The sequence below is a fragment of the Marinobacter sp. genome (assembly GCF_014859525.1).
Taxonomy (GTDB): Bacteria; Pseudomonadota; Gammaproteobacteria; order Pseudomonadales; family Oleiphilaceae; genus Marinobacter.
Genome location: NZ_JACUUB010000003.1, coordinates 1 through 57,671 on the forward strand (window position 1 = coordinate 1; position 57,671 = coordinate 57,671).

Below are 57,671 nucleotides of genomic sequence, written 5' to 3' on the forward strand. Positions count from 1 at the left end.
GCCGTTTCGACGGATCATCGAATACTGATTGAGCCATGTCGGCGCATAAAAAAAGCCAGCTCGAACGGGGTGGCTCTTATTAAAGAGGCTCTTCATGGTTCAATAATAGGCGCAAAAGGGGCGTAAACGGATCATCCAAATTTCGCCAGAGCTTTTGTCCGGCGACTTACCCTGGTCAGGCTCTAACAAGTCGTCGAGGCGATGCCTGCGCACCGATCGCGGATCGGGTGTTGGCCTGAGAAATTTGGTGGTAAGCAGCATGGCTTCCTGAGTTTAGGGTGTGGTTGATACGGGATTGTGTGCTTTGCCACACACAAGCAAGAGCTGCGATGACGCAAGGCGTTGGCAGGGCAGCGAAACCCGGGATTTGGTCTACACTGAATACAGATAGCGCTGTATACCTAAAAAGAATGAAAATAACGTTTCTTATGCGTAGTATCTGGGAAAAGACTCATCCGGGGAGCGACAGTCTCAATGAAATTACAACAGCTGCGTTATATCTGGGAAGTGGCGCACCATGATCTGAATGTATCCGCCACAGCCCAGAGCCTTTTCACATCTCAGCCGGGGATCTCCAAGCAGATTCGCTTGCTGGAGGATGAATTGGGTCTGGAGGTTTTTGCCAGAAGCGGCAAGCATCTGACGCGCATCACGCCGGGCGGCGAAATCATTGTCCGCGAAGCCGGCGAGATTTTGCGCCGGGTAGAAGGCATTAAAAAAATTGCCCAGGAGTTCAGCAATCAGCGTAAGGGTGATCTCAGCATTGCCACCACCCACACCCAGGCTCGTTACGCTTTGCCACCGGTCATCAGCGGCTTTATTGAGGCGTATCCCGACGTATCACTGCATATGCATCAGGGCACGCCCATGCAGATTTCCGAAATGGCGGCCAACGGCGCAGTGGACTTTGCCATCGCCACCGAGGGCATGGACCTGTTTAACGATTTGATTATGATGCCTTGCTACAAGTGGAATAGGTGCGTGATCGTCCCCAAGGATCATCCCCTTGCGAAGGGCCAGGAACTGACACTGGAAGAGCTGGCTGAGTATTCGCTGGTAACTTACGTGTTCGGTTTTACCGGGCGTTCAAAATTGGATGAAGCATTTCAGACGCGGGGATTGACGCCAAAGGTGGTGTTCACCGCTGCCGATGCGGATGTCATTAAAACCTACGTGCGGTTGGGCCTGGGTGTCGGCATTATTGCGAGTATGGCGTTTGACCCACAAGTGGATACCGACCTGGTGGCGCTGGACGCCAGCAAACTGTTCGGGGCTTCTGTTACGCGTATTGGCTTTCGCAAAGGTACCTTCCTGCGAGGTTACATGTACGACTTCATGCGTCGTTTTGCACCGCACCTGACCAAAGAAATGGTGGATCGGGTGGTTGCGCATCAGGGCAGTCGCAGCGAAATTCTGGAGTTGTTCAAGGATATCGAACTGCCTACGTATTGAGTGAGCCCGAACAAAAAAGGCCCGCCGTCAGTGCTGACGCGCGGGCCTTTTTGTTGATTTTTGCAGGTGGCCTGGGTTGGTTCAGCCAGATTTGCCAATCAGGTTGCCGGCATGCAGACCACATTCCTTATGGGTGGCTTCTTCCCACCACCAGCGGCCTTCGCGTTCGTGCTGCCCCGGCAGGACAGGACGCGTGCAGGGTTGGCATCCTATACTGATAAATCCTTGCTCATGCAGCGTATTGTAAGGCGCCTCCGACATTCGGATGTAGTCCCACACTTCTTTGGAGCTCCAGTTCGCCAGCGGGTTGAACTTCACCAGCGTTTTATCCTGGCTCGAAAATGCGCCGTCTACCTGAACAACCGGCACGTCGTTGCGGGTGCCGGGGCTCTGGTCCCGTCGTTGGCCGGTGATCCAGGCGTCGACCGTTGCCAGTTTGCGCCTCAGGGGTTGTACCTTTCGGATGCCGCAACACTCCGAGTGACCGTCTTCGAAGAAGCTGAACAAACCTTTTTTGTTGACGAGTTCCTGTACCTCAGACGCATCAGGAAACAGGACCTCGATATCAATACCGTAATGCTTACGAACCCGTTCAATGAATTCGTAGGTCTGTGGGTGCAGTCGCCCGGTATCCAGAGTGAAGACTTTGAGGTTATCGGTCAGCTTGTGGGCCATTTCAATCAACACCACGTCTTCGGCGCCGCTGAAGGAAATAGCGATGTGATCGTAGCGAGCCAGTGCGGCTTTCAGAATGGCCCGGGGGCTTTGGCCGTCAAGTTCAGTACGTAGGGATTCGATATCAGTCATGTTGCTCCGGCGTTTTTGTCCACTGTGCAATCAAAAGGCGTTCTTAATGTCGGCAAGGCTACCACCAAAACCCACATAGCCTGAAGGAATGACCATCTATATGTTTATACCCTGGGAAATCACGATGCATTCCGCCCGACTTTTTCATATCATAGCTCCAGACAATTCGGGTGGTGACGCCGCCCAGCCAATTCTTATTTGTTCAGGAGACCGTTGTGGAACTCGCATGTCTTGACCTCGAGGGCGTATTGATCCCGGAAATCTGGATCGCATTTGCAGAAAAAACCGGTATTGACGAACTCAAGGCAACCACCCGGGATATTCCTGACTACGACGTGCTGATGAAGCAGCGTTTGCGAATTCTGGACGAGCACGGTTACGGCCTGCCTGAGATTCAGGAAGTGATCAGCACCCTGGACCCACTGCCAGGCGCCGCTGAGTTTCTGGACTGGCTACGTGAGCGCTTTCAGGTTGTGATCCTGTCGGACACCTTCTATGAATTCGCCATGCCGTTGATGAAGAAGCTCGGGTATCCAGCGTTGCTGTGTCACAAGCTGGAGGTGGCGGACAGCGGCCAAATCACTAACTACTTGCTGCGTCAGCGGGACCCTAAGCGCCAGTCGGTGCGGGCTTTCCAGTTGCTGAACTATCGCGTGATTGCCGCTGGCGACTCCTACAACGACACCACCATGCTGGGCCAGGCCGAGGCGGGCATTCTGTTCCACGCGCCTCAAAACGTGATTGATGAGTTCCCACAGTTCCCGGCAGTACACACCTTTGATGATTTGAAGCAGCAATTTCTGAAGGCCAGCGTCGTTCACTCTGCCTGATCACCCGTAATAGGAACCCTGCGCTGCCGACAGTCCGGTAGCGCAGTGCTTCAAAGCTTCAGCTCTTCCAGAAACCGCATCAGCGGTTGCACTTTGGCGAGCGTTTCCTGGTACTCGGCTTCTGGTTCGGAATCGGCGACGATGCCACCGCCGCCCCAGCATGTTATGAGCCCGTCTGCATCGCACCGTAGAGTACGAATGGCAATGCTGCTGTCCAGCCGTCCATCCAGCCCGTAATAGAAGATCGACCCGCAATAGGGGCCGCGTTGATGCGGTTCAAGCTCGCGAATGATTTCCATGGCCCGGATTTTTGGGGCGCCGGTGATGGAGCCGCCGGGAAAAGCATCGAACAACGCCTGTACAGGGCTGACGCCGGGTTTCAGGCTGGCGCGTATGTGGCTCACCAAGTGATGTACATTGCGGTATGATTCGAGTGCGAACAGCTTGTCGACCTGGACCGACCCTGGCGTGGCGTTGATGCTGAGATCGTTGCGCAGCAGATCGACAATCATCAGGTTTTCCGCTCGATCCTTCTCAGACACGAGTAGCTCTCTAGCCAGCGCCTCATCCTGTTGCGGGGTTCTGCCTCTGGCGCGGGTTCCTTTGATCGGGCTGGTTTCGATCACATTCTTCTGAATCGCCAGAAAGCGCTCCGGCGATACCGACACCAGCGCTGTACCCCGATGTTTGATGAACGCGGCATAGGGTGTGGGATTGGCCTGACTGAGGGCGATAAATGCAGCCCAGGGGTTGCCCTGATACCGCCCTTCAAAAGACTGTGACAGGTTGGCCTGATAACAGTCCCCGGCCTGGATGTACTGGCGAACACGATCAACCCGGGTTCGGAAAGCATCTGCGGTTTGAGTCGGCTTGAACGGTTGTGTCATTGACCAGTGGATGGATGATTCTGTGCCCGCTTTCGGGGCCTGCATCCAGGTTGTCAGCAGGTCTTGTTGTTGCAGGGGGAGCTGCGGGTGGGTCCAAAGATAGTGTTGCCCGCTTTCCAGATCTTCGCTGGCGAGCCACAGGTAAAGTCCGGCAATGAACAAGGGTAAACGCTGCTCGGGCATCAGTGATCGGAGGCGTGGCTCCCGGGCGTATCCAAACTCATAGGAGATACTGCCCATCCAGCCGCCGATCAAAGGGCAGGGCACCGGCTCGCCAGCAACCGGTGGAAGTGGGTAGTTTGCGGCGAGGGATTCCATTTTTTTGGCCAGTGCGGCGGTATCGACGCTGATGCCGGGGTTGCCGTCTACAACAATCTGTTCAACCGCATTGCAGCTGAAGCCCCGGGCAGCTCCGCGACCACCCGATGATGCCTGACTACCCAAAAACACAAAATCCGATTGCCTGGAGGCGTGCCCGCACAGCTGGTCATATTGGCGTCGGGAAATGGGCTGGCAAAGAGGAAGAGCCAAGATACCTCCATTGAAAATTGGAAGAATGATACACGTTGCACAAAACGGCCGTTGTCTGATCTAGAACGGCGCTGATCTAATGAATATACGGAGCAGATCAGCCCGGAGAGTATTTTACCGGGTTTTGTGGTCTATGAGCTGAAAATCCCTAAAACAAGAACGGACGTTGTCTTATGCATCGCTTCAGAAAATACGCACTCGCTCGCTCATTACCGGTTCGCCGGGCGAGATTGTGAGTGTTCTTAAGATGCGCTGGCGGTCGGCTTCAGACTTCTGCTGAGCTCTCGGAACAACGATGATTGCTGAATGGAAAGTGCCCGGTCTGTGATCAGAATCTGCAGTTTGGCAGTAAAGCTTTATGAGCGGATGGCGAGTGTGGTTTGATGCATTCTGGTAACCGATGAACTTCTCAGAGAAAAAACGGCCTGATGGGCATGATCAAGAAACTGGTTAAACGTCGCTGGCAACGCTGGATTGGCCGTCGAATTCCAAGAGCGGACGTTCAGGTGTTCAGTCAGAAAAATATTTTCATTTTGCCAACCGGAGCAGGCGTGGTTTATGGCGTGCTTTTGTTGATCATGCTGATCACCGGTATTAACTATCAGAACAGTCTGATCTATTTGCTGACCTTTGTGCTCGGCGCGCTATTCGTTGGTGCCATGCATCAAACGCACCGCAACCTGTCGGGTCTTACTCTTTCGATGGTGCGCGCTGGTGAGGGTGTGGCCGGAGATGACGTGCCGTTCAGTTTGCGGCTCAGTGCCGGTAAAGATGCCGGGCTGGCAATGAGACTGTCTGTTGAGGACTCAGAGCTTGACAGTGTGCATGTGTCATCGGGGCAATCCCGGGATGTGGTATTGCCCATTCCCTCCGCTCATCGGGGCTATCTTCGCCCTGACAGGATTCGTATTGAAACTCGCTTCCCCTTTGGTTTGCTTAAAGCCTGGTCCTGGTTGCGTCCGGCTTCCGCGGGGATTGCCTATCCCAGACCCTTGGCAGCTCCGGAGGTGCTGAGCCAGGTCGATGACGGCAGTGAGGCAAAATCGGAGGCTAAGGTTGCCGGCCAGGATAATGCAGACCTGCGGCCCTGGCGCGAGGGTGACATGAGCCAGCGAGTGATGTGGAAGCGGTTTGCCCGGTCTGGGCAGATGGTGGTTGCTGATTGGGAGGGGGAGCAGGGCAGTCCCCATTGGCTGGATTTCAATTCGTTCCCGGGAACGGATACAGAGTTAAGACTCAGCTATTTGGCATGGCTGGTATCAGACCGGGTGCAAAAAGGTGCTCGTTTTGGGCTTAACTTGCCCGGCGATGTGATAGACCCGGATACCGGCCCCGTTCATGGAAAGCGTTGCCTCCGGGCTTTGGCCGTGTGGGGCGAGAAGCCTCCCCGAGAACAGGATACTTTGGCGTTTGGAACTCGAAAGGCGGTTGACGACATCGAACAGGAGGCTGCTGTATGAGTGGTATGGCCAGCTTTTTGAAGGCGAGAAACGCTGCAGATAGTCCTCCAGTAGATTCGATTCCGGGTGCTGCCTTACTCTGGTTGATCGGCAGTTTTGCCTTGCTATTGCTGCCGCAATGGAACCGGCTACCCTGGTGGCTGATTGCCGCGTGTGTCGTGTTGGCTGGCTGGCGCTGGCTGGCCCAGACCGGGCGGGTACGCTTACCCGGGCGCTGGCTGCGAACCGGGATTATGCTGGTGTTGACTGGTGTCTATGTGGGGACGGTTCAGGGACGGTTTACCGTTGACACTGCGGCCTCGTTTTTTGTCCTCGCGGTTGGGCTTAAATGGCTGGAAACCCGTTCTGCCCGGGACTTCTATGTACTGTTTTTTATTCTGGTGTACCTGTCTGCCGTTAATTTTCTGTTCCAGCAGGATATTTTTTGGGCCTTGCTGGCGTTCGGAGCCATCGGCTGCCTGCTGATTGGTTTGCAGATTTTGAATGCCCCAGACCTTCCGGATTCCATGAAGTCTGGCTGGAAGAGGCTTGGGCTATTGCTGGTGAAGACGCTCCCCGTGGTGGTCCTGCTATTTTTGTTCTTCCCCCGTATGGCGCCCTTGTGGAGTGTGCCGTTGGTGTCGGGCGAGGCGCGCAGTGGTATTTCAGACAGCATGCGCCCGGGCGACATCTCGAACCTCGCTCAAAGCAGTGCGCGGGCTTTTCGCGCGACGTTTGGCGGCCCTGCACCGGCGTATCGCGATCGCTATTGGCGCGGCCTGATTCTGGATCATCTGGATGGAGAAACCTGGCGGCAGCGAGACGCAGAGCCCTTCCAAAGGCCCGGGCGGGTGGCAGTAGACGGCGGTATTGGGCCCTTGGCGAGCAACCAATACGATGTGCTTATGGAGCCTACGGATCAACGCTGGGCGTTTTCTCTGGAACATTCGATCGCCGTTTCAGACAATGTATTTGATGCGGGAGAAGATCTGTTCCGTTTTCGGCGGCCGGCAGACAGTGCCGTTCGCTATCGCTTGGCGGCAGAGCCGGGCCGGGTTCAGGCGAGTCAGGAGCTGTCGCCTGCGATGCGTCAGCGTAACCTCCAGCTGCCCGAAGGTTCGAATCCCAGAGCGCGGGCACTAGCCAGCGAGCTGGCAGACGCTTACTCCCCGATCGGCGTAGTTAATGAGTTGATGACCCGTTTCCGGGAGCAGGAGTACTTCTATACCCTTCGGCCCCCGGCGATGCCCAGGGACGGAATCGACGCTCTATTGTTTGATGAAAAACGCGGTTTTTGTGCGCATTACGCAGGCGCAGCTACCTTTGTGTTCCGCGCGGCCGGTATTCCAGCCCGAGTGGTCATCGGTTATCAGGGTGGTGATGCGGGCGCTGGCGATGAATACCTGATCGTACGGCAATACGACGCCCATGCGTGGGTGGAAGTGTGGCTCGACGATCGGGGCTGGCTGCGAGTAGATCCTACCGCTGCCATTGCGCCTAGCCGAATTGAGTTTGGCCTGCGGGAGGCGATGGCTGAGGAGGGATCGTTTCTTGAGAACAATCTGACCTCTCCGCAGCGGTATGCCGATTTTGCAATGTTGCAATGGGCGTCTTTGCAGCTTGACCGGATCAACTACCATTGGCAGCGCTGGGTTGTGGGCTATCAGGGGCAGAGCCAGATGGATTTGATGTCTCGGCTGCCCGGCGGCATCGGTCTGCGGGAACTTGGCTATATCACCGCGGGGCTGGTTGGTTTTGCCTTGCTCGTGGCGGGGTTGGTGTCTGCCTTTGCCATGCGCCGGGGCACGCGCCAGGATGGTTTTCGGCGAGTGGTGAGCTCCTGGTATCGTTTGTGTGAGCAGGTGGGTGTGCCTGTGCGCAGCGGCGAAACCCCGGGGGTGCTGGCAGATCGGATGGCGCAGGCACGGCCAGCCATCGCGGATACGGTTCGTATTTTTGCCCGCACGGTGAACAGTCATTACTATGGCTCTCCACCGGCAAAGCAAGCAGACCAGGACGCTCAGCGGCTTAAAAGGTTACTGAAAACCATGAAACGCCAGTTAAGGCGTGATCAACAACCCGTTTCACGGACATCGCAACATGACTGACATCGCACAGGAAATGCCTTGGCTGGGCGGCGCCTGGTCTGCCGTTCAGCAACGGCTTGCACAGGATCGCTTGCCCCATGCGTTATTAATTGTGGGTGAACGTGGTGTCGGCAAGCGTGAATGGGCGCAGGCCGTGGGCGGGCTCTTGCTCTGTTCATCGCCGGCAAAGCTCGGCGCCGGAACTGTGGTTGCTTGTGGTCACTGCAAGCAGTGCGAATTGATGGCCGCGGGCAGCCATCCGGATCTGCGGGTGTATGCGCCTGAAAAGTCCCGGATGGTTAAGGTAGACCAGATTCGTGCCTTGTCGTCTTTCGCCGTTGCTTCGCCCCAGGTGGCTCACCATAAAGTGGTCATTGTTGATCGGGCGGACCAGCTGAACATCAATGCTGCTAACGCGCTCTTAAAAACCCTCGAAGAACCTTTGCCAGACGTGACATTGCTGCTGTTGCAGGAGAGTGGTCGACCGGTGTTGCCGACCATTCGGTCAAGATGTCAGGCACTGACGATACCTTTGCCATCGGCGGAGCAGGCCGGACGTTGGTTGGCCGATAAGGTATCGGAGCTTGAGGACGGCAGCCAGCCCGGCACCGATGTGCTGGCCAAAAGCCTGTTGCTGGCGGGAAACGCACCAAGACTGGCACTGGAGTACGTGATGGGAGATTTTCTCACATTGCGGGACAGTGCTTTTGATGCTTTTCGCAAGTTTATGAAAGGTCAGGTGCCGGTTGGTGAGGCCGCAAAAGCGTTTAAGGCGCTGGGGCTGGAAGACACGCTCTGGTTGTTTGAAGGTTGGGCGGTGGATCTTGCCAGGGCCGGTGTGGGTGGTGAAGTGACCGATCCGGATGCGGCAGACATGCTGGGTTATCTCGCTCAGACCAACCCTCCATGGCGAGCTCATGAGTTGCTGGAAAGGGTAAAAGAGAGTCGGAGCGCAGCAGTCTATAATGCCAGTCCGGAACTGGAGGCCAGTCAGCTTTTGATTGCCTGGCGCGACCTGATGCCCCGTAAGCGGCAAGCAAGCTGAGCTTTCTTTAAATTCAGCTGCTATGATTGTGAAATGTCAGCAAATTCCTGAAGTATTGCGGCAAGTTTAACGACACAAGAACTCATAGCGTAAAAGGTGTGTGATATGGGCCCCGGATTCGGCGCGCGCAGCGGCATTCTAACCCTGACCATCAAAGATAAAGCGGTGCTCTACGCCGCCTACATGCCCTACGTGCGGCAGGGTGGCATGTTTATTCCCACGCAAAAGCAGTACCAGCTGGGCGATGAGGTATTTCTGCTGCTCAATCTGATGGATGAGCCAGAAAAAATTCCGGTAGCCGGTAAGGTGGTCTGGATTACCCCCAAGGGTGCCCAAGGCAACAGAGCCGCGGGTATTGGCGTGCAGTTTAACGGTGATGATGAATCTGCACGCACCAAGATTGAATCGTACCTGGCCGGTTCGCTGAGTTCTGATCGCCCCACCCATACGATGTAGGATTTGTATTGCATGACTGACGCTGTGTTACCCGGTAGTGGGCACGACATTCCGGCCGGCTGCCGGGAGGCACATTGGCCGCTCGATAACATCACGCTGGCTGGCCTGAGCTGGCGCACCCCCGTCGAAAACGAAGTTCACCCACCGGTGCTGATGGTGCATGGCTGGCTTGATAACGCCATGACATTTACAAGACTGGCACCAGAGCTGGCCAAACAGGCCGCAGTGCACGCCATTGACATGGCGGGTCATGGTCATTCGGGTCATCGCGCTCCCGGTTGCGGCTATTGGTTGACGGACTATGTAGCGGACTTGAGCGAGCTGATCGATCACCACTTTCCCGAAAGCGAGCGTTACCCGTTAGACCTGGTGGGACATTCTCTCGGTGGTATCGTATGTGCCCTGTATGCGTCGGCGTTTCCTGAGCGCGTACGGCGTTTAGTGATGATCGACAGTCTGGGGGCGCTTAGCCGGCCGGCGAAAGAAACAGTGCCCCAGCTTCGCAGAGCGTTACAGAAAAAACGGAACGGATCGGCCCCGGCAACGGTCTATCCCGATGTTGAGACTGCTGTGAAGATTCGTGAAGGAGGGCTCAGCCCACTGAGTGCAGAGGCAGCCAGACTACTGGTGCCCCGAAACATGCGCAGCGTGGATGATGGATATGTCTGGCGGACAGACGCCCGCCTTCGGCACCCAACACCCTTAATGATGACGGAGGAGCAGGTGCAGGCGTCCCTTGCTGCCATTCAAATCCCGACTTTGTTTGTCAGGGCTGCTGAGGGTTTGCTCGCTAACCATAAGGGCCTGGATGCACGCGCCAGGCTGATCCCGAATCTCACTACAGTGGACGTTGCGGGCGGGCATCACTGCCATCTTGATGGCAACACGGCTCCTGTCGCTAATGCAATAGAAAGGTTTTTGTTGAATGACTAATCGAGTGTTTGTTAACAGTCTGACGTTTTTAACGGCGCTTATGCTTGCTGTGGTTGCGCCCGTGTCGATGGCGGCTGATCTGGGTGAGCCGATCAGAGCCTTCTCGCAGTCCAGTCTTCAGTCGACAGAGTCTATCCGGTCGTCCGGGCACCTTGTGCTGCTCAGCCCGGTACGGGAAATTCGGGGAGAAATCCGCTCGGAAGTCATGCCTCGTCTGCCCGTCTCAGGGCAAGGCCAGCTGTTTGAAATCAATCGCGAGTCCAGTCGTGACGCGGCCCGTGAACATTATCGCCGGGAACTGCAAGCGAGGGGTGGGCAGATTCTGTTTGAGTGTTCTGGCATGGCGTGTGGTCGCAGTAACGTCTGGGCCAACCAGATCTTCCAGCAGTCAGGTTTGCTGGGCCGGGACAACGCTCAAGATTACCTGGTAAGTGCTGTAGCAGATGCAGAGGGTCAGCGATGGTTGACGCTGGTCTATACCGTCACTCGTGGCAATCTGAGGGAGTACGTTTGGGTTGAGCATCTTCAGGTGGATGCGGGCGCAGACATTCCGGGGTTTCAGTCGGTCGCAGCCCGTATTCTGGGGCCGGTCGTGGTGCCTTGGCAAGGGGGTGTGACGGTCCGGTTTGATCTCGCTACGGCGGATCGCAGGCGGCTTGTGGAATGGGCATCTGAGGACGGGGCGGAAGTGGTGTTGGCAGCGTTCTCAACCCTCGAGTCGGGCGAAAGCCTGGATGAGGCGACGGATCGTGCAGTGTCAGCAGCGGATGCCCTGGCCGACGTTTTGGGTAAATCCGGAATTTCGCGTAGCCAGATCCGAACCCTTGCTATCGGGCCTGGCGTTCAAGTGGCTGATCCGAATCGTCAAGGCGACCGCATTGAAGTGCTGGTGATCAAGAGGTAAGGGGAATGACCGGGCAGGACAAGCCAGAACCTGGCAAAGACGTTGGCAAATCGGCAGTTTCGAGCGACAACGCCCGCGTTGTTGAAGAAAGTGCCGGGCGAAAGGCTGTCCAAACGGGCAAGGGTAAAACGGTCGCTTTGACTTTAGGCAGCGGTGGTGCCCGCGGCTATGCGCACATTGGTGCGATTGAGGTGTTGAGGGAGCGTGGTTACAACATTGTGGCTATTTCCGGGTGCTCCATGGGGGCACTGATCGGCGGTATGTTCGCCGCCGGCAAGATGCAGGAATACAAAGATTGGGTGACTGGCCTGGGTCAATTTGATGTGCTCAGGTTGCTGGATGTGACATTTACGTCCGTTGGCGCCATTCGTGGCGAAAAAGTATTTTCCATTGTCCGGGAAATTCTGGGTGATACCCGCATTGAAGATCTGCCCATTGCCTTCACCGCTGTCGCCACCGATTTATTGGCGCATAAAGAAGTCTGGTTTCAGGAAGGTCCCCTCGATCGGGCTATACGCGCGTCCATCGCCATTCCCAGTGTGGTCACGCCTCTTGTTCTGGATGGCCGGGTGTTGGTAGACGGTGCTTTGCTCAACCCGTTGCCCATTATTCCCACTATTTCTGCCCATGCGGACCTCGTGGTGGCGGTCAACCTGAGCGGTGAAGACGAGCAGCGGCGGCGGGTGCCGGATTCGGCGTTTACCACACAAGATGACGACACGGCCATGGATATGGACGAGTGGGTAGATGCCATTCGTGACAAAGCCTCGCGCTGGTTCGATTGGGATGCGTTGAAATCACTGACATCCCGTAAAATTGACAACGGTGAATCTGCGGAAGAGAAAATCAGCCGAGAGATGGCGAAGAAAGCGCAGGAAAGGGAAAAGAAGGTGAGGCGCGACGAAGCCGCCAGAGTCGAGCAGGAAAATCGTGCCAGCAAAAAAGACGATCATGAAACCATCGACTGGGACAAGCTGGGTATTGGCAAATTTGATGTGATGAACCTGACCATTGAGACCATGCAGAGCGCCCTGGTGCAATACAAAATTGCCGGCTATCCGCCCGATCTGTTGGTTAATATCCCCAAGAACGCCTCCCGAAGCTACGATTACCACAAGGCGCCGGAGCTGATTCAATTGGGGCGGCAGAGAATGGCTGCGGCTCTTGATCGTTATGAGGAGAGCCGAAGCAGCTCAGGACTGTTGTCCCTTTGAGGGGTGCACAGGCTGCAGGCGGTCACTTAATAGGCGTATAATGTCGCGCTAAATGATCCTGACCAGGAAGACGCTCCAGTGACCAGTCCAGTTGACGATTTGCACACCATTCGTGATTTTTTGAGGTATACCTCCTCCCGATTTGCAGCGTCGCATCTGTATTTTGGCCACGGTACGGACAATGTCTGGGACGAGGCCGTGCAATTGGTGCTGCGCAGCGTTCATCTGCCCTTAGAGAATAACAACGTGTTTCTGGACGCCCGCCTGGTGCGAGCAGAGCGCGAACTGATTGTTGAGCGTATCGAGCGTCGAATTAATGAGCGGGTGCCGATTGCCTATTTACTCGGTGAGGGGTGGTTTATGGGCATGCCGTTCAATATTGATGAGCGGGTTCTGGTACCCCGATCACCGATCGGCGAGTTGCTGGAGAATGGCCTCCAGCCTTGGTTGGGCACGCAACCAGTACAGAGAATACTCGACCTGTGCACCGGTAGTGGCTGTATTGGTATCGGTGCGGCGAGCGTATTTGACGAGGCAGAAGTTGACCTTTCCGATATCTCTGAAGACGCCCTGAAAGTGGCCGCATCCAATATTGAGCTACACGGTTTGGAAGGTCGGGTACGAGCCATACGGTCGGATGTTTTTGCCAATATTGAAGGTCAGTATGATGTCATTCTCAGCAACCCTCCGTATGTAGATGCTGAAGACATGGCAGACATGCCTGACGAGTTTCATCACGAGCCGGCACTCGGGCTTGCCGCGGGTGTTGACGGTCTCGATATTGCTCGCCGGATCATTACCGGTGCCGCCGAGCATCTGACCGACGACGGCTTGCTGATTGTCGAGGTCGGCAATTCCTGGGGCGCGCTGGACGACGCTTATCCGGATTTGCCGCTGACCTGGCTGGAATTCGACAATGGTGGTGATGGGGTGTTCCTGATCACGGCCCGCGATCTGCGTGAGTGGCAGGCCGCAAAGAGCTAATCCTGTTTATTATAAAACCTCAATAAAGTGCTGAAATATGTCCGGAAATACATTTGGTAAACTGTTCACGGTAACCTCGTTTGGTGAAAGCCACGGGGCCGCATTGGGGTGCATCATTGACGGCTGCCCTCCGGGTCTTGAGTTGTCCGAAGCAGACATGCAGAAGGATCTCGACCGGCGCAAACCCGGTACTTCCCGGCACACCACTCAGCGGCGCGAGGCCGATGAGGTTCGCATCCTGTCCGGGGTCTTCGAGGGTAAAACCACGGGTACGCCCATCGGTCTGATCATCGAGAACACCGACCAGCGCTCCAAGGACTATTCCAAAATCTCCGAGCAGTTCCGGCCAGCGCATGCTGATTACACCTACACCCACAAGTACGGGGTTCGGGATTATCGGGGCGGTGGTCGCTCTTCGGCCCGAGAAACCGCCATGCGGGTGGCGGCCGGTGCGGTCGCCCGCAAGTTTCTGGAGCAGCGCCTGGGCATCCGCATTCGCGGGTATCTGTCGCAACTTGGTCCGATCAAGGCCGAGAAGCTGGACTGGGATCAGGTACATCAGAATCCATTTTTCTGCCCGGATGCCGACAAGGTGCCAGAGATGGAAGCCTACATGGACGCCCTGCGCAAAGAAGGCGACTCCATCGGTGCCCGCATCAACGTGGTGGCGGAAGGCGTGCCGCCGGGGCTGGGTGAACCCATCTTTGATCGTCTGGACGCAGACCTGGCACATGCCTTGATGAGCATCAATGCGGTCAAGGGCGTGGAGATTGGTGCCGGTTTTGGCTGCATTGATCAAAAAGGCACGGGCCACCGGGACGAAATGACACCTGAAGGGTTCTTGTCCAATCATGCGGGTGGCGTGTTGGGTGGAATCTCTTCGGGTCAGCCGATCGTCGCCAGCATTGCGTTGAAGCCAACGTCTAGCCTGCGCCTGCCTGGCCGCAGTATTGATGTTAATGGTAATCCGGTTGAGGTCATTACTACCGGGCGCCACGACCCTTGTGTCGGCATCCGTGCAACACCGATTGCCGAGGCCATGATGGCCATTGTGCTAATGGATCATTATCTGCGCCACCGAGGTCAGAATGGCGACGTAGAGGTGTCAACCCCGATTATCGGCCAGCTTTGATCAGGGGGCGTCACCATCTACTGGCGGCTGTCTAACCTCTATTTCTGGTTCTTTGCTCTCCTCGGAGGGCTGTTGCCCTATTGGTCCCTCTATTTAGAGGGGCAGGGTTTTTCCTATCTGCAAATTGCCACCTTGATGGCAACCATCCAGCTCACCAAAATTGTTGCGCCCAGCGTCTGGGGTTGGCTCGGCGACCGATCGGGCCAACGGGTACGCCTGGTTCGGTTTGGCGCTATTACTGGCTCTTTGTTTTTCGCCGGCGTGTTTATGGAGCCGGGCTTCTACGGTTTGTTGGTGGTGATGCTGGCCTTCACCTTCTTCTGGAACGCCATCCTGCCGTTGTACGAAGTGATCACCCTGAGAGCACTGGGAACAAAGAAAGAAAAGTACGGCAAAGTGCGCCTGTGGGGCTCTGTCGGATTTATTGGCGCCGTTGCGGCGGTCGGTGGCGTCCTGGAGTGGGTGCCTGTTGACCGGTTGCCCTGGTTGTTGCTCCCGGTGTTTGTCGGCATTGCTGTGTCGGCCTTTTTAGTGCCGGCAGAGAAAGGAGAGCGCAAGCCGCCCGCACCCAAAGGCAGCCTGAAAGCGATCCTCAGACATCCGGCGGTGATCACGTTTTTCCTCATGAACTTTCTGTTACAAGTGTCTCATGGCGCCTATTACACGTTTTTCAGTATCCATCTGGACCAGCACGGTTACGGCAAACTGTCCATCGGCCTGTTGTGGTCGCTCGGGGTGCTTGCGGAGATTGGCTTGTTTCTGGTCATGCACCGTTTGTCACTCAGGTTCAGTGTGCGTCAAATTGTGATCGGAGCGCTGCTGCTGACCATGATCCGCTGGGTGCTGATTGCCGAGCTCACCAGTGTGGTGCCGGTACTGATCTTTGCCCAGCTATTGCATGCGGCGTCTTATGGCGCACTGCATGCTATTTCTGTGCAATACATTCAGGGCTTTTTCGGAAAACACCATCATGGCCAGGGGCAGGCGCTGTACAGCGGATTGACCTTTGGTGCTGGAGGCGCGCTGGGAGCCTGGATGTCGGGTTTCCTGGTGGAGGGGATTAGCACGTCTGCAGCGTTCTGGGGCGGCGCAATCGCAATGGCCGTGGCCATTGTGGTTACCTGGCGTGGCCTGCAACCTTTACCCGCTGCTGATCACTCCGAGGATCACTGATCAGGTTCCGGTTTCTTCGGCTTCAACAATTCTGAGTAACGCTCTGGCGCCGTTGCTGAGCTGTCGCCCCGACAGTGCAACGGCACCCAGTACCCGGGTGACCGGATGAGCAACCTCAAGCTCCCGCAGACTGCTGTCCAGCATGCTCACCGGCAGCACACTCCAGCCCAGGCCGACGCTGGTCATCATCTTGATGGTTTCGAGGTAGTTGGTTGGCATCAGGGGCTTCAGGGGCAGGTTGGCCTCGAGAAACAGCCGGCTGACCACACGGTAGGTGGCGGTGCTGGTATCCGGCAGCAGAGCGGGGTGCTGCGCCAGGTCATGCAGTGTGGGTTTCGCAAGGCTTGCCAAGGGGTGGTCCGTACCAATTACGAAGGCCATGGGATCTGGCCATTGCGTCAGTATCCGGAACTGCGGGTTCATGCTATCACTAAGGGTGACGAAGGCGAGTTCGGCGTTGCGTTTGTTCATCTGTTGGTAGGCGGCGTCGGATTCCATAAATTGCAGGTCGAGGGTGACCTGGGGGTATTCCCGGCGGAATCGTCTGAGCCAGTTAGGTAGATGGTGCAGGCCGATGTGGTGGCTGGCGATGAGCTGGAGTTCGCCTTCGATGGTGTCGGCGTTCGGTGACAGGGCAAGCTTCGCGTTATGAATCTCGTCGAGTATCTTGCGAGCGTGGGGCAACAGTCGGGCGCCGGCTTCGGTGACGCGGATGTCGCGGTTGCTGCGGTCGATCAGTCGGGTACCGAGCTGGGTTTCCAGGGCGGCCAGGCGTTTGCTGATCGCCGGCTGTGTTAAGTGCAGCGTTTCGGCGGCTTCGGAAAAGGAGCCTTGGTCGACGATGGTCAGGAAGGCTTTGAGTGCGTTTGAATCCATGAATTGTGCTCGCCGTCATTCGTGCTGCTGAGTTTGGTGGAAGGAGCCGCTTCACTGCCCCCCTCCCAAAAAACGCTACGAGCACATCCATGTGCGCTTCGCTCCGGCCATCCATGGCCTCCGAGATTTTTGGGAGGGGGGCAGTGAAGCAGCTCCGCTCACAATGGTGTGTGCGGTCTGGAAAAGCTTTGCGGAATCCTCGGCCAATGTTCGGGCGCGTCCGGATAGGGAGGAGCTTTTCAAAACCGTTGAGGGCCATGGACGGCCCGAAACGAGCCTACAGGGACGTACTTGTGGCGTGTTTTGAAAAGCTCCTCCCTATCTGGACGTGCTTGGTACCGATGATCAAGTCTGCTCCAACAACGACGATCTTAGTCAGATAACAGATGGGAATGCAACGAATGACAAACATGAATTGAGGTTATTCATGGCAGCGGAGTAAGATGGTACTTCAAAGAGCACACACAGAAACCCCCAGAGAGAGAGCAACCATGGTGGGCAAGACTTTATACGACAAATTGTGGGACGACCATCTGGTCAAACAGCGGGATGATGGTTCGGCATTGATCTACATTGATCGTCACTTGTTGCACGAAGTGACATCTCCCCAGGCTTTTGAAGGTCTGCGACTGGCCAACCGTAAGCCTTGGCGTATTGATGCCAACGTTGCCACGCCGGATCATAACGTGCCGACTACCGATCGTGACAAAGGCATAGACGGTATTGTTGACCCGGTATCGCGGACTCAGGTTGAGACTCTGGATAGTAACTGCGACGAGTTTGGCATTCTTGAGTTCAAGATCAAGGATCAGCGCCAGGGCATCGTGCACGTGATCGGGCCTGAGCAGGGCGTCACCTTGCCAGGGATGAGTGTTGTGTGCGGTGACTCCCACACCTCTACCCACGGCGCGTTTGGTTGCCTTGCACACGGCATTGGCACCTCAGAAGTCGAGCATGTACTGGCGACCCAGTGCCTGGTTCAGAAGAAGATGAAGAACATGCTGGTCAAGGTGAACGGCAATCTTGGTAAAGGTGTAACCGGCAAAGACGTGGTGCTGGCGATCATTGGCAAGATCGGGACCGCTGGCGGCACCGGATACGCCATCGAGTTCGGTGGCGATGCCATTCGCGGTCTGAGTATGGAAGGCCGGATGACCATCTGTAATATGGCCATCGAGGGCGGTGCCCGAATTGGTATGGTGGCTGTGGACGACACCACGATCGAATATGTCAAAGGTCGCCCGTTCTCACCCAAAGGCGAAACCTGGGATAAAGCCGTTGAATACTGGCGGACATTGCACAGTGACAGCAACGCGGTCTTTGACAAGGTCGTTGAGTTGGACGGCAGTGCGATTCAGCCGCAGGTCAGCTGGGGCACGTCGCCCGAGATGGTCACCGGCGTTGCGGGCAGTGTGCCAGATCCGGCCAAAGAAGCGGATCCCATCAAGCGCGAAGGCATCGAGCGGGCGCTGAAGTACATGGGGCTGGCTGCGAATCAGAAAATTACCGACATACAACTGGACCGGGTGTTTATCGGTTCCTGCACCAACAGCCGGATCGAAGATCTGCGTGAAGCCGCGGCTGTGGTGAAAGGCCGCAAGGTAGCTGCGAGTCTGAAGCAGGCGATGGTGGTGCCGGGCTCTGGCCTGGTGAAAGCGCAGGCCGAACAGGAGGGGCTCGACAAGATCTTCATCGAAGCCGGTCTGGAATGGCGTGATCCGGGTTGTTCCATGTGTCTGGCTATGAACGCCGACAAATTGGGGCAGGGCGAGCATTGCGCGTCTACTTCCAACCGCAACTTTGAGGGTCGTCAGGGCTTTGGTGGTCGTACTCACCTGGTGAGCCCGGCGATGGCTGCGGCGGCTGCAATCAAGGGACATTTTGTTGATGTCCGTGAGCTGATGAACTGATCCACAGGAGAGAGACCATGCGCGCATTTACGCAACACCAGGGCATTGTTGCCCCCATGGACCGATCCAATGTGGATACGGACATGATTATTCCCAAACAATTCTTGAAGTCCATCAAACGCACCGGCTTTGGTCCGAACTTGTTTGATGAGCTGCGTTATATGGATGAGGGGCAGCCCGATCAGGATTCGTCAAAGCGTCCATTGAATCCGGATTTCGTGCTGAATCAGGCGCGGTATAAAAACGCCAGTGTGCTGTTGGCCCGTCGCAACTTCGGTTGCGGCTCCAGTCGGGAACACGCGCCCTGGGCATTAGATGATTTCGGTTTTCGAGTTATTATTGCCCCCAGTTTTGCTGACATCTTCTATAATAATTGCTTTAAGAATGGCTTGTTACCCATTGTTCTTGATGAAGATGTTGTTGACAAGTTGTTCCAGGAGTCGGAAGCGAATGAAGGCTACCAACTGACTGTAGATTTGACGGCTCAGACGGTTATTACGCCGTCCGGTGAGTCGTTCAGCTTCGAGGTGGATGACTTCCGTCGTCATTGCCTGCTCAACGGCCTGGATGACATTGGCGTTACGCTGGAAAACGCGGAGGCGATCACGGCCTATGAAGACGCCCGTCGCAAGACTGCGCCCTGGCTGTTTAACGCTGGAAACTGATAAACAAGGAAATCGATATGTCCCGTAGTGTATTGCTGTTGCCGGGTGACGGCATTGGTCCTGAGATCGTGGCCGAGGCTGAGAAGATTCTGCACAAGGTTAATGACAAGTTCAGTCTGGGTCTGGTGTTTGACTCGGGCTTGATTGGCGGTGCCGCGATTGATGCAACCGAGGTGCCGTTGCCCGACGAAACCCTGGACAAGGCCCGCAAGGCAGACGCCATTTTACTTGGTGCTGTGGGCGGCCCCCAATGGGACAGCCTGCCGATGGCGGTGCGCCCGGAAAAGGGTCTGCTGGGCCTGCGCTCCAACCTGCAGCTGTTTGCCAACTTGCGGCCGGCGATTCTGTATCCGCAATTGGCGTCCGCATCTTCGCTCAAGCCAGAAGTGGTGTCCGGTCTGGATATCCTGATTGTGCGCGAGTTGACCGGCGGTATCTATTTTGGTCAGCCCCGTGGTGTGCGCCAGCTGGAAAGCGGCGAGCGCCAGGGTTATAACACCTATGCCTATACCGAATCCGAAATTCGCCGGATCGGCCGGGTCGCCTTTGAAGCCGCGCAGCAACGTGGCAAGAAGCTGTGCTCGGTCGACAAGGCCAACGTGCTGGAAGTGACCGTGCTCTGGCGCGAAGTGATGGAGGATCTGAAGCGCGAATATCCTGACGTTGAACTGTCCCACATGTACGTCGATAACGCCGCGATGCAGCTGGTGCGGGCGCCCAAGCAGTTTGACGTGATTGTGACTGGCAACATGTTTGGTGATATTCTTTCTGACGAAGCGGCCATGCTCACTGGTTCCATCGGCATGTTACCGTCGGCATCACTGAACTCCGAAAAGCAGGGTATGTACGAGCCTTGCCACGGCTCAGCGCCTGACATCGCCGGCCAGGGCATTGCCAATCCGCTGGCCACCATCCTCAGTGTCGCGATGATGCTGCGCTACAGTCTGAACGAGGATGCCGCTGCAGACGCCATTGAGGCGGCGGTCAGCAAAGTGCTGGATCAGGGCCTGCGCACAGGCGACATCATGTCTGAAGGCGCCCGGAAGGTGTCTACCCGCGAAATGGGTGAGGCGGTTCTGAACGCGCTGTAAGCGCTCTTTGATTCAGTCAACAACGACCCGACGGCAGCGCGACGCAGCTGCTGCGGGATCATCCATCCTGTCCCTGTCAGCGATAACGGCAGAGGGTGGGCATAAAACGAGGTTCAAAGGTCGCACATGAAGCGAGTTGGACTTATAGGTTGGCGTGGCATGGTGGGCTCTGTCCTCATGCAACGCATGCGCGAAGAAAACGATTTTGCCAACATCGAACCGGTGTTTTTCACCACGTCCCAGGCTGGGAAGCCGGCTCCGGATATTGGTAAAGAGGGCATCCCGCCACTGCAGGATGCGTTTGATATCGACATCCTGAAAACCCTGGATGTGGTCCTGACCTGTCAGGGCGGCGACTACACCTCCGAGGTTTACCAGAAGCTGCGGGATGCAGGCTGGCAGGGTTACTGGATTGATGCGGCATCGACGCTGCGGATGGTTGATCATTCCGTAATCGTGCTGGACCCGGTTAACCGCAACGTGATCGACGCGGCACTGGCCAACGGCGTCAAAGACTACGTTGGCGGCAATTGCACCGTCAGCCTGATGATGCTGGCCCTTGGTGGGCTGCTGGAGCAGGATTTGATCGAGTGGGTTTCGCCGATGACGTATCAGGCGGCGTCCGGTTCTGGTGCGCAGAATATGCGTGAACTGCTGAGCCAGATGGGTGCGCTGAACGACAGCGTGAAATCCGAGCTAGAGAATCCGTCCTCCGCGATTCTCGAAATCGACCGCAAGGTCACCGAAACCATGCGTTCCGGTGAGTTTCCCACCGAGCACTTCGGTGTGCCGCTGGCGGGTAGCCTGATTCCGTTTATCGACAAGCAACTCGATAACGGCATGAGCAAGGAAGAATGGAAAGCCGGTGTTGAGACCAACAAGATTCTGGGTCGCAGCGACAATCCGATTCCCATTGATGGCATCTGCGTGCGAATTGGTGCGATGCGCTCCCACAGCCAGGCGCTGACCATCAAGCTGAAGAAAGATCTGTCGGTTTCTGAGATCGAGAGCATTCTGGCCAAGGCCAATGACTGGGTCAAAGTAATCCCGAACGATCGCGAAGCGACCATGCAGGAGCTCACCCCGGCGAAGGTGACCGGTACCCTGAGCATTCCGATTGGCCGTATCCGCAAACTGGCCATGGGACCGGAGTACATTTCCGCGTTTACCGTGGGTGATCAGCTGCTCTGGGGCGCCGCTGAGCCGCTGCGCCGCATGTTGCGGATCCTGCAGGAACGTTAAAAAGTGTTACACAGGGGTAATTAATGCCAACTGTGTCCGGTTTTTGGTAAGCCGGTCAGGGGCGGAGGCTGATTTCAGCGTCCGCCCCTGTTATTTTCAAGGGCACTAAGGAGTTCCGCCTGATTGATCAAAAAACGGTGCAAGGATTGCAGCTGATTGATTGATAAAAGGGGTTTTATCAACAATACTTGCCATTCTGAACAGTATAATTGCGATATAACAACGAGAACTAAAAAGACGTAAGTCATCCAACCTCGTCCGATTCTGTTGAGATACAGCAGTAAAGAATAACGGAGACTGGAAAGGAAAAAGCATGAAGGTACGCAAGCTTGCGATTGCCATGGCGCTGGCAGGAGGGCTCGGTTCCGGTGTCGCTCAGGCCTTGGGTTTGGGCGAAATTGAACTTCAGTCCTGGCTGAATGAGCCTCTGGATGCGGAAATATTTCTCCGTGAAAGTCGTGGTGTGGATCCCGGTGACGTGTTTGTAAATGTCGCCCCGGAAGCTGCCTACGCAAGGATAGGAATTGATCGCCACCAGTTTCTCAGCAGACTGAGGTTCGAGGTTGTTACCGGTGCAGACGGTAACCTCGTTGTTAACGTGTCGTCCCGGGAGCCACTCCGGGAGCCTTACCTGAACTTCCTGTTGGAGCTGACCTGGCCAAACGGTCGCCTGATGCGGGAATACGCGGTACTTGTCGATCCTCCGGTTTACGCTGAGGATTCCGGCGTCCGGGAGCAGGTTAGTGCACCATCTACCGCGGCGCCGACAGCGACAAGGCAGCCGGCTACTCGCAGTCCTGAGTCTATTCGCCGTCAGGCGGAGATCGAAGGGACTTTGGCAAGAGGCACCCGGGTTGACAGCTTTGGCCCTACCGGACCATCCGATACACTTTGGACAATCGCTCAGCAAGTCCGTCCTGATAACTCGGTATCGACACAGCAGGTGATGCTTGCACTGCAGGATCAGAACCCGAATGCGTTCATTGCAGGCAACATCAACCGCTTGAAGCGGGGTGAAGTGCTTCGGGTTCCCACGATGGAGCAGATTCAAAGCCGAAGCAGAGCTGAAGCAAACACAGTGGTTGCTCAGCAGAATCAGGAGTTTCAGTCCCGCGCGGTAGACGCTACCCGCACTGCGGAAGCGGATACTGCTCCGGCAGCGCCTTCGGCAACGGCTAGTGGCGACGAACTGCGCCTTTTGGTCGCCGATGGTGACAGTCGGGATGCGGCGGACGGTGGCTCTGCCGGCGGCGATGGGGATCTTCCCGGCGGTGCCGACGCCGGCTCTGCCATTGCGATGGAAGAGCTTGAAGCAACGCGTAGAGAGAATGAAGAACTGAACAGCCGACTGGCTGACCTTCAGGATCAGGTGTCGACACTCCAGCGTCTGCTTGAGCTGAAGAATACCCAGCTTGCCGATATGCAGGGTATGACTGCTGAAGAGGCAGAAGCGGCTGGGCTCACGACAGATGAAGTTGGAGAGCCTGTACAACCAACGGCAGAGCACTCTGATGATGACGTTGCGGACGCTGATGAAGCTGGTTTGGCGCGAATAGATGATGCCCAGGCTGAAGGCCAGCCAGTGGATCAGTCAGCAGTTGAAGCTGCCGATCAAACCGGTGAAGCCGCGCAGGCCGAGCAAGAAGCAGAAGAGCCCGAAGTTGCTGCAGCACCGGCGCCCGAGCCCGCTGCACAGCCCCCCCGTCAGCCCGATCCTGTAGTGCCGCCTGCTGTTGATCGAGGCTTCCCGGGTAATATCATCCACGCGATCACCAACAATTCGCTGTACCAGGTTGCCTTGGGTGGTGGTCTGGTGCTGTTGCTCCTGTTACTGCTGTTCGTGGCGCGTCGTAATGCCAACCGCGAGAAAGCCTTCTATGATCAGCTGAACAGTGAGGAGGGTGGTGACAACGACTCCTTCGATCTGAACCTGGAGGATGAGTCCGCAGAGAATGAAGCGTCAGGCGACGCGCTTGCAGAGGCAGATACCTACATCGCTTATGGTCGTCACGATCAAGCAGCACAGGTTCTTGAAACGGCCATTTCGCGGGATCCGAGCAGAGCCGATCTTAGGCTGAAGCTTTTGGGCGTGTATGCCGACAACCAGGACCGCGAGTCGTTTGAGAAGCAGTTTGGTGAAGTTGAGGCATTGGATGATGAGGCTGCTACCGCTGAGGCTAATGCTCTTCGCGAGCGACTGGCTGAAGCAGAGTCCATGCCGAGTATCGACGATCTCGAGTCTCAACTGCGCTCCGATTCGTATAGCGGTGTTGAAACTTCAGAAGAGAGTTCGACTGACGAAGACTGGGATCTTTCGGATGACCTGAAGGCTGATGAGTTTGAAGCGAGGCCGGAGCCGGAAATCGAAAACAAATTTGGTGAGCTCGAGTCTGACGTTGCGGAAGAGACTGCATCCAGCGACGACTTGATCGAATTCGATCTCTCCGGGTTTGAGAAAGCTGACGAAGCTGAAACTGGCGAAGCAGAAGCCATTGAAGAATCCGACTTCTCATCGCTGGAGATAGATCTGGAAGACTCCGAACCGGCGGAGGCGGAAGAAGACGATCTGAGTTTCGATTTCGAGACCGCCCTTGAAGATGATCAGCCAGCGGAACCAGCAGAGCCGAAAGCTGAGGCAGAGGCTTTGTTCGATGCCGAAGTGCAAGATGAAACGGAGTCTGATGACGTCCTGGACGAGTCTTTCCTTGACGAGCTGGATGCCGAACTGGATAAAGTCGCTGGTGAGGCGGAAGAGCCCGAAGATCTGGATCTGGGTGAATCGACTCTGGATGATCTTGAGCTGGATGTTTCCGACGAAGACCTTGCCTTGATGGAAGAGTTTTCGGAATCCGAGCTGCCGGCCGGTCCTGACCAGGATGAAACTGCGCTGGATGAGGAGCTTGGGCTTGAAGACGCTCTGAATGAGCTTGGACAGGACGAGTCTGGCTCCTTGGATACACAAAATCCGGAGGAGCTGGTATCCGAAGCTGAAAATGAGCCCTCGGCGACACCCGAAGAGGATGATGAGCTTGTGCCTCTTGCCTCTGAAGCTCTTGACGCGAAGCCAGGCCAGGGTTCAGCGCTTGATCTTGACGAGAACGACCTGGGTGAGGAAGACGATTTTGACTTCCTCGCAGGAACCGACGAAGCGGCCACTAAACTCGACCTGGCGCGTGCCTACATCGAGATGGGTGACAGTGACGGTGCTCGGGATATTCTTGAAGAGGTTGCTCTTGAAGGGAACGACGAGCAAAAAACGGAAGCGCAGGAGCTCCTTAAAAATCTCTCCTGATCCGTTATAATCTCGTGATACAGGCAAAAGCGCCGGCCATAAGGCCGGCGCTTTGTTTTTAAGTGGACACCTTCAGCGGATCAACTTTTGTTTCTTAGCCCTCAACCTTTGACCACAAATAACGCGATCGGCAATGGCCGGGTCGTGATCATTTTTGAGTATGATGGCCGCAAATTTCACGGATGGCAGCATCAGAAAAGCGGTGTGCGCTCTGTACAGGCGGAGTTGACCAAGGCCGTGGCGAAAGTGGCAGACCATCCCGTAGACTTGGTGTGCGCGGGACGAACCGATGCCGGAGTACACGCCAGTTTTCAGATTGCTCACTTTGACTCGTCATCAACGCGAACACTGCGTTCTTGGGTGATGGGGATGAATACGGCGCTTCCCGATGACATTTCGGTGCATTGGGCTGGTAACGCCGTTGGTGATTTCCACGCACGCTTCTCTGCGGTCTACCGTCGTTACCGTTATATTATCTATAATAATCCAGTAAGGCCGGGAATTCAGAGGGGCCAGGTCAGCTGGACGTTTCGGCCGCTGGACGTCCCGGTCATGCACAAGGCTGCCCAGGCGCTGGTGGGCGAACATGATTTTTCATCATTTCGGGCAGCAGGCTGTCAGTCCAGAACCCCAGTTCGCTTTCTTGAGCGGATTTCAGTAACCCGATGTGGTGACTTTGTCGTAATAGATGTTCAGGCAAACGCTTTTTTGCATCATATGGTGCGCAACATAGCGGGTGCGTTAATGGCAGTGGGTACCGGTAAGGAATCGGATAGCTGGATTGCCGATATCCTGGCGGAGAAGGATCGTAAACTCGCTGGTGTTACTGCGCCGCCTCACGGGCTGTATCTGGTCGATGTCGGGTATCCTGAGCGGTATGGAGTGCCTCAGGCCTTGTGTGGACCAGAATTCGTCAACCCTTGGTTTGACAGGGAGGATAATCTTCCCGTTGAGCCGTCATACATTCACCCCAAACAACCGGCGTCGACATGATGACTACCCGCGTCAAATTTTGCGGTCTCACTCGGCCTGAAGATGTCGATGCGGCAGTCGCGTGCGGGGCTGATGCCATTGGCCTGGTCTTTTATGAGCCTAGCCCCCGTTCTGTAACGCTGAGCCAGGCGAAAGCGTTGGCCGCAAGGATACCCGCGTTTGTAACAGTAACGGGGCTGTTCGTGAATCCTGATCGTGACTTTGTAGAGCGTGTTCTGCACGCTGTGCCTCTGGACCTGCTGCAGTTTCATGGTGACGAAACGCCAGAGTTATGTAAGGCGTTTCAGCGCCGGTGGATCAAGGCAATCCGCGTTCGTGAGCCCGGGCAGATCGAGCATGCGTTCCACGAATACCGTGACGCCGCCGGCCTGTTGGTCGATGCCTGGGATCCGGAACGCTACGGTGGAACAGGGCGCTCGTTTAACTGGTCGCTGATTCCTGAAGACCGTCCGCTGCCGCTCATATTGGCCGGTGGGCTGTCTTCTGCTAACGTAGCCTGCGCCATTGAGGAAGTCAGGCCCTGGGCTGTCGACGTCAGCGGAGGGGTGGAGCAGAGTAAGGGCAAGAAAGATCCCGCCAAACTATCCGACTTTATGAAAGAGGTTCACCGTGTCTGTAAAACTGACTGAAGAAATGTTGAAGGCGCTCCCGGATGCGAGAGGTCACTTCGGTGCCTTCGGTGGCCGATTTGTATCGGAAACCCTGATAGACTCGCTGATGACCCTGGAAAGAGAATACCTTCGCCTCAAAGACGACGCCGAATTCCAGGCCACATTTGACAAGGATCTGGCGGATTACGTGGGTCGGCCTAGCCCACTTTATTTTGCTGAGCGGTTGACCAAAAAAGCCGGTGGTGCCCAAATCTGGCTAAAGCGTGAAGACCTTAACCACACCGGCGCGCACAAGGTGAATAACACGATTGGTCAGGCTTTGCTGGCCAGCTTTCTTGGCAAAAAGCGCATCATTGCAGAAACCGGAGCCGGTCAGCATGGCGTTGCCACAGCCACAGTCTGCGCGCGTCTCGGTCTGGAATGCCATGTATTTATGGGCGCTGAAGACGTCAAGCGACAGTCGCTGAACGTGTACCGGATGAAGTTGCTGGGTGCCACAGTGCATGCCGTGCAAAGTGGCACCAAGACTCTCAAAGACGCCATGAACGATGCCATGCGCGACTGGGTAGCCAATGTTGATGATACCTTCTACATCATTGGTACCGTGGCCGGCCCGCATCCGTACCCGCTGCTGGTTCGGGATTTCCAGTCGGTGATTGGCCGTGAAACCCGTCGTCAGTCACTGGTGCAGGCCGGCAAGTTGCCGGATGCGCTGGTTGCCTGCGTGGGCGGTGGATCCAATGCCATTGGTATGTTCCACCCGTTCCTGGCCGATGAGACGGTCGAACTGTATGGCGTTGAGGCCGGCGGGCTCGGTATTGAAACCGGGCAGCATGCGGCGCCTCTTTGTGCCGGCCGCCCCGGCGTGCTGCATGGTAACCGGACCTACCTGATGGAAGACGAGAACGGCCAGATTGCCGCCACCCATTCCGTCAGTGCTGGTCTGGATTATCCAGGTGTTGGCCCGGAGCATTCCTGGTTGAAAGACATTGGCCGTGCGCACTACGTGTCTGTGACGGATGATGAGGCGCTGGACGGCTTCCGCATGCTGACTCAGATAGAGGGCATCATGCCGGCTCTTGAAACAGCCCATGCCGTTGCCTACGCCGTCAAGCTGGCCGCCACTATGGACAAGGACAAGATGATCGTTATCAACATATCCGGTCGCGGTGACAAGGATATCCATACCATTGCCCAGCTTGATGGCATTGAAATCTGAAGGTGGCAGGACTAGGCATGAGCCGAATTGAAGGTGTAATGAAAGCGTTGAAAGATCAGGGCCGGAAAGCCCTGATCCCTTATATTACCGCGGGTGATCCACACCCTGACCAGAGTGTTGGTCTGATGCATACGCTTGTAAAAGCCGGTGCCGATATCATCGAGCTGGGCGTACCTTTCTCAGACCCCATGGCCGACGGCCCGGTTATCCAGCTTGCTTGCGAGCGGGCACTGGTCCACGGCACCACGCTTCGTCAGGTGATTGCCATGGTCAAGGAATTTCGTAAAACCGATGATTCGACACCCATTGTATTGATGGGCTACCTCAACCCGATGGAAGCCATGGGCTATGAGGCCTTTGCCGATGCGGCAGCCGATGCGGGTGTGGATGGTATACTGACCGTTGATTTGCCGCATGAAGAAGCGGACGAAGTGGCGCCCCTTTTTGCAGCGCGCAATCTGGATCCGATTTTCTTAATGGCACCGACGACAACGGATGAGCGCATTAAGGCGATCAGCGAACACTCTTCTGGTTATGTGTACTATGTTTCTATCAAGGGTGTGACCGGTTCGGCAACGATCAACGTGGATGAAGTGGCTGAGAAAGTGGCGCATATTCACAATATTATGGCATTGCCGGTTGGTGTTGGCTTTGGTATCCGGGACGCTGACACCGCTGCGGCGATTAGCAGAGTATCCGATGGTGTAATTGTTGGAAGTGTACTTGTCGATACAATAGCCCGACATCAAGCAGATCCAGATGCCCTGAAAAAGGCGCTGACGGATCTGTTGCACCCGATGCGTGTAGCCATGGACAACCCGGCGTCCTGAGCGGCACACATCCAGGCATCAAAGGACAGGATGAGAGCATGAGTAACTGGCTTGATAAAATTATGCCGAGCAAGATCCGCTCGGAATCACGGCAACGTACCGGTGTACCGGAAGGGTTGTGGAAGAAGTGTCCGAAGTGTGGAGCGTTTCTTTATAAGCCGGAGCTTGAGAAAAACCTGGATGTCTGCCCGAAGTGTAACCACCATCTTCGGGTGACAGCCCGTCGTCGTCTCGACATCTTTCTCGATAAAGACGGTCGGGAAGAGATTGCAGCGGCCCTTGAACCCTCGGATCGATTGAAGTTCAAAGACAGCAAACGCTACAAAGACAGGCTGTCTGCTGCGCAGAAGGCAACCGGAGAGAAAGACGCGCTGATTGCCATGAAAGGCACCACGATGGGCGTACCCCTGGTTGCCTGCGCGTTTGAGTTCAACTTTCTGGGTGGTTCGATGGGTCAGGTGGTCGGCGAGAAGTTTGTGCAGGCCGCCAACGTGTCTCTGGAGCATCGTATTCCTTTGGTGTGTTTCTCTGCCAGTGGCGGTGCGCGCATGCAGGAAGCCATCCTGTCACTGATGCAGATGTCCAAAACGGCGGCGGTCCTGGAGCGTTTGAAGCAGGAGGGCATCCCGTACATATCGATCATGACGGACCCTGTTTTCGGGGGGGTGTCTGCCAGTCTGGCGATGCTCGGTGATCTGAATATTGCAGAGCCATACGCCCTGATCGGTTTTGCCGGCCCTCGTGTTATCGAGCAGACGGTCCGCGAGAAACTCCCGGAAGGGTTTCAGCGAAGCGAATTTCTGTTGGAGCACGGAGCAATCGATATGATTTTGCACCGGCACCAGATGCGCGAACGAGTGGCTCATGTGCTCGCCAAGTTTACCGGTCAGGAAAAACCCGGTATTGAAGCGCCCATAGAGTTCGAAATAACGGAAAAACCGGACATTGATGAAGCCCCCAAGCACTAATTCCAAACCGGCCTCCCCGGAGGCCGGTGCTACGGTTGCCCAATGGCTTCAGTGGCTTGAAGCCATCCATCCCACCGAAATCGAACTTGGCCTTGAGCGCGTTCTGGTCGTTTTGCGCCGGCTTTTCCCGCGAAAGCCAGCGGCACGAATCATTACCGTTGCCGGAACCAATGGCAAAGGCACCACGGTCGCGACAGTTGAAAAGCTGTTGAGGGTCGCCGGTCGCAGAACAGGCGCCTATACGTCACCCCATTTGCAGCGTTACAACGAACGGGTCCGTCTGGACGGCCAAGACATTACAGATGCTGCTCTGGTATCGGCCTTTGAACGGGTTGAATCTGCTCGTGGCAAGGTGTCCTTGACCTATTTCGAGTTTGGCACTTTGGCTGCCTTCGTTGCCTTTGCGGACGCCGGGGTCGAGGACTGGATTCTCGAAGTTGGACTGGGCGGGCGCCTGGATGCGGTTAATGTGCTGGATGCAGACTACGCGGTGATTACGTCTATCGATATCGACCATGTCGGGTTCCTTGGTGATAATCGTGAAGTCATTGGTTTTGAGAAAGCCGGTATTTTGCGGCCCGGTATTTTTGCGGTCTGCGCAGACCCGTTGCCGCCTTCGTCTGTGTTACAGCAAGCGGCCGCGCAGAAGGTAGAGCTGCAAGTAACTGGGCGGGATTATCAGATTGCGTCCAGGCCGGCAGATGCCTCGATGGTGGACCTGGTTAGAGAGCACGAGCGGATAGCCCTCCCTGCTGGACCGTTGCCGGTGGAAAGCGTTGCGGCGGGTGCGGTGCTGGTCCGGCTGTTGGAGCCGGAACTGTCGGCTGGTCGGATCAGCGAAGCGGTTCAGTCACTGGCGGTACCGGGGCGTTTTGAGCAGCTGCGCAGGCATCCGGATGTAATTCTCGACGTTGGGCATAACCCCCACGCTGCGCGCTGGCTTGCGAGCAAGCTTGAAGGGCATAGATCCAGGGCAGGGCGTGTTTTGGGTGTATATGCGGCATTATCTGACAAAGACGTTGCAGGCGTCCTGATGGCAATGGCGCCGGTTGTCGATCAATGGTGGTTTGCCGGGCTTAGCGTTCATCGGGGGCTGGATACAAAATCTTTGGTTGCGCTGGCAAAGGCGCGTGGGATCGATCGTTACAGGGGATTCGACTCGGTGCCAGATGCGCTTCGCGCCGCGATGGCAGAGGCAGGCGCCGCCGATACGATTATCGTATTCGGATCTTTCTATACCGTTGCCCAAGCCCGTGAGTTACTGGAGCATGGTGTCTCTTAAACTTTGTCCATGGCGAGCGCTCGGGCTTTGTGTTCATGCGAGCGCGCAGTTAGTATCAGGGTCAAATTGACCAAAAAGGGAGCCGTCTCTCGTGAATGGATTGAAGCAAAGGATCATTGGCGCGCTGGTGCTGGTGTCGCTGGCCGTCATCTTTGTGCCCATGATATTTGATGAGCCTCACTCTGAGCGTGAGTCGCGGTCGATCACGATTCCTGAAGAGCCTCCATTTCCAGAAGTAGATGTGCCCGCTGAGCCGGTTGCAGGTGGTCCGGATTACGGCATGACGGCGGAACCGGAAAGCGCGTCCTCCGAGCCTGCGCAAGGGTTCCGACTGATTGAGGACAACGAGCGTGCGGCTCCCAGTCAGGCCAATGCTCAGCAGGCAATGCCGCAAACAGCAGCACCAGAGCCGGACCCGGAGCCAAAGCCCGCAGCTCAGCAGGCTGCACCTGAACCCGCACCCGAACCGGTGGAAGAGACCGCTGAGTATACTCGCTCTCTCGAAGGCGCCTGGGTTGTTCAGTTGGGGAGCTTCGGCAATGCCGATAATGCGCGGAGATTGCGTGATAATGTGCGTGATATGGGTTTTGGTGCGCACCTTCAGCAGGTTGAACGTGGTGATGCCACTCTGACACGAGTGTTCAGTGGCCCGTTTGCCAACAAAACCGACGCCGAAGCCGCTAAAAAGTCGCTGGACGAGGCGTTCTCGCTCAACAGTCTGGTCACGTCGGGCGGAAAGTGAGCCGGCGTTGTCATTTATGAGTCTATGGCAGTTTGGTGACGCTGGGTTTCCTGATAGAATTCGCGCTTCCTTTTCTCCATCGGGTTCTACATGGAAGCGCTGATCTGGATTGATTGGGTCGTCATTGCCCTGATTGCCGTATCCACGCTAATCAGTCTCAAGCGAGGCTTTGTCCGAGAAGCACTGTCCCTGGTGACCTGGGTCGGTGCTTTTGTTATCGCGCGCACCTTCCATCCTCAAATGCAGTCGTTGCTTGAATCCACTGTTGAGACACCCCTGGTAAGGTTGATCGCTGCCTTCGCGATTCTGTTCTTTGGCACGCTGATTGTTGGCGCCATTATTAATAACATGATCGGTCATCTGGTTCGGGCGACCGGGCTGTCAGCCACGGACCGGGTTCTGGGTATGGGCTTCGGGCTCTTGCGGGGCGTGGTGGTCGTTATTGTTGCTATCGCGTTTACCCGTTACACGCCGCTGGCCGAGGATACATGGTGGAAGGAGTCCATCATGATCGACCGTCTTGCGGTCGTTGAAGATTGGTCTCGCCGCACGTTCGGCGATGAGTTTGCCCGATTCCTGGGCCCCGCAGAAGGCGCCTGGGAAAAGCCTGGCGAATCGATTGAGCAGGAAGGCGTAGATCCTGCGCCTACATCCCGTTAACATTCAGATCTAACACTCGGAGAGTATTCCAGCCATGTGCGGCATTGTCGGTATTGTCAGTACTTCTCACGTCAATCAGCTTCTTTATGATGCACTGACTGTTCTTCAGCACCGTGGCCAGGATGCGGCGGGTATCGTGACCTTTCAGGATGATCGGTTCTTTCTTCGTAAGGACAACGGGCTGGTGAGGGACGTGTTCCACACCCGTCATATGCGCAGGCTGGTGGGCAATGTGGGGATTGGTCACGTTCGTTACCCTACCGCCGGTAGTTCGAGTTCTGCCGAAGCCCAGCCGTTCTATGTGAACAGCCCTTACGGCATCACACTGGCTCACAACGGTAACCTGACCAACGCTGACGATCTCAGTAGTGACCTGTTCAGGACCGACCTTCGTCATATCAACACCAACTCGGATTCCGAGGTGTTGCTGAACGTCTTTGCCCACGAGCTTCAGAAACTTGGCAAGCTGAATCCGACCAAAGATGAAATCTTTTCGGCGGTACGGGCGGTTCATAAGCGCTGTCGCGGTGCTTATGCGGTGATTGCCATGATCACCGGCTATGGCATTGTCGGTTTCCGTGATCCCAATGGTATTCGGCCGGTCTGCTACGGCGTTCGCGAGAACGAAGACGGCCAGAAGGAATACATGATCTCGTCGGAGAGTGTGGCCCTTAACTCGGCCGGCTTTACCATCGTTCGGGACATTGCTCCGGGAGAAGCGGTTTACATCGAAACCGACGGCACGCTCTACTCCGAGCAATGTGCCGAATCGCCAAAACTGTACCCCTGTATTTTTGAACACGTCTATTTTGCGCGGCCGGACTCTATTATGGATCGGGTTTCGGTCTACAAGGCGCGCTTGCGTATGGGCGAGACCCTGGCAGACAAAGTGCTGAGGGAGCGGCCAGAGCACGATATCGACGTGGTGATCCCGATTCCAGACACCAGTCGTACCTCGGCCATGCAGATGGCGTTTCAGCTGGGCGTGAAATACCGGGAAGGCTTTATCAAGAATCGCTATATCGGTCGCACCTTTATCATGCCCGGCCAGAAGATGCGCAAGAAATCGGTACGGCAAAAGCTGAACCCCATTGATCTGGAGTTCCGGGGCAAGAATGTCATGCTGGTTGATGACTCGATTGTCCGTGGCACCACCTGTAAAGAAATCGTGCAGATGGCGAGAGACGCCGGCGCCCGTAATGTTTATTTTGCGTCTGCTGCGCCCCCCGTGCGTTACCCCAACGTTTACGGTATCGACATGCCTTCGGCCAGCGAGCTGATTGCCCACGAGTGTACTGTAGAAGAAATCCGGGATCAGATCGGTGCCGACTGGCTGATCTATCAGGATCTGGAAGATCTGATTACCTGCGTCAGTGACGTTAATGACGACATTGATGGCTGGGAGTGCTCAGTGTTCACCGGTCACTATGTGACCGGGGATGTGGATGAAGCCTACCTGAACCGGCTCGAGAATCTTCGCAAAGACGAAAGCCGCTCCGGCGGACTGGTGTCCGATGGAGATAACGCCATAATTGACCTGCACAATGATGAAGACTGATCCACAAACGCGAACGCCAGGAGTAGTACATCATGACATTTAGCCGAGAAGAACATCTCTGGATCCCGGAATCGGATCTGGAAGGCATGTCGGTTGATACCCTGGCAGTCAGGGCAGGGCAGATCCGCACCGGGCAGCTTGAACATAGTGACGCCATTTTCCCGACATCCAGTTTTGTCTACGGCAGCGCGGCGCAGGCGGCGGCCCGATTTGGCGGGGAAGAGCCCGGTAACATCTATTCCCGGTTCACCAATCCGACCGTGCAGGCGTTTGAGGCCAGGATTGCGGCCATGGAAGGTGGTGAAAAAGCCGTTGCCACGGCCTCGGGAATGGCGGCCATACTGAGTACCTGCATGGCTCTGTTGCAGTCTGGTGATCACGTTATTTGTTCACGCGGGGTGTTTGGCACCACCAATGTGCTGTTCCAGAAGTACATGGCCAGATTTGGGGTGGAAACATCGTTTGTCAGCCTGACCGATCTCGATGCCTGGCGGGGCGCGGTGCGGCCGGAAACCCGGATGTTATTTATCGAGACGCCTTCCAATCCGTTGTGTGAAGTTGCCGATATGGCTGCACTGAGTGAATTGTCCAGAGCGAACGATGCGCTGTTTGTGGTCGATAATTGCTTTTGTACTCCGGTTTTGCAGCGGCCGCTGGAGCAGGGCGCAGATCTGATTATTCACTCTGCCACCAAGTACCTGGATGGCCAGGGTCGGTGTGTAGGCGGCGTAGTCGTTGGGCCTGCGAAGTATCTTGACGAAATTTATGGCTTCCTTCGCTCGGCGGGGCCAACCATGAGTCCTTTTAATGCCTGGGTGTTTCAAAAGGGTCTGGAAACCTTACCGATTCGTATGCGAGCCCACTGTGACAATGCGTTAGAGTTGGCTCGTTGGCTGGAAGGCCAGCCTCAGGTGACCAGGGTGTTCTATGCAGGCCTTGCGAGCCACCCCCAACATGAGCTGGCAAGAAAACAGCAAGATGGATTTGGCGGTGTTCTATCGTTCCAGGTAAAAGGAGAGCGTGAAGAGGCCTGGCGCTTTATTGATGCCACCAGGATGATTTCCATCACCGCAAACCTTGGTGATGTGAAGACAACCATCACCCATCCGGCCACCACAACTCACGGCCGATTGTCGCCGGAAGACAAAGAGAAAGCCGGCATTACAGAAAACCTGATTCGGCTGTCTGTTGGCATAGAAGCCATTGATGATCTGAAAACCGATCTGGCACGGGGTTTTCAGGCGCTAAAAGACTAAACTCACTGACGGTTTGAGCATTCATGGCGGAATCCGCTAAAGCGAAGAAAGCAGCACCCTCTGAACTGACGGACAAACAACAACGCTTTCGCCGTCTGGTAGCCCAAGGGGCCAGGGAAGGCGCGGTGATTGGCATGATTGTGCTCTGCATTTATCTTGTCATGGCCCTGTTTACCTTCAGCGCGTCGGACCCGGGCTGGGCCAGCATTGGTCACGACACGCGTGTCGACAACGCTGCCGGCCGTTCTGGCGCCTGGCTTGCCAGTTTGCTCGTGGATTTCTTTGGCCATGTTGCCTGGCTGTTCCCGGCAATGATTGCCGGCTATGCCCTTATGCTCATCCGCCTTCGTCATGAGTCTCTCGATCTGCACTGGCCGTTATTCATGGTGCGTTTCGGGGGCTTTTTGCTGATTCTGTTATCTGCCACCAGTCTGCTGTCGCTGTATTCGGTCTTCGGCCTGGGAGCGTCTTCTGGTGGCGTGTTGGGCGTTGCGGTATCAGAGGCGATGATTCGTTTCTTCAATCTGCCTGCCACCACATTGCTACTGATCGCCATCTTCCTGTTTGCCTTGACGGTGACCATTGGATTGTCCTGGTTCCGGTTGATGGATCATGTGGGCGGTTTCACTCTGAAAGTCAGCCTGTGGGTCATGGCTTTGCTTAAGTCGCCAGAGCAGCGCACTGGCAAGGTTGCTGAATCTCGCGCAATCCCGGAGCCGGAGCCGCCTGTGGTCAGAGATCAGGTGGCCCGCGCCAAAGCAAAAGCCAAAGCAACGCCAGGAGAGAAAAAAGACGCCTGGTGGCGCCGTTTGTTCCGTCGCAAAGCCAGGGCGGGGCAGGAAGGCCGAGAGCCCGTCAAACCCAGGGCCCGTAAAGAGCCCGCCGTTGAAGGTGTTGCGTCTGCCGACCAGGAGCCGGCACTTCTGGAAAGCTTCAGCTCAAGAGACAATGAATCTGACGTGGATCGCCAGCCGTCACCCAAACCGAGTGCCGTCAAGCCCGCAAATCGTTCACTGAAGATCTCGCCGTTTAAAAAGGATGATCAGGGCTCTGCGGATAAGAAGGCTTTGTCATCGAAGCAGGGCTCTTTACTCGAAGATGTTGAAAGTCCTATCCCGCCCATTTCGCTTCTGGATCCGCCCGAGGTGCACAAGGAAAAGGGCTACTCTGAAGAAGCTCTGGAGCACATGTCACGGCTGCTGGAAGAAAAACTGGCGGACTTTGGCGTTTCCGTAGAAGTCGTTGAAGTTAACCCGGGCCCGGTTATCACCCGTTTTGAAATCAAGCCGGCAGCGGGCGTCAAGGTGAGTAAGATATCCAATCTTGCCAAAGATCTGGCGCGTTCACTGGCGGTGTTGAGCGTGCGGGTAGTTGAGGTCATACCCGGCAAGTCTGTGGTGGGTATCGAGATTCCAAACGAAGAGCGGGAGATCGTTCGCCTGAGCGAGGTGCTCAGTGCGCGGGTGTTTATCGAGTCGTCATCTGCGCTGACGTTGGCGCTAGGCAATGATATTGGTGGTAACCCAATGGTAGCCAATCTCGCCAAGATGCCTCATTTGTTGGTGGCGGGTACGACCGGCTCCGGTAAATCCGTTGGTGTAAACGCCATGCTGTTGAGCATGCTGCTCAAGGCAACCCCCGAGGAAGTCCGCTTTATCATGGTTGACCCGAAGATGCTTGAACTGAGCATCTACGATGGCATTCCGCATTTGTTGGCGCCGGTAGTCACCGACATGAAAGAGGCCGCTAACGCATTACGTTGGTGTGTTGCCGAGATGGAGCGGCGCTATCGACTGATGGCGAGCCTGGGGGTGCGTAACATCGCCGGTTATAACAAAAAAGTGAAGGACGCCCGGGCGGCGGGAGAAGCGCTGCTGGATCCGTTCTGGAAGCCCGATGAATACCTCGCCAATGACGAGCAGGACCGACCGGAGCTTGAAACCTTACCGTTTATTGTGGTGGTGATCGACGAATTTGCTGACATGATGATGATCGTCGGTAAAAAAGTGGAAGAGTTGATTGCCCGTATTGCCCAGAAAGCCCGTGCCGCCGGCATTCATTTGATTCTGGCGACTCAGCGGCCTTCCGTAGACGTTATCACTGGCTTGATCAAAGCCAACATTCCGACCCGGATGTCGTTCCAGGTGTCGTCGAAAATTGATTCGCGAACCGTACTCGATCAGGGGGGCGCGGAGCAATTGCTGGGCCACGGCGACATGCTGTACTTACCTCCGGGCTCGGGCTTGCCAGTACGGGTTCATGGTGCGTTTGTCGATGATGATGAAGTGCATCGTGTGGTCAGTGCCTGGAAAGCGCGTGGTGAGCCGGAATATGTTGATGATGTGCTTAATGGCGCAGAAGGTGAACACTTACCGGGTGTGCCGACATTGAGTGAGGGCGGTGGCGGTGAAGAGGGCGATGCCCTGTTCGATGAAGCCGTAGCGTTTGTCACCGAGAACCGACGGGTGTCGATCTCGTCTGTGCAACGCAAATTCAAGATTGGTTACAACCGTGCCGCCAACCTGGTGGATGCTATGGAGGCCTCGGGGGTAGTCAGTTCGGCGGGCCACAATGGTGCCAGAGAAGTACTGGCGCCCCCGCCTCCAAGAGATTAGGAGTGGTTATGATCAGATCTATGGTTACCTCGGTTATGCTCGCGGTGATGTTGTCGACTGCAGGTACCGCGTTGGCAAATCAGAAGGCGCAGGCCCGCGAGGCTGCAGAAGAGCTGGCATCGGTATTGCGCGGATATCAAACCTATCAGGCCAGCTTTATCCAGATCGTGGTCAGTGGCAACGGCAACACGGTTCAGGAGAGCCGGGGGTCGATGAAGGCCAAGCGGCCAGGCTTGTTTTACTGGGAAACCGATGCTCCCCTGTCGCAATTCATCGTCAGCGACGGCGATACCGTTGAAGTCTACGATCCAGATCTGGAGCAGGTCACCATTCACACACTGGACGACCAGGTGCAAAGCACCCCGGCGCTGTTGCTCAGCGGAGAGGTGGGCAACCTCGACGAAACCTACGAAGTCAGCGAGCGCCGGATAGGTGATGGAACGCGGGAGTACACGTTGGTACCCCGAAGCTCGGATTCCCTGTTTACGTCCTTACGCCTGAGTTTCTATAAGGGTGAGCTTCAGGAAATGCGGATGGAAGATTCGCTGTCTCAGATCAGTATTCTGAGCTTTGATCAAGTAACCCTGAATCAGGAGCTCGACAACAACGTTTTTCGTCTTGAGTATCCGGAGGAGGTAGACATCATTCGGGATGGCGTCTAATGCAAGACAACCTGTTTCAGTCTGACGCAGGTTTTCAGCCACTGGCCGCGCGCATGCGACCAGTGGTGTTGGAGGATTACGTTGGTCAGAGCCACCTTGTAGGCCCGGGCAAGCCCCTGAGGCGAGCGATTGAACAGGGACAGTTGCACTCGATGATCCTTTGGGGGCCGCCGGGGGTGGGCAAAACCACGTTCGCGCGACTGCTCGCCAATGTGGGGGATCTGTCATTCGAAACGCTCTCTGCCGTATTGAGCGGGGTCAAAGAAATTCGCGAGGTGGTTGAGCGAGCCAGACACCGAAAGCACGCTCAGGGTCGAGACACCCTGTTGTTTGTTGACGAGGTGCATCGCTTCAATAAAAGCCAGCAGGATGCGTTTCTACCCCATATTGAAGACGGCACCTTCATCTTTGTTGGTGCGACCACAGAAAACCCTTCGTTTGAGTTGAACAGCGCACTGCTTTCCAGAACACGGGTCTATGTCCTTAAAAATCTGGAAAGTGACGACATTCTTCAGCTCCTGAACCGAGCACTGGCCAGTGCTGATGGACTGGCTGGAAAACTTCAGGTTGCGCCGGACGTGCTGGGCACCATGGCAGAAGCTGCGGGCGGCGATGCCCGGCGAGCCCTGAATATTCTGGAAGTAGCGGCCGATCTGGCGGAACCGGATGACAAGGGAGATAGCCGGGTCAGTGCACAAACCCTGGAACAGGTACTGCAAACCAGTTTGCGGCGGTTCGACAAAGGTGGAGATGTTTTCTACGACCAGATCTCGGCCCTCCATAAATCAGTCCGCGGCTCCAGCCCGGATGGCTCATTGTATTGGCTTTGCCGAATGATCGATGGCGGCTGCGATCCGCTTTACATTGCCCGACGTCTGGTGCGGATTGCCAGTGAGGATATTGGCAATGCGGATCCCAGAGCCTTGCAGCTCACGTTACAAGCCTGGGATGCACAGGAGCGCCTGGGTTCACCAGAAGGTGAACTTGCCCTGGCCCAGGCCGTGACTTATCTGGCGTTGGCGCCCAAAAGCAATGCGGTATACCAGGCTTTCAACGAGTGCATGGCGGATATCCGGAAAGACCCGGATTATCAGGTGCCTGTTCACCTGCGCAATGCCCCCACCAATCTGATGAAAACTATGGGGCATGGCTCGGACTACCGCTATGCCCACAACGAACCGGATGCCTACGCAGCCGGTGAGAGTTATCTGCCCGAAGCCATCCACCAGCGACGTTATTATCAACCGGTGATGCGTGGCCTTGAAATCAAACTGGCCGAAAAGCAGCAGCGGCTGAACGCGCTCGATGCCAGCAGTGCGCACAAACGCTATTGATGCATCTGACCTGCCGCTCCTGATGGGGATGGACAAGGCAGATGGTGTTTAGCAGGTTCATGGCAGGTATAATGCCGTCATATTCATTCATTTGTTAACCGGAAAATTCAGGAAGATCATGCTCGATCCGAAACGTGTCCGTACTCAGACTGAAGAAATTGCCCGCAGGCTAGCCACCAAGAATTATGAGTTTGATGTTGCCACCTTCGAGGGTTTAGAGGAGCGCCGAAGAGCCATTCAGGTTCGTACGGAAACACTACAGGGCGAGCAGAACAAACGATCAAAGTCTATTGGCAAAGCCAAGGCGGCCGGCGAAGACATCAAGCCATTGCTGGATGAGGTGGATAACCTCAAACAGCAAAAAGCAGAAGCCGAGGACGAATTGCGCTCAGTCCAGGAGTCCCTGAATGCCTTTTTTGCCGGCATACCCAATTTGCCAGACGAGGATGTGCCGCCCGGGGAAAGCGAAGATGATAACGTTGAAACCCGTGCCTGGGGCACTCCGCGAGTTTTCGACTTTGAGCCCAAAGATCATGTTGCTCTTGGTGAAGAACTCAAGGGCCTGGATTTCGAGACGGCCACACGGCTTGCTCATTCCCGCTTTGCGGTAATGCGGGGCCCCCTGGCCAAACTGCATCGGGCTCTTGCTCAGTTTATGCTTGACCTGCATACCGAGGAGCATGGTTATACCGAGGCGTATGTGCCGTATCTGGTGAATGCCAACGCACTGTTTGGCACCGGCCAGTTGCCCAAGTTTGAGGCAGACCTGTTCAGAACGGCGGGTGACAACCCTCTGTACCTGATACCGACCGCAGAAGTACCGGCCACCAACCTGGTGTCGGATACCATCCTTGATGCGACCGAAATGCCTGTGCGGCTAGTCTGCCATACGCCGTGTTTTCGCAGTGAGGCGGGATCCTACGGCCGCGACGTTCGCGGTATGATCCGGCAGCATCAGTTTGACAAGGTGGAGCTGGTTCAAATTGTGCGCCCGGAAGACTCTGCGGATGCGCTCGAACAACTGACCGGCCATGCCGAGAAGGTTCTCCAGTTGTTGGAGCTGCCCTATCGGGTGATGACACTGTGCGGTGGTGACATGGGCTTCTCTGCGGCGAAAACCTATGACCTCGAAGTGTGGTTGCCCGGCCAGGGCAAATACCGTGAAATTTCTTCCTGCTCCAATACTCGTGATTTTCAGGCACGGCGTATGCAAGCCCGTTGGCGCAATCCGGAGACTGGAAAGCCGGAGCCTGTGCATACCCTTAACGGTTCGGGGTTGGCGGTTGGCCGCGCGATGATTGCGGTGATGGAGAACTACCAGCAGGAGGATGGCAGCATTCTGGTTCCGGAAGTTCTCAAACCTTACATGAGAGGCATTGATCGCATCCAATGAGCGAGCAACAAAACGATGCACCAGGGCAGGGCATCAAAGCTGGGTCTGCACCGATACGGTACAGACTCAACCCCATAACAGACAATCCGAACAATTCCCCGGGTGAGGTGGCGCTGGTGGGCGCAGGGCCCGGTGACCCGGAACTTCTCACCCTGAAGGCCTGGCGCCTGATCCATTCGGCTCAGGTTGTCCTTTACGACCGCCTGGTGTCTCCGGAAATCCTCGCGCTGATTCCAGAATCTGCGGAGAAGATCCACGTGGGCAAGCAGCGCTCCAATCACACGTTGCCTCAGGATCAGATCAATCAGCGTCTGGTTGACCTGGCGCGACAAGGGCGAAAAGTGGTTCGATTGAAGGGTGGCGATCCGTTTATTTTTGGTCGTGGCGGTGAAGAGATCGAAACGCTGGCTGATGCAGGGATTCGGTTTCAGGTGGTGCCGGGGATTACCGCGGCTTCTGGTTGTGCCGCCTATGCCGGTATACCCCTGACACATCGGGATTACGCCCAGTCAGTTCGATTCATTACCGGACACTTAAAGGATGACACCTGCAATTTGCCCTGGTCGGATTTTGTTCAGAATAATCAGACCCTGGTGTTCTATATGGGTCTGGTTGGCTTGCCCATTATATGCCGTCAATTGATCGCCCATGGCATGAACAAGGTTATGCCTGTTGCGTTGGTGTCCAAGGGCACAACACCAGATCAGAAAGTGATTGTGGGTAACCTGAATACGATCGTTGACATGGTAGAAGGCGGTGACGTTCAGCCCCCAACGCTGGTGATTGTGGGTGATGTCGTGAGCCTGAGAAGCCGACTGGATTGGGTGGGTGCTGTGGAGGGGATAACCTGAGCCCGGGCCGATAAAGAAAAAGCGTGGACGACACCCACTCGGAGCGGGTGCCGTCTGATCTCGTAAATCGATCTTATTTGCCGCGCTTGGGCAGTACGTCCTTCAGCTTTTCACGCATGTCGCGGATGGCTTTCTCGGTTGTTTCCCAGTCAATACAGGCGTCGGTGACCGATACGCCGTACTTCAGGTTCTCAAGGTTCTCCGGAATGGACTGATTGCCCCAATTAATGTGGCTTTCAACCATCAAGCTCTGAATGGAGGTGTTGCCTTCGAGAATCTGGTGGGTGACGTCCTGCATAACCAATGGCTGAATCGCCGGGTCTTTGCTGGAGTTGGCGTGGCTGCAGTCAACCATGATGGATTTGCGCAGCTTGGCTTTGTCCAGTGCCTGTTCACACAAGGCCACGCTCACGGAATCGTAATTGGGCTTGCCACCACCACCACGCAGCACGACATGCCCATAGTGGTTACCTTTGGTGCGGATAACGGCCACTTTGCCTTGCTGGTCAATACCCAGGAAACTGTGCGGGTGAGAGACGGAGTTCATGGCATTCACTGCAACATCCAGGCTGCCATCGGTACCATTTTTGAAGCCGATGGCCATCGACAGTCCACTGCTCATTTCACGATGAGTCTGGGACTCCGTGGTTCTTGCGCCAATGGCAGACCAGGCGATGGTGTCCTGAAGGTATTGAGGCGAGATCGGATCCAGTGCCTCAGTGGCCGCCGGAAGGCCCATCTCGTTGATGTCCAGCAGCAAACGACGACCAATATGCAGGCCTTGCTCAATGTCAAAGGTATCGTTCAGGTGCGGGTCGTTAATCAGGCCTTTCCAGCCAACGGTAGTACGGGGCTTTTCGAAGTAGACTCGCATCACCAGGAACAGGGTGTCACTGACTTCGTCCGCCAGCTTTTTGAGCCGGGTGGCGTAATCTGTTGCGGCTTCGACGTCGTGGATCGAGCAGGGGCCCAACACCACAAACAGACGATGGTCCTTGCCATCCATAATATCGTAAATGGCCTGGCGGCCCGAGGCGACAGTGTCTGCTGCTTTATCGCTGAGTGGCAATTCCTGCTTCAGTGCTTCAGGAGTGATCAGCGGTTCCTGGCTGGCCACGTTCAGGTTTTCAAGTTTCTTGCCCGACATCTTGTTGTGCTTCCCCGAATCAGATCGTTGCATCACCGGGTAACGCGGTCATGGTTCGCCCGGTGTTAAAGGATGAATGCGAATGGCGCCGGCATGCAGTTGCGATAAACCCCGGCGAGTTGGTTATACTGCGTTATTTGAAGACCCTTTTCAACGCTTCCAGACAACAGGTACCGGATGTCGCCCACACCCAGGAAACCACAGGCTGTCGCTTCCTCCAGAAAGGTGGTTTCAGAAAACATCACACAGGTTTTGACCGGCATTCGGGTTCCGGATTTGCCGTATCCGGTTGGCAAATTGTCACCCGATGCTGTACCTGACTGGCGCCCTCTGCTTTTATCGTGCTGGGGCGAGCAGCGTGATGAGCGTGTTACTCGGGTTTTACGCTCTGTTGAAATCGAATGGACGGTGCGTCAGGTCAACGCCGCGTATCTCTCTGATCGCATCATGGACGTGTTTCTGAAAACCAGCGGGCTACATGACACCTTGGTGAATCGCATTGCCCGGCTTCGTTTCTGGCTTGCCTGGCAATTGGATGCCAATGGAGCCGAGGCATTTGGCCCGGTTATTCTGGATTGGCTCGACAATCTTCAGGAGTGGCGCGGTTGGAGCGATACCGGCGGACGATCGGCCAGAGTACTGCTGGATCAGCTCGACAGCCTGATCATTGCGGTGTCTGCGAGCTTCGAGTCCGGCCGCACCGGACCGGTTGAGGCTTATTGCCAGCAATGGCTGGTTGATAAAGAGAAGAGAGAAACCCAGGTCGGCAGGCTGAGGGAGCGATTGCTTGAGACAGAACAGGGCGCCTCTCGCCAACGTTTTGCCGACCAGATGAGTCGTGCGCTGATTGGTCGCGCGCTGACCGGGCGCAACCTGCCTGTGCCGATCAGCCGGTTTATCCTGAGTGATTGGCACAAAGTTCTTAAACAGAGCATTTGGCTTGAGGGTGTTGAGGGAGAGCTGTATCGACACGCCAATAAGTTGCTGGAATGGCTGGTCTGGCTGGGAGATCCGGCGCTTTCGGATCGTGACCGAAATCGTATGTACCATGTTGGTGAACAAATCGGTGATCGTATCCAGGATGTCTGGTCGCGGGCGCTTGGTCAGGAGCCTCCCCGGGCCGTCATGGATGAAATCCAGACGGTCATCGTGGACAGAATTCGCGGTGAGGCTCTCGAGTTAACGCCTGGCCTTAAGGTTGATGGCAGTTTTAGCTGGGAGTCCCGCTGGCTTACGGCCGCGTCTGTGCCAGCCGATGCGGCTTCTGAGTATTGTGGTTGCTGGTTTGTAGAGGGCGAGGGTGCTGGTGAGCAGCGCCGGTTCTTCTTTACGTTGCTGGAAGACAGTGGCGAAGTGCTTTGGACCAATGGTGCAGGCGTTAAGCTGGGACTCCAGCCTTGGTCTGCCTTTTTAACCAATCTTGAATCCGGCTTGGTGCGTCCTTTGCCGTCACCGACACCATTCGGGGATGTTTTGGCAGAGTCCGTCGAGTTGCTTGCGAGGGTGTGCGCAAAACAGCAAAAACAGCGCGAGAACGCGGCTAAGGAGGCTCGGGCAAAGGCTGAGGGTTTGCGTCGAGAAAAGGAAGAGGCTGAGCGAGTGCAGGCCGAACAGGAGGCTGCCCGGCAAGCCGAGCTTGATCGTCAGCATGCAGAGGCAGAAAGCCAAAGGCGGAAAGACGCAAAGGCAGAGCAGGAAAGGTTGCGGCGGGAGCTTGAGGTTGCGGCTATTCGGCAAATCGAGGGTATTGGTCTTGGTGGCTGGATCGTTTGTACGCCAGCGACGGACGGTGGTGATCCGGTTCGCTTGAAGCTTGCGGTGAAAATTTCAGCATCGCGCAAATATGTGTTTGTTGACCGGCTGGGCTTGAATCGCAAAGAGTTTTTACACGACGATCTGGTGGCTGGCATTGTCAATGGCAGCATCCGGGTACTTGGAAGTGCCGCAGAATTCGATGACACCCTCAGTCGGGTGGTCGGCCGGATTCGGGTAGGGCGGAACTGAGGACTTGACATAATGGACGACGATTATCAGTTCGGCACGTCTCAGACATTGCCACTTGGCAGAGATAAGCGGGAAGACTACAGACTGACCGCGAGGGCCAGGGCCTGGATTCAGCGTGAGACGCCAGAACCGGGCACCTGCAGCGCTGATCGGGCGGCCGAGAAGACGGTCGAATGCCAGATTCGAGATATCTCCGCCCGGGGGCTAAGCCTTGCGAGTACAGAGGCTTTTAATCTGAGTTCGCTACTAATGGCAGAAGTCAGTTTGGGCCACCGGTCAGAGCGGTATAAACTGATGGTCGAGGTGATGTGGTGCCGGCAAACGGATGAGGGTTACCAGGTGGGAATCCGGGTGCAGGAATCTGATGAGACCGACTACCTGGACTGGATAGACGCGGTCGCGACTGCGTTAGCCGATGGCTGAAGCTAAAGAGCCGGCGCAAGGCCGGCTCTTTAGGACGATGAGGGCAACCAGGCGACTCAGTCTTCCAGTTCACCCATGCCGGTGATGTTAAAGCCACCATCAACATACAGGATTTCGCCAGTGATACCGGAGGCCATGTCTGAAGACAGGAACGCAGCGGCATTGCCAACCTCATCGGTGGTCACATTACGGCGTAACGGAGCCCGTTTGGCGTTTTCGGCCAGCATCCGGCGAAAGCTCTTGATACCGGAGGCCGCCAGGGTCTTGATCGGGCCTGCCGAAATGCCATTTACCCGGATGCCTTCTTTGCCAAGGCTGGCAGCCATATAGCGAACGTTGGCTTCCAGAGAGGCCTTGGCCAGACCCATCACGTTATAGTTTTGCAGCACTTTTTCAGCGCCCAGGTAACTCAATGTCAGCAGGCTGCTGCCTTCGTGCATCATCTTGCGAGCACCCTTGGCCAGAGCGACAAAGCTGTAGGAGCTGATGTCATGAGCAATACGGAAGCCATCCCGGGTTGTGACATCCACATAGTTACCATCCAGCTCATGGCCCGGCGCAAAGCCCACTGCATGAATGATGATGTCGATGTTGTCCCAGTGTTTGTTCAACTCTGTGAACACATTCTCGATCTCTTGATCGCTGGCAACATCGCAGGGGTAGGTCAGCTGACTGCCCCATTGCTCGGCGAACTTTTCTACCCGCGATTGAAGCTTTTCGTTTTGATAGGTGAAGGCCATTTCGGCACCTTCACGAGCGAACGCCTCGGCAATGCCGTAGGCGATGGAATACTTGCTGGCGACGCCAACAATCAGCGCTTTCTTGCCACTGAGAATTCCCATGGGTATCTGCTCCCTGTGTTCCTTGGTTTTGGCGCATTATCCCCGACATGCTTCAGTCGGAGTAACGCTCAATTGGTCGTAGACTGGTAAAAAAACGCCGCGCTCAGCAATTCTCGGGTGTAGTCCTGTTGCGGGTTCCGGAAAATTGCTTCAGCGGGGCCATACTCCACAATCCTGCCATTCCTGAGCACCAGCAATTGGTGGCTGAGCGCGCGAACGACGGCCAGATCGTGGCTAATAAAGATATAGCTTAACTTATATCGGGCCTGAATTTCTCTCAAAAGCTCAATCACTTGCTTCTGAACCGTGCGGTCCAGGGCGGATGTGGGCTCATCCAGAATAATCAGTTCCGGTTGTAGAACGAGTGCTCGGGCAATGGCAATGCGCTGCCGTTGCCCGCCAGAGAATTCATGGGGGTACCGGTGCCGCGCGTCAGGATCAAGGCCGACGTCTTTCAGCGCTTGAATGACCATCGCTTCGTGTTGCTGCGCACGACCACTATCGTGAATCTCAAGTCCTTCCCGGACAATCTCCGCTACCGACATTCTTGGGCTCAGACTACCAAACGGGTCCTGAAAAACGATCTGAATCCGTTTGCGCCAGGGCCTGAAATTTTTCTGTGAAAGCGGCCCCAGATCCGTGCCTGAAAGGCGGATGGTACCCGTACTGCCAGTCAGCTTAAGGAGCGCATGGCCAATGGTGGTCTTGCCACTGCCACTCTCACCAACAATGCCCAGAGTCTCACCGGCCTGCAGTTGGAAACCGACATCCTGTACGGCGTGAAAGCTTTCTGTGACCCGCCCCAGCAGGTTTTTTCGGATAGGAAAGTGAACGTTGAGGTTGTCCACCGCCATCAGCGTGTTTGTGGTGTGGGTGAGCGGCTGAGGGTGTTCCGGTGGTTCGGCATCGATCAGCTTGCGGGTGTATGGGTGTTCCGGCTGGGAAAACAGCTGCTCGGTCGGGGCTTCTTCTACCTGCTTGCCGTGTTCCATCACAACCACACGATCGGCATAGCGGCGAACGATACTGAGATCGTGGGTAATCAGAAGAATCGCCATGCCTAATTTTTGCTGCAAGGATTTCAGCAGTTCAAGGACCTGTTTCTGCACGGTAACGTCGAGCGCGGTGGTGGGCTCATCGGCAATCAGCAGCTCCGGCTCGTTGGCAAGTGCCATCGCGATCATGACACGCTGCTTCTGTCCGCCCGACAACTGGTGAGGGTAGCTCTTGAGCCGACGCTCCGGTTCAGGGATGCCAACAAGATCCAGCAACTCGATACATCGTTTTTGAGCTTGCGGTCCGCGCATGCCCTTGTGCAGCTCCAGGGTTTCGCAGATCTGCTTCTCTACCGTGTGCAACGGGTTCAGCGAGGTCATGGGCTCCTGGAAAATCATACTGATTTCGCGCCCCCGGATTTGACGAAGTCGCTTTTCCGAGGTGCTCAGCAGGTTCTCACCCCGGTACAGGATCTGTCCGGAGGGGTAACTGACGTGGCGCGCATCGAGCAGTTGTAACACAGACAACGCTGAGACCGATTTACCCGAGCCACTTTCACCCACCAGCGCCAGGGTTTCACCTGCGCCGATGCTCAGCGACAGTTTGTTCACCACCGGTGCGCCGTGATCAAAACAGATGGACAGGTCTGAGATACTTAAAAGGTCAGTCATGTCAGTTCTTTCTCGGGTCAAAGGCATCACGCACGGCTTCGCCGACAAACACCAGCAGGGTCAGCATGACCGACAGAGAGACAAATGCTGAAATCCCAAGCCAGGGAGCGTGCAGGTTGGCCTTGCCCTGGGCAATCAGCTCACCCAGTGACGGGGATCCGGACGGCAGACCAAAGCCCAGAAAATCCAGGGAAGTCAGACCCGTGATGGCACCGGTCAGGATAAACGGCAAAAAGGTGAGGGTAGCGACCATGGCATTTGGTAAAATATGACGGAACATGATGTGGCGATTATCCAGCCCCAGCGCCCTGGCGGCCTTTACATACTCAAAATTACGAGCTCTTAGAAACTCAGCCCGGACCACGTCCACCAGCCCCATCCAGCTGAACAACAGCATAATGCCGAGCAACCACCAGAAGTTTGGCTGAACCAGTGCTGAGAGAATGATCAGCAGGTACAGCATCGGCAGGCCGGACCAGATTTCAATGAATCGTTGACCGAACAGGTCAACTTTGCCGCCATAAAAGCCCTGAATCGCGCCAACGATAACGCCCACTATGCAGCTGGCGATGGTAAGCGTAAGGCCGAACACGACCGAGATGCGGAAGCCGTAGATCACCCGGGCAGCGACATCTCGGCCCTGATCGTCGGTACCCAGCCAGTTTTCAAGGCTGGGCGGGGCCGGTGAGGGCACCTCCAGCTCGTAATTGATGGTGTTGTAGCTAAACCGAATGGGCGGCCAGAGCATCCAGCCGTTGGCTGCAATCTCATCCCGGATGAAATGGTCACGATAGTCTGTTTCGGTCGGCAGGAATCCCCCGAAGGTTTCCTCCGGCACTGATTGAAACACCGGAACGTACAGATCGCCCTGGTACGACACCAGGAGGGGTTTGTCGTTGGCAATGAGCTCAGCCACCAACGATAGACCGAATAGCAAAAGGAAGAGCCAGAGCGACCAGTAACCACGGCGATTGTTGCGAAAGTTCCGGAGCCGACGGCGCTGAATGGGCGTCAGTTGGGGCATGATTACGCACCCTCCCGGCTTTCAAAGTCGATGCGCGGATCCACCAACACATAAGTGATGTCGCTTACCAGTTTGAGCACCAGACCCATCAGGGTAAAGATAAAGAGGGTCCCGAAGATGACCGGATAGTCCCGGTTAAGCGCGGCTTCAAACCCAAGCAAGCCAAGACCGTCTAACGAAAAGATTACCTCGATCAGCAACGATCCGGTAAAGAACAACGACACCAGTACGCCCGGCATGCTGGCGATCACGATCAGCATGGCGTTGCGAAAGACATGGCCATACAGCACCTGCTTTTCTTCCAGGCCCTTTGCCCTTGCAGTTACCACGTACTGTTTACCAATTTCATCGAGAAATGAGTTTTTGGTGAGCAGGGTCAGAGTGGCAAACCCTCCGATCACATTGGCTGTGACCGGCAACGCCAAGTGCCAGAAATAATCGCCAATCTTTTGATACCAGTTCAATTCATCAAAATTCGGAGAGGTCAGGCCCCGTAGAGGGAACCAGTCAAAATAGCTGCCACCTGCGAACAAGACAATCAGCAGGATTGCAAACAGAAAGCCCGGAATGGCATAGCCCACAACAATGGCAGAGCTGGTCCAGACATCAAAACGGGAGCCATCGCTGATGCCCTTACGGATACCCAGGGGAATGGAAACCAGATAGATGATCAAGGTGGACCAGAGACCCAGCGAAATGGACACCGGCATTTTGTCGATGATCAGCTCTACCACCGTGCGATCTCGGAAGAACGATTCGCCAAAATCAAACGTGGCGTAGTCCTTGAGCATTTTCAGAAAGCGTTCGTGGGCAGGTTTGTCGAAACCGTACATTACTTCGATTTCTTTGAGAAGCTCTGGGGGCAAGCCGCGCGAGCCCCGACTGTCACCCGAACTGGTTACCACTTCGCCGCCCATGTCGCCGCCACCGGCCCGGGCCAGGGCACTGCTGCCGTGGCCCTCCATTTGGGCGATCAGCTGTTCAACCGGTCCACCGGGTGCGGCTTGAACAATCAGAAAATTGAGTAACATAATCCCTACAAGCGTAGGGATGATCAGTGCAAGCCGCCGGAGAATGTAGATGCCCATTTACGGGAGAAGTCCTTTCATGACAGCGTTAGGGTTTGTCGATTGATCAGGGAGTGATCCACCAGTTGTTCAGATCAATGCCATTCTTCGGTGTGACCTCAGGCCTTTGTAAATGGTTCCAGTAGGCTATGCGGTCTTTGGTCAGGTGCCAGTGCGGAATCACATAATGATTATGCAGCAGCACCCGATCGAGCGCCCGAACACGGTGCACCAGCTGGTCACGGTCCGGCGCCTGAATCACCAGATCTACCAGTTGATCAATGACCGGATCGGTGACCCCCATAAAATTCCTGGAGCCAGAGATCTCAGCGGTACCAGAGTGCCAGTATTCCCGTTGTTCGTTACCGGGTGAGTCCGATTGGGGAAGCACTTGCGTGATCATGTCAAAGTCAAAGCTGCGAACCCGCTGAATGTACTGGTTGCTATCAACCAGTCGAACGGTGACATCAATGCCCAGTCTTTCAAGGTTGCGGGTAAAGGGCAGAACCACGCGCTCAAAACTCTTCTGAAACAAAAGAACCTCAAATGTGAGCGGATTGCCAGTTTTTTCATCCACCATCTTGCCATTCTGGATACTGTAGCCGGCTTCTTTCAGTAACCCCATAGCCGCACGAAGGTTATCGCGCATGGTCTGATCGCCTGCGGTATCAGGCGGGGTATATTCGGTGGTGAATACATCCGGGTTTAGCTGGTCGCGGAACGATTCCAGAATTTTCAGCTCCGGGCCTTCAGGCAAGCCGGAGGAGGCCAGTTCGCTGTTCTCAAAATAGCTGTTGGTCCGGGTATACTGGTCGAAAAACAGGTTGCGGTTGGCCCATTGGAAATCAAAACCGTAGGCCAGGGCCTGTCTGACTTTGGGGTGGCTGAAGACGGCTTTACGGGTATTGAAAACGAAACCCTGCATGCCACTGGGTCGCTGGTGAGCGATGGCTTCGCGCAGGATGCTGCCATCTTCGAAGCGTCGCCCGGTGTAGGCCGTTGCCCAGTTCTTGGCGGAGGATTCCTGGCGGAAGTCGAAGTTGCCGGCTTTGAAGGCTTCCAGCGCAACGGTATCATCGTTGTAGTATTCGTATTCGATGCGGTCGTAGTTAAATCGACCTTTACGAACCGGTAGATCTTTAGCCCAATAATCCTCGACACGTTCGTATCTGACCGAGCGCCCGGCATCATAAGAAGCTATTCGATACGGGCCGCTGCCGACCGGCGTGGCGAGCCCGCTACGGCCAAACTCCCGGTCTTCCCAGTAGTGGGCAGGCAGAATTGGCATCTGCCCGAGAATTAACGGAAGTTCCCGATTGTCTGTGTCGCCGAAGTCGAATCGGACCCGGTGGCTGTTCTCAACGGTGACTTTACTGACATCGGAGTAGTAGTTGCGGTAGAACGGGTGCCCTTCGGTGGTCAGAATGCGATAAGAAAATTCTACGTCTTGCGCCGTAATAGGCTTGCCATCCTGAAACCGCGCCTGTTCGCGCAGGTTGAAAATCACGTAGCGACGATCATCTGGAATCTCGGCGCTTTCGGCAATCAGTCCATATTCTGAAAATGGCTCATCAGCGGAAGATTCCATCAGGGTGTCGTAAACATAGGTGCTGACACCTGCGGCGGCAACTCCACGGATCACGAAGGGATTAAAGCTGTCGAAACCGTTAGAAACGACCGACAGCTTCAGGGTGCCGCCTTTCGGAGCGTCCGGGTTAACGTAATCGAAATGACTGAAACCCGGCGGATACTTTAGCTCGCCGTGCATGGCGATGCCGTGGACGGGCTGTAGCCGGTCACCCTGGTGGTCGTCAGCATAACTTGCCGGGGCGGCCACCAGAGCCAGAGATGTAATCAGTCCACACAGGGACAGGCGACATGCTTTCCGTGTTTTTGTCATGATTCTCGCACGTTATGGGCTGTTTCTTATGTCAACGTAGAGTACCAGACTTTGACCGGGTTGCAGATAACGGTTGGTATTAAGATCGTTCCATGATGCGATATCCCGCACATTCACCGAAAACCGGCTGGCAATGGCAGACAGGGAGTCGCCCTGGCGTACACGGTATCCGACTCTGCGAACCATGGCGTCGTTGCGTTGATTGCTCGCCACCCTGGTGGGTTGCGCCGTTTTTGACCAGATCACCAATTGTTTGCCCGGAATCAGTGGGTCTCCCGGGGCCATGCCATTCCAGGCCGCCACTTCACGAACGGACACCCGGTGCTCCCGGGCGATGTCCCAGAAAGTATCGCCCCGGCGAACGGTGTAGTCCACTTTGTTGCCGTCCCGTTGTCGTTCCTGAGTGCGTTGCAGCCGTTGTGACTGACTGAGTGCGTAGGTAGCGGAGCCTTTGGTGGCAGATGGAATCAGCAATTGCTGCCCAATCCGGATCAGGTCGGTGTCGAGTTTATTGACTTGCTGGATCACCGCCGGGGTTGTAGAGAACTTCCGGGCGATGGTGTTGAGGCTATCGCCGCTTTGCACTCGGTAGTCTTGCCACGACACCCGTTGCTCAGCCGGGAATTGTGCCAGCGCCGAACGGAACCCTTCGGCTTTCTCGATTGGTACGAGCAAACGGTGAGGCCCGTCCGGGTTGGTGGCCCAGCGGTTGTAGGAGGGGTTGAGCAGGTAGATTTCGTTAATTTCGATGTCGGCCAGTTCAGCTGCCTGAGCGAGATCAAGCTGTGAGCCGGTGTCGACAACGTCAAAAAACGGTTCGTCCTTCAGGGCTGGAAGCTCAATGCCATACGCTTTGGGATCGTCAAAAATCTTGGCCAGGGCGATCAGCTTTGGTACGTAATGGCGAGTTTCCGTTGGCAGGCCCAACGACCAGTAATCCGTCGGCTTGCCGGCATTACGGTTCCGGCGCATGGCGCTGGATACCGTGCCACCGCCCGCGTTGTAGGCAGCCAGAGCAAGGGTGTAATCGCCGTCAAAACGGTTGGCCAAGCGGTCAAGGTAGGTGAGTGCTGCATCGGTGGCTGCGATGACGTCTCGGCGGTCGTCGTGCCACCAGCTTTGGGTAAGCCCAAAGTACTTTCCGGTCGACGGAATAAACTGCCACAGACCGGCAGCGCGGCCGTGGGAGTAAGCGAACGGGTCAAACGCGCTTTCGACAATAGGCAGCAGGGCAAGCTCGTTGGGCAGGCCGCGTTTTTCGGTTTCTTCTAATATATGGTGAAGATAGCGGGAACCTCTCTCTACTACCCGGTCAATGTAACGGGGGTTACGGGTATACCAGTCAAGCTGAGCCTGAACTCGGGAGTTGCTGATCGAGTGGTCCATTTGAAAACCAGCCCGCAATCGAACCCACAGATCTTCTCCGGTCTCCGCAAGATCCTGATCCGCCCGTGGTTTATCAAGTTTCTCTCGGGCTTCGCGGGCTTGCTCCCTCAGCTCAGGGGCAATGGCGTGGTCCAGAGGTGCATCACCGGATCGTTTGCCATTTCCCGCTGCGATCGATTTTTTCAGATCTTCATCGCCTCGGGCGACCACGAGTTCATCGGAATCCAATGGGTTATGAGCGTTACTGGCATCGTCATCACTGAACCACGCCGACGGCGTATGCCAGTTTTCCATCACCTGACTGGTGCTGCAGCCTGCAAGCAGAGTGCTGGCAACCAGCACATAAGAAAATCGTTTGACCGACATAAAGGCAATTTCCGGGTTAGGGCCGAGTCTGTCTTGAATCCCGGCACATTTAACAGTTTACGGTCGTTATAGAAACCGGATTCTATGGGTGCCCTTTTCCATGGGTCAATACAGCTGATGTTACGGCTGTGACAAGAAATGTTAAAAACACCCTTATGCCGACTCAGAAGTGGTCTTTGCCATGGCGGATCGCTGCAAAGATGGCAGTGTCGGAATCGTGAGGTAAGCCTGCGCTGACGGCGTAGCGACTGGCCGCGTCGATCACCGCTGGATCATCCCACTTCATAAAGGGATTCAGTGCCTTTTCAACCCCAATGGTTGACGGCACCGTGGCTTCACCGCGGTTGCGCCGAGCCATGCAGTTTTGTTCAAAGTCAGACAGGTCCGTGTTGTCTGGTAACCAGCTGCGCGCAAATCGTATATTGGCGAGAGTGTACTCATGGGCACAGTAGACGGCGGTCTGATCAGGCAGACTGCGAAGCGATGCCAGCGACTGCCGCATTTGTTCCGGTTTGCCTTCAAACAGCCGGCCACAGCCGCAGACAAACAAGGTGTCACCGCAAAACAGAATCGGACGATCGTTCACTGGTGTATCGCAGAAATAGGCGAGATGATCCAGGGTATGGCCGGGCACGCCGATAACCTGAAAGGTCAAATCTCGCCAGATAACTTCATCGCCAGGGTTAATCTGATTCGTTGTGCCTTTAAAGGGTGAGTCTGCCGGACCGGTCACCCGGGCATTCGGAAAGGTTTTGATCAGAGCGGCAACCCCCCCGGTGTGATCGGGGTGGTGGTGAGTAATCAGAATGGTGTCGAGGGTTAACTGATTTTGCTCCAGGTACTCCTGAACGGGCTGGGCCTGGCCGGGGTCAACGATCAGCGCTGCACCGGAGGCCTGGTCGGACAGGCACCAGATGTAGTTGTCAGAGAAAGCGGGAATAGCGCTGATATTGAACATGATGACCCCATGTGCTCAATGAATGTGCCTGTTATGATAGAGCAACGCCGTGTTTATCCCAAGGTTCGTCCGGAGCCAGGGGTCTACGCCGGTTCAGGGAACACGCAACCGATGGAGAATGACAGGGTGAAAGCCTCAGGAACTGTAAAGTATTCAGAGCGACACGAAAGCTTTGAACGTTGGTTCCAGACTCCGTTGGGCCGATCATTGTTAGCCAGTCAGCGACGGGTTCTGGATCACTCATTTGAGGGGTTGGCGGGTGCTCGCCAGTTACAGGTAGGATTGAGTCATCGGCTGCCGTTGGCAAGCAGTGCCGATTTTATGCAAAAAATCATCACCTCGCCGGTGTGGCAGCCGCACATGCCGGATGGTGTCGCTGTGTGCGATGCCGATGAGCTGCCGTTCCCCGGTGAGTCCATGGATCTGGTCATTCTGCACCATGCTGCAGATTTCTCCCCAGACCCGCACCAGGTGTTGCGGGAGTCTGCCAGAGTACTCAGGGGTGAGGGCCGAATCGCTCTTGTTGGTTTTAATCCCCTGAGCTTGTGGGGTATTCGCCGACTGGTGTCGAGGCAAAGGCAAGGGCCTTGGGGTGGTCGGTTCCTGATGAGATCCCGCATGGAAGACTGGCTTAGGCTTCTGGGTTTCCAGCTGGAGAGTTCGTGCACTCACTTCTGTACGTTGCCGGTTCAGAGAAAAGAAGGCTACACCACCAGAAACCATCGGTTGCTGAATCAAAACGGTCACTTCCTGCCCGTTGGCGCTTATTACTGTATCCTTGCGCGCAAACGCATTTATGCACCGATTCGAACGAGAGCCTCCTGGCGCAAGACTAAAGTCATGTCCTTGCCCGGTGCTGTAGGCGCGTCCAGAGGTTGCACGAGCCGTTTACCCGAAACTATAGATGAGCTTTGACTAAAACAGGATAGCGGATGGCTGACAAGGTAGTGATGTACACCGATGGCGCCTGCAAAGGCAACCCGGGCCGGGGTGGATGGGGCGTGGTGTTGAGGTATGGTGGTGCCTGCAAGACACTGCATGGCGGTGAACAGCACACCACCAATAATCGCATGGAGCTGATGGCGGCAATCCGTGGCTTGAGAGCTCTGACTCGACCGTGCCAGATAGAGCTATACACGGATTCCCAGTATGTCCGCAAAGGCATCACCGAATGGCTGGCGGGCTGGAAGCGAAATGGCTGGAAAAATTCGGCTAAAAAACCGGTCAAAAATGCGGACTTGTGGCAAGAGCTGGATACCGAAACCGCTCGCCACAAGGTGAACTGGCACTGGGTAAAAGGCCATTCCGGTAACCCGGACAACGAACTCGCAGATGAACTGGCAAACCAGGGTGTCGCGGAACTCTCCGGCAGCTGATTGCGATCACTGTTTTGACACCCGCCTGAAATTGAGAGCATGCGGCAATGAGACAAATTGTACTGGACACGGAAACCACGGGCATCGATCCGAAAGAGGGTCACCGAATCATTGAAATCGGCTGTGTAGAAGTGATTGAGCGGGAGCTCACGGGTCGCAATTACCATGTTTACATTAATCCTGAACGCGAGGTTGAAGCCGAGGCCATTACGGTTCACGGGATTACCAATGAGTTCCTGACAGACAAGCCCAAGTTTGCACAGGTTGCCGACGAGTTCTTTGCATTCATTAAAGGCGCAGAGCTGGTTATCCATAATGCGGCCTTCGACGTGGGCTTTATGGATTCTGAGTTCGCTCGCTTGAAGCCGGAGCGAAAAACCGCAGAACACTGCGGTATAGTCGATACGCTGGCCATAGCGCGAGCCAAGCATCCGGGCCAGAAGAATAATCTGGATGCCCTGTGCAAACGCTATGGCGTTGATAACAGTAACCGTGATTTGCACGGCGCGTTACTGGATGCCGAGATACTGGCCGATGTCTACTTGCTGATGACCGGTGGCCAAACGGCGTTGTCGCTGGACGCCAGTGCGGGCGACGATGGTCGTTCGGGCGGAATCCGGCGGATAGACTCTCAACGATCTGCCTTGACGGTTGTTCGGGCAAGCGAATCGGAAGCCAAAGCTCATGAGGAATTTCTGGCGTTAATGGAGAAGCGGGCAGGATCAACGCTGTGGGGCAAATTGCAGTAACCGGAATGAGAACCACGTCAGGATGTACTATTTGTTACAGTCGGGCTTTCTTGAGGTACTTGAGTTTTGTGTTATAAGTAAAGGTAAGTTCGCCAGTTTTACGTGAACAAAAAGTCGGCCGGCAACGGAGCTTGGTCCTTGCCAAGCGAGCTGGCCGACGAACTCATGGTCACCTTCAACACAGGATGCGGTAGTCTCCGCAAAGTAACAGGAAGCGTTTATGGTGCAGTCGTCTCTTGCGACGAAATCGCAGTCGTTTGATCTGGTCAAAAGTGAAATCGAACAGACCATCAAGCAGGCAGAGTCCAGCCTTGAGCGCTTTCAGGAAAACCGTGAGAGTGGGGAAGACCTGCAAAACTGTGTCGATTACATCAACCAGTTGAGAGGTATCTTCACTCTGGTTGAACTTCGCGGCGGCACCCTGCTGTGCCAGGAAGCGGTGAGCCTGGCTAACGATGTCCCGGTTGGTGCCAACGATGACAAAAACATCCTGCTGACCACGTTGAACAGTGCCCTCTTTATATTGCGACGCTATGTCGAGTACTACCATCAGCAAAGAGAAGATCATCCGGAGTTGTTGTTACCGGTGATCAACGATTTACGGGAAGCTCGCCGTGAAAAACCTTATCCTGAATCCTGCTTCTTTGAAGTCGATGTTAAAGAGCGCCCGGACTTCTGCTGTGATCTGCGCCTGCAGCCACTTGAGGGCGGTGACGCGGAATATGACATTCTTGCCCGGCGCATGCGCCTGACCTTCCAGGTTGCCCTGTTGGGTATACTCCGTGAGCGCAATGACGTTGTCAGCAAAAAACTCGTGGCAAGATCTGCCCGTGGTTTC

The 57,671-nt window shown here is 55.7% G+C and carries 48 protein-coding genes and 1 pseudogene (1 of these 49 running past the window's edge); 38 read left to right on the plus strand and 11 right to left on the minus strand.

Translation table 11 applies throughout. The annotated features are described in order from the left end of the window. Positions 1-474: 474 nt before the first annotated feature. The gene (gene cysB / locus IBX51_RS01435; protein WP_291827923.1) at positions 475-1,452 is read left to right on the plus strand and encodes an HTH-type transcriptional regulator CysB; all 978 of its coding nucleotides are present in this window, start codon (positions 475-477) and stop codon (positions 1,450-1,452) included. A gap of 81 nt (positions 1,453-1,533) precedes the next feature. Here cysB and IBX51_RS01440 read toward each other — a convergent pair whose 3' ends face one another. Then, positions 1,534-2,289 carry a phosphoadenylyl-sulfate reductase gene (locus tag IBX51_RS01440; protein WP_291827927.1) on the minus strand — a complete coding sequence of 252 codons (756 nt, stop codon included), beginning with the start codon at positions 2,287-2,289 and terminating at the stop codon, positions 1,534-1,536. A gap of 185 nt (positions 2,290-2,474) precedes the next feature. Here IBX51_RS01440 and thrH point away from each other — a divergent pair, with 185 nt between their 5' ends. Next, complete coding sequence (gene thrH / locus IBX51_RS01445; RefSeq protein ID WP_291827930.1) at positions 2,475-3,089, plus strand: bifunctional phosphoserine phosphatase/homoserine phosphotransferase ThrH; 615 nt, start codon at positions 2,475-2,477, stop codon at positions 3,087-3,089. A gap of 50 nt (positions 3,090-3,139) precedes the next feature. Here thrH and pabB read toward each other — a convergent pair whose 3' ends face one another. Next, positions 3,140-4,507 carry an aminodeoxychorismate synthase component I gene (gene pabB, locus IBX51_RS01450; protein WP_291827931.1) on the minus strand — a complete coding sequence of 456 codons (1,368 nt, stop codon included), beginning with the start codon at positions 4,505-4,507 and terminating at the stop codon, positions 3,140-3,142. A gap of 434 nt (positions 4,508-4,941) precedes the next feature. Between pabB and IBX51_RS01455 the strand changes: the two genes are divergently transcribed. From IBX51_RS01455 to IBX51_RS01500, 10 genes are all read left to right on the plus strand, one after another. Beyond that, complete coding sequence (locus IBX51_RS01455; protein WP_291827934.1) at positions 4,942-5,967, plus strand: DUF58 domain-containing protein; 1,026 nt, start codon at positions 4,942-4,944, stop codon at positions 5,965-5,967. Positions 5,968-5,972: 5 nt separating this feature from the next. After that, complete coding sequence (locus tag IBX51_RS01460; RefSeq protein ID WP_291828192.1) at positions 5,973-8,054, plus strand: DUF3488 and transglutaminase-like domain-containing protein; 2,082 nt, start codon at positions 5,973-5,975, stop codon at positions 8,052-8,054. After that, positions 8,047-9,078 carry a DNA polymerase III subunit delta' gene (gene holB, locus IBX51_RS01465; RefSeq protein WP_291827936.1) on the plus strand — a complete coding sequence of 344 codons (1,032 nt, stop codon included), beginning with the start codon at positions 8,047-8,049 and terminating at the stop codon, positions 9,076-9,078. Before IBX51_RS01460 ends, holB begins: the two co-directional genes overlap by 8 nt. Positions 9,079-9,183: 105 nt before the next feature. Further along, the gene (locus IBX51_RS01470) at positions 9,184-9,534 is read left to right on the plus strand and encodes a PilZ domain-containing protein (protein WP_291827939.1); all 351 of its coding nucleotides are present in this window, start codon (positions 9,184-9,186) and stop codon (positions 9,532-9,534) included. Between the two features lie 12 nt (positions 9,535-9,546). After that, on the plus strand, positions 9,547-10,467 hold the full coding sequence (locus tag IBX51_RS01475) for an alpha/beta hydrolase (protein WP_291827942.1): 921 nt from the start codon (positions 9,547-9,549) through the stop codon (positions 10,465-10,467). Then, positions 10,460-11,371 carry a DUF4892 domain-containing protein gene (locus IBX51_RS01480; RefSeq protein ID WP_291827945.1) on the plus strand — a complete coding sequence of 304 codons (912 nt, stop codon included), beginning with the start codon at positions 10,460-10,462 and terminating at the stop codon, positions 11,369-11,371. Before IBX51_RS01475 ends, IBX51_RS01480 begins: the two co-directional genes overlap by 8 nt. A 5-nt stretch (positions 11,372-11,376) precedes the next feature. Then, positions 11,377-12,585, plus strand: a complete 1,209-nt coding sequence (locus tag IBX51_RS01485) for a patatin-like phospholipase family protein (RefSeq protein WP_291827948.1) — start codon at positions 11,377-11,379, stop codon at positions 12,583-12,585. A gap of 78 nt (positions 12,586-12,663) precedes the next feature. Then, complete coding sequence (gene prmB, locus IBX51_RS01490) at positions 12,664-13,569, plus strand: 50S ribosomal protein L3 N(5)-glutamine methyltransferase (protein ID WP_291827950.1); 906 nt, start codon at positions 12,664-12,666, stop codon at positions 13,567-13,569. A 37-nt stretch (positions 13,570-13,606) separates the two neighbouring features. After that, the gene (aroC, locus tag IBX51_RS01495) at positions 13,607-14,701 is read left to right on the plus strand and encodes a chorismate synthase (RefSeq protein ID WP_291827951.1); all 1,095 of its coding nucleotides are present in this window, start codon (positions 13,607-13,609) and stop codon (positions 14,699-14,701) included. A gap of 27 nt (positions 14,702-14,728) precedes the next feature. Continuing rightward, the gene (locus IBX51_RS01500) at positions 14,729-15,874 is read left to right on the plus strand and encodes an MFS transporter (RefSeq protein ID WP_291828194.1); all 1,146 of its coding nucleotides are present in this window, start codon (positions 14,729-14,731) and stop codon (positions 15,872-15,874) included. Here the strand turns inward: IBX51_RS01500 and IBX51_RS01505 are convergent, their stop codons facing one another. Beyond that, the gene (locus IBX51_RS01505; protein ID WP_291827953.1) at positions 15,875-16,750 is read right to left on the minus strand and encodes a LysR family transcriptional regulator; all 876 of its coding nucleotides are present in this window, start codon (positions 16,748-16,750) and stop codon (positions 15,875-15,877) included. It abuts the gene before it with no gap. A 491-nt stretch (positions 16,751-17,241) separates the two neighbouring features. Here IBX51_RS01505 and leuC point away from each other — a divergent pair, with 491 nt between their 5' ends. The 20 genes and pseudogenes from leuC to cobA form a co-directional block, all read left to right on the plus strand. Then, positions 17,242-18,660: a 3-isopropylmalate dehydratase large subunit gene (gene leuC / locus IBX51_RS01510; protein WP_291828196.1), complete on the plus strand. Its 1,419-nt coding sequence runs from the start codon at positions 17,242-17,244 to the stop codon at positions 18,658-18,660. Positions 18,661-18,677: 17 nt separating this feature from the next. After that, positions 18,678-19,325: a 3-isopropylmalate dehydratase small subunit gene (gene leuD / locus IBX51_RS01515; protein WP_291827954.1), complete on the plus strand. Its 648-nt coding sequence runs from the start codon at positions 18,678-18,680 to the stop codon at positions 19,323-19,325. A 17-nt stretch (positions 19,326-19,342) separates the two neighbouring features. After that, positions 19,343-20,416: a 3-isopropylmalate dehydrogenase gene (gene leuB, locus IBX51_RS01520; protein ID WP_291827956.1), complete on the plus strand. Its 1,074-nt coding sequence runs from the start codon at positions 19,343-19,345 to the stop codon at positions 20,414-20,416. A gap of 126 nt (positions 20,417-20,542) precedes the next feature. Then, positions 20,543-21,658, plus strand: coding sequence for an aspartate-semialdehyde dehydrogenase (gene asd / locus IBX51_RS01525; protein WP_291827959.1), 1,116 nt, complete (start codon positions 20,543-20,545; stop codon positions 21,656-21,658). Positions 21,659-21,971: 313 nt separating this feature from the next. Further along, positions 21,972-24,950: a FimV/HubP family polar landmark protein gene (locus IBX51_RS01530; RefSeq protein ID WP_291827962.1), complete on the plus strand. Its 2,979-nt coding sequence runs from the start codon at positions 21,972-21,974 to the stop codon at positions 24,948-24,950. A gap of 87 nt (positions 24,951-25,037) precedes the next feature. Next, on the plus strand, positions 25,038-25,943 hold the full coding sequence (gene truA / locus IBX51_RS01535; protein ID WP_291827965.1) for a tRNA pseudouridine(38-40) synthase TruA: 906 nt from the start codon (positions 25,038-25,040) through the stop codon (positions 25,941-25,943). Next, positions 25,943-26,572: a phosphoribosylanthranilate isomerase gene (locus IBX51_RS01540; RefSeq protein WP_291828198.1), complete on the plus strand. Its 630-nt coding sequence runs from the start codon at positions 25,943-25,945 to the stop codon at positions 26,570-26,572. The genes truA and IBX51_RS01540 overlap by 1 nt, the downstream gene beginning before the upstream one ends. Positions 26,573-26,576: 4 nt before the next feature. Beyond that, on the plus strand, positions 26,577-27,773 hold the full coding sequence (trpB, locus tag IBX51_RS01545) for a tryptophan synthase subunit beta (protein WP_367166330.1): 1,197 nt from the start codon (positions 26,577-26,579) through the stop codon (positions 27,771-27,773). A gap of 17 nt (positions 27,774-27,790) precedes the next feature. Next, a complete protein-coding gene (trpA, locus tag IBX51_RS01550; protein ID WP_291827966.1) occupies positions 27,791-28,603 on the plus strand; it encodes a tryptophan synthase subunit alpha in 813 nt (270 codons plus the stop codon). Between the two features lie 38 nt (positions 28,604-28,641). Then, positions 28,642-29,571 carry an acetyl-CoA carboxylase, carboxyltransferase subunit beta gene (gene accD / locus IBX51_RS01555; protein WP_291827968.1) on the plus strand — a complete coding sequence of 310 codons (930 nt, stop codon included), beginning with the start codon at positions 28,642-28,644 and terminating at the stop codon, positions 29,569-29,571. Continuing rightward, positions 29,552-30,853, plus strand: a complete 1,302-nt coding sequence (gene folC / locus IBX51_RS01560) for a bifunctional tetrahydrofolate synthase/dihydrofolate synthase (RefSeq protein ID WP_291827971.1) — start codon at positions 29,552-29,554, stop codon at positions 30,851-30,853. The genes accD and folC overlap by 20 nt, the downstream gene beginning before the upstream one ends. Before the next feature lie 91 nt (positions 30,854-30,944). Then, positions 30,945-31,595 (plus strand): SPOR domain-containing protein, encoded by a 651-nt coding sequence (locus tag IBX51_RS01565; RefSeq protein WP_291827974.1) that lies wholly within the window; start codon positions 30,945-30,947, stop codon positions 31,593-31,595. A gap of 90 nt (positions 31,596-31,685) precedes the next feature. Continuing rightward, positions 31,686-32,255: a CvpA family protein gene (locus IBX51_RS01570; protein ID WP_291827976.1), complete on the plus strand. Its 570-nt coding sequence runs from the start codon at positions 31,686-31,688 to the stop codon at positions 32,253-32,255. A gap of 34 nt (positions 32,256-32,289) precedes the next feature. Further along, a complete protein-coding gene (purF, locus tag IBX51_RS01575) occupies positions 32,290-33,813 on the plus strand; it encodes an amidophosphoribosyltransferase (RefSeq protein ID WP_291827979.1) in 1,524 nt (507 codons plus the stop codon). A gap of 32 nt (positions 33,814-33,845) precedes the next feature. Next, a complete protein-coding gene (locus IBX51_RS01580) occupies positions 33,846-35,069 on the plus strand; it encodes an O-succinylhomoserine sulfhydrylase (protein WP_291827982.1) in 1,224 nt (407 codons plus the stop codon). A gap of 23 nt (positions 35,070-35,092) precedes the next feature. Next, the gene (locus IBX51_RS01585; RefSeq protein ID WP_291827984.1) at positions 35,093-37,684 is read left to right on the plus strand and encodes a DNA translocase FtsK; all 2,592 of its coding nucleotides are present in this window, start codon (positions 35,093-35,095) and stop codon (positions 37,682-37,684) included. Between the two features lie 8 nt (positions 37,685-37,692). Further along, positions 37,693-38,346, plus strand: a complete 654-nt coding sequence (gene lolA, locus IBX51_RS01590; RefSeq protein ID WP_291827986.1) for an outer membrane lipoprotein chaperone LolA — start codon at positions 37,693-37,695, stop codon at positions 38,344-38,346. Beyond that, a complete protein-coding gene (locus IBX51_RS01595; protein ID WP_291827987.1) occupies positions 38,346-39,680 on the plus strand; it encodes a replication-associated recombination protein A in 1,335 nt (444 codons plus the stop codon). The genes lolA and IBX51_RS01595 overlap by 1 nt, the downstream gene beginning before the upstream one ends. A 118-nt stretch (positions 39,681-39,798) precedes the next feature. Beyond that, positions 39,799-41,073 carry a serine--tRNA ligase gene (gene serS / locus IBX51_RS01600; protein ID WP_291827990.1) on the plus strand — a complete coding sequence of 425 codons (1,275 nt, stop codon included), beginning with the start codon at positions 39,799-39,801 and terminating at the stop codon, positions 41,071-41,073. Further along, positions 41,067-41,924: pseudogene (gene cobA, locus IBX51_RS01605) on the plus strand (uroporphyrinogen-III C-methyltransferase); the annotation flags it as partial. The gene serS and the pseudogene cobA, both read left to right, overlap by 7 nt. A gap of 73 nt (positions 41,925-41,997) precedes the next feature. Here cobA and IBX51_RS01610 read toward each other — a convergent pair. Next, entirely contained in the window at positions 41,998-43,071 is a 1,074-nt protein-coding gene (locus IBX51_RS01610; RefSeq protein ID WP_291827995.1) for a 3-deoxy-7-phosphoheptulonate synthase, read from the minus strand. A 297-nt stretch (positions 43,072-43,368) separates the two neighbouring features. Here IBX51_RS01610 and IBX51_RS01615 point away from each other — a divergent pair, with 297 nt between their 5' ends. Continuing rightward, a complete protein-coding gene (locus IBX51_RS01615; protein WP_291827997.1) occupies positions 43,369-45,075 on the plus strand; it encodes a DUF1631 family protein in 1,707 nt (568 codons plus the stop codon). Between the two features lie 12 nt (positions 45,076-45,087). After that, complete coding sequence (locus IBX51_RS01620) at positions 45,088-45,498, plus strand: PilZ domain-containing protein (protein ID WP_291828000.1); 411 nt, start codon at positions 45,088-45,090, stop codon at positions 45,496-45,498. A 56-nt stretch (positions 45,499-45,554) separates the two neighbouring features. On the opposite strand, the gene IBX51_RS01625 is transcribed toward IBX51_RS01620, so the two are convergent. The 7 genes from IBX51_RS01625 to gloB form a co-directional block, all read right to left on the minus strand. Beyond that, positions 45,555-46,340 carry an enoyl-ACP reductase gene (locus tag IBX51_RS01625; RefSeq protein WP_291828002.1) on the minus strand — a complete coding sequence of 262 codons (786 nt, stop codon included), beginning with the start codon at positions 46,338-46,340 and terminating at the stop codon, positions 45,555-45,557. 68 nt (positions 46,341-46,408) lie between these two features. Further along, positions 46,409-48,007: an ABC transporter ATP-binding protein gene (locus IBX51_RS01630; protein WP_291828005.1), complete on the minus strand. Its 1,599-nt coding sequence runs from the start codon at positions 48,005-48,007 to the stop codon at positions 46,409-46,411. A 1-nt stretch (position 48,008) separates the two neighbouring features. Continuing rightward, on the minus strand, positions 48,009-49,031 hold the full coding sequence (locus IBX51_RS01635; RefSeq protein ID WP_291828008.1) for an ABC transporter permease: 1,023 nt from the start codon (positions 49,029-49,031) through the stop codon (positions 48,009-48,011). Positions 49,032-49,033: 2 nt separating this feature from the next. Then, positions 49,034-50,119, minus strand: coding sequence for a microcin C ABC transporter permease YejB (locus IBX51_RS01640; protein ID WP_291828011.1), 1,086 nt, complete (start codon positions 50,117-50,119; stop codon positions 49,034-49,036). A 46-nt stretch (positions 50,120-50,165) separates the two neighbouring features. Next, complete coding sequence (locus tag IBX51_RS01645) at positions 50,166-51,998, minus strand: extracellular solute-binding protein (RefSeq protein ID WP_291828013.1); 1,833 nt, start codon at positions 51,996-51,998, stop codon at positions 50,166-50,168. Between the two features lie 12 nt (positions 51,999-52,010). Next, a complete protein-coding gene (locus IBX51_RS01650) occupies positions 52,011-53,750 on the minus strand; it encodes a LysM peptidoglycan-binding domain-containing protein (RefSeq protein ID WP_291828016.1) in 1,740 nt (579 codons plus the stop codon). 163 nt (positions 53,751-53,913) lie between these two features. Then, positions 53,914-54,708 (minus strand): hydroxyacylglutathione hydrolase, encoded by a 795-nt coding sequence (gene gloB / locus IBX51_RS01655; RefSeq protein ID WP_291828018.1) that lies wholly within the window; start codon positions 54,706-54,708, stop codon positions 53,914-53,916. A gap of 111 nt (positions 54,709-54,819) precedes the next feature. On the opposite strand from gloB, the gene IBX51_RS01660 reads away from it, so the two are divergent. The 4 genes from IBX51_RS01660 to IBX51_RS01675 all read left to right on the plus strand — a co-directional run. Continuing rightward, a complete protein-coding gene (locus IBX51_RS01660) occupies positions 54,820-55,623 on the plus strand; it encodes a class I SAM-dependent methyltransferase (RefSeq protein WP_291828200.1) in 804 nt (267 codons plus the stop codon). 17 nt (positions 55,624-55,640) lie between these two features. Then, positions 55,641-56,084 carry a ribonuclease HI gene (rnhA, locus tag IBX51_RS01665; RefSeq protein ID WP_291828021.1) on the plus strand — a complete coding sequence of 148 codons (444 nt, stop codon included), beginning with the start codon at positions 55,641-55,643 and terminating at the stop codon, positions 56,082-56,084. Positions 56,085-56,131: 47 nt separating this feature from the next. Next, on the plus strand, positions 56,132-56,833 hold the full coding sequence (dnaQ, locus tag IBX51_RS01670) for a DNA polymerase III subunit epsilon (protein ID WP_291828022.1): 702 nt from the start codon (positions 56,132-56,134) through the stop codon (positions 56,831-56,833). Between the two features lie 220 nt (positions 56,834-57,053). Next, positions 57,054-57,671 carry the start of a chemotaxis protein gene (locus tag IBX51_RS01675; protein ID WP_291828025.1) on the plus strand. 1,089 nt of this gene lie beyond the right edge of the window, so 618 of the gene's 1,707 nt are visible here — the first part of the coding sequence; it begins with the start codon at positions 57,054-57,056; its stop codon lies beyond the right edge, outside the window.

What these genes read in the sequence shown, in the direction of transcription:
- IBX51_RS01480 (WP_291827945.1), top strand. Translation starts at nt 10,460, where the DNA reads ATGACTAATCGAGTGTTTGTTAACAGTCTGACGTTTTTAACGGCGCTT.
- IBX51_RS01640 (WP_291828011.1), bottom strand. Translation starts at nt 50,119, where the DNA reads ATGGGCATCTACATTCTCCGGCGGCTTGCACTGATCATCCCTACGCTT.
- IBX51_RS01540 (WP_291828198.1), top strand. Translation starts at nt 25,943, where the DNA reads ATGACTACCCGCGTCAAATTTTGCGGTCTCACTCGGCCTGAAGATGTC.
- IBX51_RS01620 (WP_291828000.1), top strand. Translation starts at nt 45,088, where the DNA reads ATGGACGACGATTATCAGTTCGGCACGTCTCAGACATTGCCACTTGGC.
- IBX51_RS01570 (WP_291827976.1), top strand. Translation starts at nt 31,686, where the DNA reads ATGGAAGCGCTGATCTGGATTGATTGGGTCGTCATTGCCCTGATTGCC.
- IBX51_RS01475 (WP_291827942.1), top strand. Translation starts at nt 9,547, where the DNA reads ATGACTGACGCTGTGTTACCCGGTAGTGGGCACGACATTCCGGCCGGC.
- IBX51_RS01505 (WP_291827953.1), bottom strand. Translation starts at nt 16,750, where the DNA reads ATGGATTCAAACGCACTCAAAGCCTTCCTGACCATCGTCGACCAAGGC.
- IBX51_RS01610 (WP_291827995.1), bottom strand. Translation starts at nt 43,071, where the DNA reads ATGTCGGGCAAGAAACTTGAAAACCTGAACGTGGCCAGCCAGGAACCG.
- IBX51_RS01635 (WP_291828008.1), bottom strand. Translation starts at nt 49,031, where the DNA reads ATGCCCCAACTGACGCCCATTCAGCGCCGTCGGCTCCGGAACTTTCGC.
- IBX51_RS01455 (WP_291827934.1), top strand. Translation starts at nt 4,942, where the DNA reads ATGATCAAGAAACTGGTTAAACGTCGCTGGCAACGCTGGATTGGCCGT.
- lolA (WP_291827986.1), top strand. Translation starts at nt 37,693, where the DNA reads ATGATCAGATCTATGGTTACCTCGGTTATGCTCGCGGTGATGTTGTCG.
- leuD (WP_291827954.1), top strand. Translation starts at nt 18,678, where the DNA reads ATGCGCGCATTTACGCAACACCAGGGCATTGTTGCCCCCATGGACCGA.
- IBX51_RS01460 (WP_291828192.1), top strand. Translation starts at nt 5,973, where the DNA reads ATGGCCAGCTTTTTGAAGGCGAGAAACGCTGCAGATAGTCCTCCAGTA.
- rnhA (WP_291828021.1), top strand. Translation starts at nt 55,641, where the DNA reads ATGGCTGACAAGGTAGTGATGTACACCGATGGCGCCTGCAAAGGCAAC.
- leuC (WP_291828196.1), top strand. Translation starts at nt 17,242, where the DNA reads ATGGTGGGCAAGACTTTATACGACAAATTGTGGGACGACCATCTGGTC.
- IBX51_RS01630 (WP_291828005.1), bottom strand. Translation starts at nt 48,007, where the DNA reads ATGACTGACCTTTTAAGTATCTCAGACCTGTCCATCTGTTTTGATCAC.
- accD (WP_291827968.1), top strand. Translation starts at nt 28,642, where the DNA reads ATGAGTAACTGGCTTGATAAAATTATGCCGAGCAAGATCCGCTCGGAA.
- dnaQ (WP_291828022.1), top strand. Translation starts at nt 56,132, where the DNA reads ATGAGACAAATTGTACTGGACACGGAAACCACGGGCATCGATCCGAAA.
- leuB (WP_291827956.1), top strand. Translation starts at nt 19,343, where the DNA reads ATGTCCCGTAGTGTATTGCTGTTGCCGGGTGACGGCATTGGTCCTGAG.
- IBX51_RS01625 (WP_291828002.1), bottom strand. Translation starts at nt 46,340, where the DNA reads ATGGGAATTCTCAGTGGCAAGAAAGCGCTGATTGTTGGCGTCGCCAGC.
- asd (WP_291827959.1), top strand. Translation starts at nt 20,543, where the DNA reads ATGAAGCGAGTTGGACTTATAGGTTGGCGTGGCATGGTGGGCTCTGTC.
- IBX51_RS01585 (WP_291827984.1), top strand. Translation starts at nt 35,093, where the DNA reads ATGGCGGAATCCGCTAAAGCGAAGAAAGCAGCACCCTCTGAACTGACG.
- aroC (WP_291827951.1), top strand. Translation starts at nt 13,607, where the DNA reads ATGTCCGGAAATACATTTGGTAAACTGTTCACGGTAACCTCGTTTGGT.
- trpB (WP_367166330.1), top strand. Translation starts at nt 26,577, where the DNA reads ATGTTGAAGGCGCTCCCGGATGCGAGAGGTCACTTCGGTGCCTTCGGT.
- IBX51_RS01595 (WP_291827987.1), top strand. Translation starts at nt 38,346, where the DNA reads ATGCAAGACAACCTGTTTCAGTCTGACGCAGGTTTTCAGCCACTGGCC.
- cysB (WP_291827923.1), top strand. Translation starts at nt 475, where the DNA reads ATGAAATTACAACAGCTGCGTTATATCTGGGAAGTGGCGCACCATGAT.
- gloB (WP_291828018.1), bottom strand. Translation starts at nt 54,708, where the DNA reads ATGTTCAATATCAGCGCTATTCCCGCTTTCTCTGACAACTACATCTGG.
- IBX51_RS01660 (WP_291828200.1), top strand. Translation starts at nt 54,820, where the DNA reads ATGGAGAATGACAGGGTGAAAGCCTCAGGAACTGTAAAGTATTCAGAG.
- IBX51_RS01470 (WP_291827939.1), top strand. Translation starts at nt 9,184, where the DNA reads ATGGGCCCCGGATTCGGCGCGCGCAGCGGCATTCTAACCCTGACCATC.
- IBX51_RS01485 (WP_291827948.1), top strand. Translation starts at nt 11,377, where the DNA reads ATGACCGGGCAGGACAAGCCAGAACCTGGCAAAGACGTTGGCAAATCG.
- purF (WP_291827979.1), top strand. Translation starts at nt 32,290, where the DNA reads ATGTGCGGCATTGTCGGTATTGTCAGTACTTCTCACGTCAATCAGCTT.
- folC (WP_291827971.1), top strand. Translation starts at nt 29,552, where the DNA reads ATGAAGCCCCCAAGCACTAATTCCAAACCGGCCTCCCCGGAGGCCGGT.
- IBX51_RS01530 (WP_291827962.1), top strand. Translation starts at nt 21,972, where the DNA reads ATGAAGGTACGCAAGCTTGCGATTGCCATGGCGCTGGCAGGAGGGCTC.
- holB (WP_291827936.1), top strand. Translation starts at nt 8,047, where the DNA reads ATGACTGACATCGCACAGGAAATGCCTTGGCTGGGCGGCGCCTGGTCT.
- IBX51_RS01645 (WP_291828013.1), bottom strand. Translation starts at nt 51,998, where the DNA reads ATGACAAAAACACGGAAAGCATGTCGCCTGTCCCTGTGTGGACTGATT.
- serS (WP_291827990.1), top strand. Translation starts at nt 39,799, where the DNA reads ATGCTCGATCCGAAACGTGTCCGTACTCAGACTGAAGAAATTGCCCGC.
- trpA (WP_291827966.1), top strand. Translation starts at nt 27,791, where the DNA reads ATGAGCCGAATTGAAGGTGTAATGAAAGCGTTGAAAGATCAGGGCCGG.
- IBX51_RS01650 (WP_291828016.1), bottom strand. Translation starts at nt 53,750, where the DNA reads ATGTCGGTCAAACGATTTTCTTATGTGCTGGTTGCCAGCACTCTGCTT.
- IBX51_RS01580 (WP_291827982.1), top strand. Translation starts at nt 33,846, where the DNA reads ATGACATTTAGCCGAGAAGAACATCTCTGGATCCCGGAATCGGATCTG.